This window comes from Metapseudomonas phytobenefica, assembly GCF_043392685.1.
Lineage (GTDB): Bacteria > Pseudomonadota > Gammaproteobacteria > Pseudomonadales > Pseudomonadaceae > Metapseudomonas.
Genome location: NZ_JBHZGM010000023.1, coordinates 55,101 through 97,584, shown reverse-complemented (window position 1 = coordinate 97,584; position 42,484 = coordinate 55,101). Strand labels below are relative to the sequence as shown.

The following is a 42,484-nucleotide window of genomic DNA, read 5'->3' as shown; positions in this document are numbered from 1 at the left end:
CCATGCGCCAGACCGGCGCCGACATGAAGAGCAAGTACAAGGAAACCGCCCGCGGCGGCCTCGCCGTGAACATCATCGAATGCTGATGCTTTTTCTCCCCTCTCCCTTTGGGAGAGGGCTCGGGGGTGAGGGAAACCCGCCCCGGACCGCCTTTCACTTTGGAGTTCTACATGACTGACCTCGCCAAAACCCCGCTGCACGCCCTGCATCTCGAACTCGGCGCGCGCATGGTGCCCTTCGCCGGCTACGACATGCCGGTGCAGTACCCGCTCGGCGTGCTCAAGGAGCACCTGCATACCCGCGAGCAGGCCGGCCTGTTCGACGTATCCCACATGGGCCAGATCCTCCTGCGGGGTGAGAACGCCGCGCGCGCCCTGGAAAGCCTGGTGCCGGTGGACATCCTCGATCTGCCGGTGGGCCTGCAGCGCTATGCACTGTTCACCGACGAGAACGGCGGCATCCTCGACGACCTGATGGTCGCCCGCCTGGCGGACGACACGCTGTTCCTGGTGGTCAACGCCGCCTGCAAGGAGCAGGACCTGGCGCACCTGCGCAAACACCTCGGCGAGCAGTGCGAAATCGAATCGCTGTTCGAGTCCCGCGCCCTGCTCGCCCTGCAGGGGCCCAAGGCCGCTCAGGCGCTGAGCCGCCTGGCGCCGGACGTAAGCGGTCTGACTTTCATGCAGTTCACCCAACTCGAGTTGTTGGGCGTGAGTTGCTACGTCAGCCGCTCCGGCTACACCGGCGAGGATGGCTACGAAATTTCTGTTCCGGTCGAGCATGCAGACGCGTTGGCGCGTGCCCTGCTCAAGCAGCCGGAAGTCCAGCCCATCGGCCTCGGCGCCCGCGACTCGCTGCGCCTGGAAGCCGGCCTGTGCCTCTACGGCCACGACATGAGCACCGCCACCACGCCGATCGAGGCCAGCCTGACCTGGGCCATCTCCAAGGCCCGCCGCGTCGATGGCCTGCGCGCCGGCAACTTCCCCGGCGCCGGCCAAATCTTCGCCCAGCAGCGCGACGGCGTGCCGAGCAAGCGCGTCGGCCTGCTGCCACAGGAGCGCGTGCCGGTGCGTGAAGGCGCGGAGATCGTCGATGCCGACGGCGCGGTGATCGGCCGCGTCTCCAGCGGCGGCTTCGGCCCCAGCCTCGGCGCCCCGGTGGCCATGGGCTACGTCGCCGCCAGCCACGCCGCCCTGGACAGCGAAGTCTGGGCCCTGGTGCGCAGCAAGCGCGTGGCCATGAAGGTCGCCAAGACCCCCTTCGTGCCGCAGCGCTACTACCGCGGCTGAGAGCTGTTGCTCTTGTAGGAGCGAGCTCTGCTCGCGAACAAAACCTTCGCGAGCAAGCTCGCTCCTACGAACCTCGTACCACGCCGATCAGCAGGTACACGGGACGAAGATCGGCCGAGCGATAAGGAAGGCTCCCAGTTGTTTGCGAATTCATTCGCGAAATGGGCTGACTCCGAGTCGGTCTGGGAATCCCTCACCCCCAGCCCCTCTCCCTGAAGAGGAGAGGGGGGCAGTCCGCATACGCGTCATGCTTTGGTGCCCGCCTGTTGGGGCGAATTCATTCGCCAGGCAGACCGCAGGCCTGCCCGGCGTTTCCCTCAGGCGAACTCCGCGCGCAACTGCCGGGCAGCCGCCACCATGTTCACCAGGGCCGCTTCGGTTTCCGGCCATGCGCGGGTCTTCAGGCCACAATCAGGATTGACCCACAGGCGCTCGGCGGGAACGCGTTCGGCGGCCTTGCGCAGCAGCGCGGCCATCTCGGCGCTGTCCGGCACGCGCGGTGAATGGATGTCGTAGACGCCCGGCCCGATCTCATTCGGATAGGCGAAGGCTTCGAAGGCATCCAGCAGCTCCATGTCCGAGCGCGAGGTCTCGATGGTGATGACGTCGGCGTCCATGGCGGCGATGGACTCGATTACATCGTTGAATTCGCTGTAGCACATGTGGGTATGGATCTGGGTCTCGTCGCGCACGCCGCTGGCGGTCAGGCGGAAGGCTTCGGTGGCCCAGTCCAGATAGTGCTGCCACTGGGCCCGGCGCAGCGGCAGGCCCTCGCGGAAGGCCGCTTCGTCGATCTGCACGATGCCGATGCCGGCCTCTTCCAGGTCCAGCACCTCGTCGCGGATGGCCAGCGCCAGCTGGCGGGCCTGCACCTCGCGCGACACATCCTCACGCGGAAACGACCACATCAGCATGGTCACCGGCCCGGTCAGCATGCCCTTCATCCACTTGGCGGTCAGGCCCTGGGCGTAGCGGATCCACTCCAGGGTCATCGCCTGTGGGCGGCTCAGGTCACCGACGATCACCGCTGGTTTCACGCAGCGGGAACCGTAGCTCTGCACCCAGCCGAAGCGGGTGAAGGCATAGCCGTCCAACTGCTCGGCGAAGTATTCCACCATGTCGTTGCGTTCGGCCTCGCCGTGCACCAGCACATCGAGGCCCAGTCGCTCCTGCACCTCCACCGCATGACGGATTTCGCTGTGCATGGCCTCGGTGTACTCCGCCGCCGACAGCTTGCCTTGCCTGAAGGCCTGCCGCGCCAGTCGAATCGCGGAGGTCTGCGGGAAGGAGCCGATGGTGGTGGTGGGGAAGGCCGGCAGCTGCAGACGCGCCCGTTGCCGCTCGATGCGCACGGCAAAGGGCGATGTGCGCTGGCTGTCTTCCGGTTTCAGGGCGGCGACACGGGCCTGCACCTCCCGCTTGTGGATACGCGGCGAGGCGGCGCGGCTGGCCTGTACCGCACGGCTGGCGGCCAGGGCGTCGAGCACGGCCGGGGCTTCGGGCTCGCTCAGGGCGCGGGCCAGCACGGCGACTTCCTCGCATTTCTGCACGGCGAAGGCCAGCCAGCTCTTCAGCTCGGCATCCAGGCCGTCTTCCCGGGCCAGGTCCATCGGGCTGTGCAGCAGCGAGCAGGACGGCGCAACCCAAAGGCGCTCGCCCAGGCGCTCATGGGCATGACGCAGCACGTCGAGGGCTTTTTCCAGGTCGCAACGCCAGACGTTGCGGCCGTTCACCACGCCGAGGGACAGCACCTTGTAGGCCGGCAGGCGGTCGAGGATGGTCGGGAACTGCTCGGGCGCGCGCACCAGGTCGATGTGCAGGCCGTCCAGAGGCAGGCTGGCAGCCAGGCCGAGGTTGTCTTCCAGGCCGCCGAAGTAGGTGGCGATCAGCTTCTTCAGGGGTTCCTTCTGCAGCAGGTTGTAGGCGCGCTCGAAGGCGTTCTTCCAGTCCTGGGGCAGGTCCAGCACGAGGATCGGCTCGTCGATCTGCACCCATTCCACTCCCTGGGCGGCCAGGCGCTGGAAAATCTCGCCATACACCGGCAGCAGCCGCTCCAGCAGGTCCAGCCGGTCGAAGTCACCGCCCTTGGCCTTGCCCAGCCAGAGGTAGGTCAGCGGGCCGATCAGCACCGGCTTGACGTTGTAGCCCAGGACGCGGGCTTCATCCACCTCCTCGAACAGCTGCTCCCAGCTCAGGGCGAACTGCTGGTCAGCGGTGAATTCGGGGACCAGGTAGTGGTAGTTGGTGTCGAACCATTTGGTCATTTCCTGGGCATGGGCGCCGCCGCAGCAGCCCTTGCTGAGGCCACGGGCCATGGCGAACAGGGTCTGCAGGCCCGCCTTGCCGTCATGGGAGCGGAAACGCTCGGGGATGACGCCGAAGGTGAGGGAATGGGTCAGCACCTGGTCGTACCAGGCGAAATCGCCTACCGGCAGCAGGTCGATGCCGGCGTCCTTCTGCAACTGCCAGTGCTCGGCACGCAATTGGCGGCCGACCGCACGCAGGCCGGCTTCGTCCAGCTCGCCCTTCCAGAAGGCTTCCAGTGCCTTCTTCAGTTCACGGTCGCGACCGATCCGCGGGAAGCCGAGGGAGTGGGACAGGGCCATGTTGAAAATCTCCATGCAAATGATGGAGCGATTGTCGACAGCCCTGACCACTTGAGACAAACTCAACAAATTCGTGTTCATCTCAAATTCTGCTCATGGAGAGCCGCCATGCTCGAGCTGCGCCATCTCAAGACCCTGCACGCCCTGCGCGAAGCCGACAGCCTGGTGGAAGCGGCCGAACGCCTGCACCTGACCCAATCGGCCCTCTCCCACCAGTTCAAGGAACTGGAAGAACGCCTCGGCATGCCGCTGTTCGTGCGCAAGACCAAGCCCGTGCGCTTCACCAGCGCCGGCCTGCGCCTGCTGCAACTGGCCGACAGCGTCCTGCCGCAACTGCGCAGCGCCGAACGCGACCTGGCGCGCCTGGCCGGCGGCACCGCGGGCCGGCTGCACATGGCCATCGAGTGCCATAGCTGCTTCCAGTGGCTGATGCCCACCATCGACCAGTTCCGCGATGCCTGGCCGGAAGTGGAGCTGGACCTGGCTTCGGGCTTCTCCTTCGCCCCCCTGCCCGCCCTCGCCCGTGGCGACCTGGACCTGGTGGTGACCGCCGACCCGGTGGACCTGGCGGGGATCACCTACGTGCCGCTGTTCACCTATGAGGCACTGCTGGCGGTGGATAACCAGCACGCCCTGGCGAACAAGTCCTTCATCGTGCCCGAGGACCTGGCCAGCCTGACCCTGATCACCTACCCGGTGGAACGCGACCGCCTGGACATCTTCACCCGCTTCCTCGAACCGGCTGACGTGGAACCGGCCCAGGTGCGCACCTCGGAACTCACGGTGATGATGATGCAGCTGGTGGCCAGCGGCCGCGGGGTCTGCTGCCTGCCCAACTGGGCATTGCACGAATACAGCTCGCGGGGTTATGTCACGGCCAAGCGCCTCGGTGAGAAGGGGCTGTATTGCACGCTCTACGCGGCGATCCGCGCCGATATGCTGGATGCGCCTTTCATGCGCGACTTCCTGCTGACGGCCAAGGACACTTCGTTCGCCACGCTCGAAGGGGTGAGTGCTGCGCGCTGAGGAAACCTACCCAGTAGGTTGGGTAGAGGAACGAAACCCAACGTGACCATGCCCAGCGCCGTGCGGTCCGGCACTGCCCTCACCCCCGGCCCCTCTCCCAAAGGGAGAGGGGGGACTTCTCCCCCGCCACGCCTCACGGACGCATCGAAAGCGATGGTCCCAGGTAGGCGTTGGCCTGCTGGATATCGTCTTCCCCCAGCAACCCCACCGCAGAGGCCAGCCGCAAGCGCGACAGCAGGTAGCGCAGCTTGGCCTCCACCAGGTCGCGGCGGGCGATGAAGGCCTGTTCCTCGGCATTGAGGATATCCAGGTTGGTACTGGTACCGGCCTGGAAGCCCTTGCGCGCCGATTCCTGGGCGCGCTCGCTGGAAACCACCGCCTTTTCCAGTGCCCGTACCCGCTGTTCGCCACTCTGCACGCCATGGAACTCACGGATGGTGCCCGACAACACTTCCTCGCGGCTGGAGTTCAGCTGGTCGTTGGCCAGCTCCCGATTGGCGCTCGCCTGGCGCACCTGGGCGTTGGTGGCGCCGCCGGCGAAGATCGGCATGCGAAATTCCACGCCCACCGAGCCGTACTTGTTCGTCTGGTTCTGGGTGGAAACCGAGTCGCTTTCCGAATCGTTGTAGGCGGCGACGAAATCCAGGGTCGGCCAGTGCCCGGCCTTGGCCCGGTTCACCTCTTCCTCGGCGATGTCCAGGCTGCGACTGCGAGCGATGATGGTCGGGTTGTTGGCGCGCGCATCGCTGATCCAGTCCTGCAGGGTCGGCGGCTCCAGCGGAGGCGTGGGGAACTCGGTGCGCAGGGTGGACATTTCCTCGGGCACCACGCCGAGCAGTTCCTGCAACAGGCGCCGCGCCACCAGCAGGTTGTCCTCGGCCTCGATCAGCTCGGCCTGGGCCAGGTCGCGCCGGGCAGAGGCCTGGTCGACGTCGATCACGGTGCCGTCGCCCAGCTGGAAGCGCCGCTTGGCGGCCAGCACCTGCTGTTCCAGGTTCTTCAGCTTCACCTTGGCCAGCTCGATGGTTTCCAGCGCCAGCAGCACCGAGAAATAACGGCTGGCCAGGCTGACCGCCGATTCCTGGGTCTTGGCGTCGAATACCGCGTCACTGAACAGGGTGCGCTGATTGCCCTGGCGGTACTCGGCCATCCTCTGCTTGTTGAACAGAGGTTGGCGCAATTCCACCACCGCCCCCCTTGAGTCGTACTCCAGGTCGCTCTCCACGGAGCGCCCGAGAATGTTGTCCTGTTCACTGGTGCCATCGACCCGTTTCCAGTAGGCGGTGGCATTGATGTTCGGCAGCAGGCCGGCCTTGCCCAGTTCCTTGTATTCCTGGCCGGCCTGGCGCTCGTGTACCGAAGCCAGATAAGTCGGTCCCTGGTTCTGGTAGACGTTCCAGGCTTCGCTCAGGTCCATGGCCGTCGCGGGCAGGGCGACAGCTCCGAGAAAACCGGCTATGGCCATCCGGGCTCCCATTTCACTGCTCCTTGAATGCGTTACCGACACGGACCAGCAGCGGTTTCATCAGGTAGCTCATCAGGCTGCGCTCGCCGGTCTTGATGGTTACGGTGGCCGGCATGCCTGCCCGGATATTGTTCGGCCCGAGCATCCTCATGCCTTCTTCGGTCACTTCCACCTGGGTCAAGTAATAGGGCTGTTTGCTGGCTTCGTCCACCAGCCGGTCGGCGGCGACCGTCAGCACCCGTCCGGGAATGTTCGGCGTCTGCGCATGGTTGAAGGCCGGGAAGGTGATATCCACCGACAGGCCAGGGACCATCTTGTCGATGGCCTGTACCGGCACCTGGGCGTCCACCTGCAGGGGCTCGCTGTCCGGCACCACGTCCATGAGCCGCTGGCCGGGCTGGATCACGCCGCCGACGGTGGTGATGGTCAGGCCAAGGACGACGCCGTCGATGGGCGAGCGGATCACGGTGTTATCCACCTGATAGTCCACCGAACGCAGACGTTCGGCCAGGGAGGTGGTCTCTCTCTGGATATCGGTGAGCTGGGATTCCACTTCCTTCTGGAAGTCCTGCTCGCGCTGGAGAATGCGCAGCTTGAATTCGGCGATCTGGTTGCGGGTGCGTCCGATGTCCGCGATGTTCTGCGCCAGGGAACCGTTCAGTTCCGAAGCGTTGCGTTCCAGCTCCAGCATGCGGTTGCGCGGGATATAGCCCTCCGCCGCCAGGCTGCGCACGCCTTCGAGCTCCTCGCCCAGGAGCTTCGACTGCCTGGCACGGGTGGCCTGCACCTGGCGCAGGCCCTTGAGCTGTTCCTCGGCGCCATTGAGGTTTTCATGCAGGATGCTGATCTCCCCCAGCAGGGCCTTGCGCCGGGTGTGGAACAGCCGCTGCTGCAGGGCGATGGCCTCTTGCAGCCGTGGGTCGCCGCCGAAGCGCTCCAGCAGTTCCGGGGTGAAGGTGACGGTGTCGGCGCCATCGCGTTCGGCCGTCAGGCGGTCTTCCACGGTCTTGGCGACAATGTACTGGGAACTCAGGGCGCCCTGCTCGGCGATGGCCTGGGTCGGGTCCAGGCGCACCAGTTCCTGACCAGCGCGCACCCGGTCGCCTTCGCGCACCAGGATGGCGTCCACCTCGCCTCCGGTGAGGTGCTGCACCGTCTTGCGGGCATTGGTGACGTTGACCGTAGCGTTGGCCACCACGCCGGCGTCCAGCGGGGCCCAGATGGCCCAGGCCAGGAAGCCGCCGAATCCGGCCAGCACCATCCACACGCCCCAGCGGGCCGGGCGGTTGGCGTCCAGGTCCACCACTGTCGGTTGTTCGACCCTTACCAGGGCCTTGCTTTCGCTTTCCTCTTGCATGATCGATTACTCCTTGGCCCGCATCGATGCCAGGTTCGGCGTACCCACGGAGGGCATGACGCTGGCCTGACGCAGCGCCGCGAAGACCTCTTCACGAGGACCGAACAACTGCACGGCGCCGTCGCGCAGCAACAGGACCTTGTCCACCGTGCTGAGCACGCTGGGACGATGGGAAATCAGCACCAGTGTCTTGCCGCGTTTCTTCAGATCGAGGATCGCTTCGACCAGCGCCGCTTCACCCAGGTCGTCGAGGTTGGCGTTGGGCTCGTCGAGCACGATCATCGAGGGGTCGCCATAGATGGCCCGGGCCAGGGCGATACGCTGCTTCTGGCCACCGGACAGCGGGCTGCCATCCACGCCGAGCGGTGTGTCGTAGCCCTTCTCGAAACGCAGGATCATGTCGTGCACCCCGGCACGCTTGGCGGCGAGGATCACCTCCTCGCTGTTCATCTCGCCGAAGCGGGCGATGTTGTCGGCGATGGTGCCTTCGAACAGTTCCACGTCCTGCGGCAGGTAGCCGATCCAGGGGCCGAGTTCCTCCTTGTTCCACTGGTAGATGTCGGCACCATCCAGGCGCACCTTGCCCGCTTGCGCCGGCCACACGCCCACCAGCAGGCGCGCCAGGGTGGACTTGCCGGAGGCCGAGGGGCCGATGATGCCGAGGGCTTCGCCGGGCGCGAGGCCGAAACTGATCCCGCGCAGGATGCTGACGACGCCGCCGGGGGCGGACGTCGTGGCCTGCTCCACCGACAGCGCGCCCTGGGGCTTGGGCAGGGCCATGGCGTCCTTGCGCGCCGGGAAGTCCTGCAGCAGCTTGGACAGGCGTTCCCAGGAGCCACGGGCCGAGAGCAATTGCTTCCAGACACCGATGGCCTGTTCCACCGGCGCCATGGCGCGGCCACTGAGGATCGAACAGGCGATCATCATCCCCGCGGTGATCTCGCCCTTGATCACCAGCAGCGCACCGGCACCGAGGATCAGGGACTGCAGAGTGACCCGCACGAAGCGGCTGGCACCGTTGATGTAAGCGGCGCGATCGGAGGCCTGGGTCTGTTTTTCGAGGATGCGCTGGTGGCTGCCATACCAGCGCTCGCGAATCGCCGGCAGCATGCCCATGGCTTCGATCACTTCGGTATTGCGCAGGTTGTTGTTGGCGAAGGAGCCAGACGTCATGGCCGCCTGATTGGCCTCCATCAGCGGGCCACGGGTCATCACTTCGGTGAGCAGGGCCAGGGAAAAGAGAATCACCGAACCAGTCAGCGTGATGACGCCCAGCAGCGGGTGCACGAGGAAGATCACCAGCAGGTAGATGGGCGTCCAGGGCGCGTCGAAGAAGGCGAACAGGCCATTGCCGGTAAGGAACTGGCGAACCTGGGACAGGTCCTGCAGTGCCTGCGCCGGATTGCCGCCGGCACGGCGCAGATTGCGCTCGAAGGAAGCATTGAAGACCCGCTTGTTCAGGCTCATGTCCAGCCGGTTGCCGAGGCGGATCAACACGGCCGAGCGCACCACCTCCAGCAGTGCCATGAGCATGTACAGCCCCAGCATCAGTACCGTCAGCATCAGCAGGGTGGTGACGTTGCTGCTCGCCAGCACTCGGTCGTAGACCTGCAGCATGTAGAGCGCGGGCGCGAGCATCATCAGGTTGATGACGCCACTGAAGCCGCCCACCACGAAGAACGTGTGGCGGAGGCGATTCAGGGCTTCGGACAACTCGGTACGGGGCTGCGAGAAATTCTTCATCTCGGCGCTCTACTGGATGGGTGATGGGTTCGGCCATGTCCGGCCGCCTTCTTGTAGTTCGAGCCCGCGGAGCAAAACGCCGCTGCCCCCGCAGAAGCCTACAGACAGGCTTAGCCAAGACTCCGGCGCACCGCCAGAGCCGGACCCCGTCTGCCGGACGGCTGCGGGATTAACCCCGACCAGCGACATGAGGCATTCAGACGAGAGTTCTTCTCATAAAGTCCGAAAGGCCCGTTCCAGAGCAGCTTGACCCACTTTTGGGGAAATTCCGGCCGGGCGTGGAAGCCGTCCCGACAACGAAACTGGCGCCGGATAAATGACGTATAGCGTTGATGGTATGGCCGACACGGAATGGATAACGTGCCTCTATGCGGTGCGACCAATCGCCCGGCGAGGCCGCACAGCAGCCGCCCCGTAGGTTGGTCCGAGCGCAGCGAGGCCCAACGCGCCCGGCATCAACCGCGAAGCGAACCGCACACGCACCGCCGCCCGCGAGATCGCAATACCTTGAAGGTTCAGTTCGCCCTGACTCGCAGCGCGGGGCTGGACTTGAGCATGTCCATCAGGCTGTTCACCAGGTTTTCGGCCTCGTCGGCCAGCGAGTAGCGCTCCGGCACCAGCAGCCAGTTGGTCTGGATGCCCTCCAAATAGGCATGCACGCTGATCGCGGCACGGCGGCAATCCAGGTCGGCGGGCAACTGGCCACGGCTTACTGCATTGCGCAGCGCCTTGGCGATGCGCTGATCGCATTCGAGGCTCTGGTCTTCCATCTGCTGGCGCAGATCGCCCAGTTCCTTGGTGTATTCCACCTTGTGCCGGAGAATTTCGTGGATGCGCCGGCTCTGCGGGTCCAGTTCCACACGCCTGAGCATGCGCACCATCAGCTGGTGCATGCGCCCGAGGGGATCGGGCTCGTCTTCGCTCTCGCTGGCGCGGGCCAGCTCCTCCAGCGGCGTACGGATGCGCTCGAGCATGGCCTGGAACAGGTCGTTCTTGTTCTCGAAATGCCAGTAGATGGCGCCGCGGCTGACCCCCGCGGCAGCGGCGATTTCCGCCAGCGAGGAACGGGAAACGCCCTTCTCGTGAAATACCCGCTCAGTGGCATCGAGTATCTGCACGCGGGTTTCTTCGGCTTCCTCTTTGGTACGTCTGGCCATTCGCCGCTGGGACCTATCTGATTGCTCTCAAAGGAAAAATCTTCACTGCACGGTAATAAAATCTGACATCGACAACAGAAGATTCAATTTACAAACATTCACGCATGTAAGTATATTCGTTCGCCTTCGCAAGAATCCACAACCTGCCCTGCGCCCAGCTTTCCGTTAGAAGGCTGTCCCCCCAAAAATGAGGTCCCTTCAGATGCCCATGAAGCCAGCCTTTGCCGCCTTGGTTTCCGCCATCGCACTGACCACGCTCGCCCTGACCGGCTGCCAGGAAGCCTCGGCTCCGCCGCCCGCCCAGACGCCCAAGGTCGGCGTCGTGACCCTCCAGCCCCAGAGTTTCACCCTGACCACCGAACTGCCGGGCCGTACCGCAGCCTTCCGCATTGCCGAGGTGCGTCCACAAGTGGATGGCATCATCCAGAAGCGCCTGTTCACCGAAGGCAGCGAGGTCAAGGCCGGCCAGCAGCTCTACCAGATCGATCCGTCCGTCTACGCCGCCACCTACAAGAGCGCCCAGGCCAGCCTGGCGTCGGCCAGGTCCCTGGCCGAGCGCTACAAGGATCTGGTCAGCGACCAGGCGGTGAGCCGGCAGGCCTATGACGAGTCCCAGGCCGCCCGCCTGCAGGCCGAGGCCGCGCTGGAGAAAGCCAGCATCGACCTGCGCTACACCAAGGTACTGGCGCCGATCTCCGGCCGCGTCGGCCGTTCGGCGGTTACCGAAGGCGCCCTGGTGAGCAACGGCCAGAGCCAGGCCATGGCCACCATCCAGCAGCTCGACCCGATCTATGTCGACGTCACCCAGTCCACCAAGGATCTTCTGCGCCTGCGCCGGGAACTGGCCGAGGGCCAGCTGGAAAAGGCCGGCGACAGCGGCGCCAGGGTATCCCTGCTGCTGGAAGACGGCAGCGAGTACCCGCACGAGGGCAGCCTGGAGTTCTCCGAAGTCTCGGTGGACGAAGGCACCGGCTCGGTGACCCTGCGCGCGGTCTTCCCGAACCCGGAGCACACCCTGCTGCCGGGCATGTTCGTCCATGCCCGCCTGGGCTCGGCGGTCAAGCAGGAGGCCATCCTCGCGCCGCAGCAAGGCGTGACCCGCGACCTCAAGGGCCAGGCCACCGCCCTGGTGGTGAATGCCGAGAACAAGGTCGAGCTGCGCCACCTGAAGGCAGAACGCACCGTCGGCGACCGCTGGCTGGTCAGCGAAGGCCTCAACCCCGGCGACCGCCTGATCACCGAAGGCCTGCAGTTCGTGCGTCCGGGCGTAGAGGTAAGCGCTGCGCCGGCGACCAACGTGGCGGCCCAGCAACCTGCGGGTGACAACCTGGCCAAGAGCCACTGAGGAGCCCTATAGATGTCGAGATTCTTCATCGATCGCCCGATCTTCGCCTGGGTGATCGCGCTGGTGATCATGCTCGCCGGCGGCCTGTCCATCCTCAAGCTGCCCATCAACCAGTACCCCAGCATCGCCGCGCCGGCGGTGGGCATCCAGGTGACCTACCCCGGCGCCTCGGCACAGACAGTGCAGGACACCGTGGTCCAGGTCATCGAGCAGCAGCTCAACGGTATCGACGGCCTGCGTTACATCTCCTCGGAGAGCAACTCCGACGGCAGCATGACCATCACCGCCACCTTCGAGCAGGGCACCAACCCTGACATCGCCCAAGTGCAGGTGCAGAACAAACTCCAGCTGGCCACCCCGCTGCTACCGCAGGAAGTGCAGCAGCAGGGCATCCGCGTGACCAAGTCGGTGAAAAACTTCCTGCTGGTCATCGGCGTCGTCTCCGAAGACGGCAGCATGGACAAGAACGACCTGGCCAACTACATCGTCTCCAACATCCAGGACCCGATCTCGCGTACTCGCGGCGTGGGCGACTTCCAGGTATTCGGCGCCCAGTACGCCATGCGCATCTGGCTGGACCCGGCGCGGCTGAACAACTACCAGCTGACCCCGGTGGACGTGAAGAGCGCCATCCAGGCGCAGAACGTGCAGATTTCCTCCGGCCAGCTCGGCGGCCTGCCCGCCTCCCCCGGCACCCAGCTCAACGCCACCATCATCGGCAAGACCCGCCTGCAGACCCCGGAACAGTTCGGCGCCATCCTGTTGAAGGTCAACCGCGACGGCTCCCAGGTACGCCTGCGCGACGTGGCGAAGATCGAACTGGGCGGCGAGAACTACAGCATCAGCGCCCAGTACAACGGCAAGCCGGCCTCCGGCATGGCGATCAAGCTGGCCACCGGTGCCAACGCCCTGGATACCGCCAAGGCAATCCGCGCCACCATCGCCGAACTGGAACCCTTCATGCCCGACGGCATGAAAGTGGTCTTCCCCTATGACACCACCCCGGTGGTTTCCGCCTCCATCGAAGGCGTGATCCACACCCTGGGCGAAGCCATCGTCCTGGTGTTCCTGGTGATGTACCTGTTCCTGCAGAACTTCCGCGCCACCATCATCCCGACCCTCGCCGTACCCGTGGTACTGCTGGGCACCTTCGGCGTGCTGGCGATGTTCGGCTTCACCATCAACACCCTGACCATGTTCGCCATGGTGCTAGCCATCGGCCTGCTGGTGGACGACGCCATCGTTGTGGTGGAAAACGTCGAACGGGTGATGGCCGAGGAAGGCCTCTCGCCGCTGGAAGCCACCCGCAAGTCCATGGGCCAGATCCAGGGCGCGCTGGTGGGCATCGCCCTGGTGCTCTCGGCGGTGTTCCTGCCGATGGCCTTCTTCGGCGGCTCCACCGGCGTGATCTACAAACAGTTCTCCATCACCATCGTCTCGGCCATGGCCCTGTCGGTGCTGGTGGCGCTGATCTTCACCCCGGCCCTATGCGCCACCCTGCTCAAACCCGTCGCCAAGGGGCACCACGAGAAGCGCGGCTTCTTCGGCTGGTTCAACCGCACCTTCGACCGCAGCGTGCAGGGCTACGAGCGCGGCGTGCGCGGCGTACTCAAGCGCAAGGCGCCCTACCTCGCCCTGTACCTGGTGATCATCGTCGCGATGGGCTGGCTGTTCACCCGCATCCCCACCGCCTTCCTCCCTGAGGAAGACCAGGGCGTGCTCTTCGCCCAGGTGCAGACCCCGTCCGGCGCCAGCGCCGAGCGCACCCAGGCGGTCGTGGACCAGATGCGCGAATACCTGCTGGACGAAGAAAAGGAAACCGTGCAATCCGTGTTCACCGTGACCGGCTTCAACTTCGCCGGCCGCGGCCAGAGCTCGGCCATGGCCTTCATCATGCTCAAGCCCTGGGAAGAACGTACCGGTGCCGGCCAGGGTGTGTTCGAACTGGCCCAGCGTGCCCAGAAGCACTTCTTCAGCTTCCGCGACGCGATGGTCTTCGCCTTCGCCCCGCCGGCGGTGATGGAGCTGGGTAACGCCACCGGCTTCGACCTGTTCCTGCAGGACCGTGCCGGCGTTGGCCACGAAGCGCTGAACGCCGCCCGCGACCAGTTCCTCGAACTGGCGGCGAAGAACCCGGTGCTCAACCGCGTGCGTGCCAACGGCCTGCGCGACGAGCCCCAGTACCAGTTGCAGATCGACGACGAGAAGGCCCGTGCCCACGGCATCTCCCTCGCCGACATCAACAACACCATCTCCATCGCCTGGGGCGCCAGCTACGTCAACGACTTCATCGACCATGGCCGGGTGAAGAAGGTCTACCTGCAAGGTCAACCCGAAGCGCGGATGAACCCGGACGACCTCGGCAAGTGGTACGTACGCAACGACCAGGGCCAGATGGTGCCGTTCAGCGCCTTCGCCAGCGGCGAATGGACCTACGGCGCACCCAAGCTGTCCCGCTACAACGGCGTGCCGGCGGTGGAAATCCTCGGCGAAGCGGCGCCGGGCTACAGCTCGGGTGAAGCCATGGCCGCGGTGGAAGAAATCGCCCGGCAGTTGCCGGCCGGCGTCGGCTACTCCTGGACCGGCCTCTCCTACGAGGAGCGCCTGTCCGGCTCCCAGGCCCCGGCCCTCTACGCGCTGTCGCTGCTGGTGGTGTTCCTCTGCCTGGCGGCGCTCTACGAGAGCTGGTCGATTCCGTTCTCGGTGATGCTGGTGGTGCCGCTGGGCGTGATCGGCGCACTGATGTTCACCAGCCTGCGCGGCCTGTCCAACGACGTGTTCTTCCAGGTCGGCCTGCTCACCACCATCGGCCTGTCGGCGAAGAACGCGATCCTCATCGTCGAGTTCGCCAAGGAGCTGCACGAGCAGGGCAAGAGCCTGTTCGACGCCGCCGTGGAAGCCTGCCGCATGCGCCTGCGCCCGATCGTCATGACCTCGCTGGCGTTCATCCTCGGCGTGGTGCCCCTGGCCATCTCCAACGGTGCCGGCTCCGGTAGCCAGCACGCCATCGGTACCGGCGTGATCGGCGGCATGCTCACCGCCACCGTCCTGGCCATCTTCTGGGTGCCGCTGTTCTACGTGCTGGTCTGCTCGCTGTTCAAGGACAAGGCGAGCCGTGCCGCGATCAAGAAGGAGGCCCTGCAGTGAGGCGTTCCCTGATGTCCCTGGCCATCGCCGCGACCCTGCTCGGTGGCTGCTCCATGATCCCCGACTACCAGCGCCCGGAAGCGCCGGTGGAAAACGCCTGGCCCGAAGGCGAGGCGTACAGCCAGGGCGCGGCCCAGGTGAACACCGCCGCCGCCGACCTCGACTGGCAGGCCTTCTTCCAGGACCCGGCGCTGCGCCAACTGGTACAGCTCGCCCTGGACAACAACCGTGACCTGCGCACCGCCGCGCTGAACGTCGAGGCCTACCGCGCGCTCTATCGCATCCAGCGCTCCGAGCTGTTCCCCAGCCTCTCGGCCGACGGCGGCGCCACCCGCCAGCGCACCCCCGGCATCATGAGCCAGAGCGGCCAGGCCGACACCATCAGCACCTATAGCGCCACCCTCGGCACCAACGCCTGGGAGCTGGACTTCTTCGGCCGCCTGCGCAGCCTCAACGAGCAGGCCCTGGAGCAGTACTTCGCCACCGAACAGGCACGCCGCAGCACCCAGATCAGCCTGGTGGCCTCGGTGGCCACCGCGTACCTGGACTGGCAGGCCGACCAGGCCCTGTTGCAGCTGACCCGGGACACCCTGAAGACCTACCAGCAAAGCTACGCCCTCACCCAGCGCAGCTTCGACGTCGGCGTCGCCGATGCCCTGGCCCTGAGCCAGGCGCGCACCGCGGTGGAAAGCGCCCAGGTCAGCCTCGCGCAGTACACCCGCCTCGTGGCCCAGGACCGCAACGCCCTGGCCCAGCTGGTAGGCACCGCCCTGCCGGCGGACCTGCCCAAGGGCCTGGCGCTGGACGACGACCTGCTGGCCGAAGTGCCGCCGGGTCTGCCGTCCGACCTGTTGCAACGCCGTCCCGACGTGGTCCAGGCCGAGCATCTGCTCAAATCGGCCAACGCCAATATCGGCGCGGCGCGCGCGGCCTTCTTCCCCAGCGTCAGCCTGACCGCCAACGCCGGCAGCATGAGCAACGAGCTCTCCGGGCTGTTCGACGCAGGTTCGGGCAGCTGGCTGTTCCAGCCGAGCATCAGCCTGCCGATCTTCACCGCCGGCCGCCTGAAGGCGAACCTCGACTACGCCGAGCTGCAAAAGGACATCCAGGTGGCGCAGTACGAGAAAGCCATCCAGGTGGCCTTCCAGGAAGTCGCCGACGGCCTCGCCGCGCGCACCACCTACCAGCAGCAGCTGGACTCCCAGCGCGCCCTGGTTAAGACCACCGAGGAGTACTACCGCCTCGCCGAGCGCCGCTACCGCACCGGCGTGGACAGCTACCTGACCCTGCTGGACGCCCAGCGCCAGCTGTTCAGCGCCCGCCAGCAACTGATCGGCGACCGCCTCAACCAACTGGCCAGCGAGGTGAACCTGTACAAGGCCCTCGGCGGCGGCTGGAAAGAACAGGGGGAAACCTCCCCGAACGCTTGATCCGCGATTCCCCAATCCTCACGGACGAGGAATCCACGCGGCGCCCCGCCCCCTTGGCGGGGCGTTTTTTTTGCGTGCACGAAAGGTCCGGTGATTCGCAGCCCCCCGCCCCGCTGCTTCTAATTCGGGCAGAAACGTCGGAAATATCCATGCCATTCAATGCCTTGCGTTGGACCGTCGGTCCATTTCCCTGCCATCCGTCAGGCCTTCGCCACTGCCTGTAACAATGGCCGATCCTGTAAATCCACTCGATAGGGGAGCGAGAGGGGGAAACAAGAGGTAAGGATCATGAAATCGACATTCAGCACGACGGCCCTCAGTGGCCTGCTTCTGGCCCTCGCAATGACAGCAGGACCTGGCCCGGTCCTCGCGGAAAATGGAAGCGATCGCCTGAGCGACTTTCAGATGCGTAACCAACAAATCTTGCAGATGAGGGAGGATTCCAGCGACAGCTTTACCCGGATGGTCGAGGAACAACCGACCGCCGCCGGGCAACGAACCCAGGATGACGACATGCGGTCCAGTGGACGGCAAACCCAGCAGTACCAGTTGCCGATCTACAAGCAGAGGGTCGAGTTCGGAAAATGACCTGAAGTGACCGCCCGTCGGATGCGCACCCATTGCTGCGCACCCGGCGGGCAGCGTCCTGACGACTTTCCGACAATCGGCCAAAGCTTCCAGGGCGCGTCCCAGAGCCCTTCCACCCGCCCCACCTCCTCCGCACCCGTGCCATGCGTCTGCTGCCCCTTGCAGCACGAGGCGCAGCGATCCTAGTGTTCGCCCATCCCCAAAACCGGCGGAGGGATTTTCCTTTGCCGGTGATTCGCTCAACGGATTGATCCACCGTAGAACCCAGCTCCGGCCGTCTTCCCTGGAGAGTCAACCCGTTGCAGAAGCCCGCCTCCCGCCGCTTCGGCGTTTCCCTGTCCTGGCATTTCCTCGCCCTGATGCTCTTCGGGACCGGCCTGCTATTCGGTGCTGGCAGCGCCAAGGCCGCCTGGAGCGTCGATCCCGTACTGCGCAAGGCGGAAAAGCGCTACGGCGACAGCGGCCCCGCCAAGGAGCGCCTGCACGCCTGGCATGCCTTGCTGCAAAGCGGCCGCCAACTGGGCGAGCTGCAGCAGTTGCAGGCGGTCAACCAGATGATCAACAGCCAGGTTCGCTTCAGCGACGACAGCGAGCTGTGGCAACGCCGCGACTACTGGGCAACGCCCGTGGAAACCCTGGCCAGCGGCGCCGGGGACTGTGAAGACTTCGCCCTGGCCAAGTACTTCACCCTGCTGCAACTGGGCGTCGCCCCGGACAAGCTGCGTATCACCTATGCGCGCGCCCTGGAGCTGAACCAGGCGCACATGGTGGTGACCTATTACGAAACCCCGGATGCCGAGCCCCTGATCCTCGACAACCTGGTGGACGACATCCTCCCCGCCTCCCGCCGCAAGGACCTCGCCCTGCGCTACGCCTTCGACGCCCAGGGGCTCTATGCGATGAAAGGCAGCACCCTCAAACGCGTCGGCAACACGGCCGAACTGCCGATCTGGCAGGGCCTGCTGGCGCGCATGGAACGGGAAGGCTTCGTGCTCTGACCCGCGGCTGGTGCGCATGGCGCACCCCAGCCTCCGCAGGGTGCGCCGCGCGCACCGATCCACCCAGCGGTCCGGTAGCGCGCGGCGCCCAGCTGAAGCGTCGTCGGAACCGAACTACACCGCCAACCGCCGCAACACGTCCTTGGTCACCTTGCCCGCCGCGTTCAGCGGCAGGACGTCCACCACCTGCGCGCGGCGCGGGACCTTGTAGTTGGCCATCTGCTCGCGGCACCAGGCGAGGAAGTCGCCGGTATCCAGTTGCTGACCGGATGCGGGCAGGAGGAAGGCCATGGCCACTTCACCCAGGCGCTCGTCGGGAATGCCGATTACCGCCGCCTGGGCCACGCCCGGATAGCGCAGGATCACCTGTTCGATCTCCGCCGGGTACACGTTGAAACCGCCGGTGATGAACATGTCCTTGATGCGGTCGGTGATGCGCAGGTAGCCGTCCTCGTCCAGCACGCCGATATCGCCGGTATGCAGCCAGTCCTCGGCATCGATGGCTTCAGCGGTGGCTTCGGGGTTGTTGAAGTAGCCCTGCATCAGGTTGTAGCCGCGCACCAGCAGCTCCCCCGGTTCACCCGGCGGTACCGGGTTTCCGGCGGCATCGATGCAGCGCACTTCCACCCCGGGGAAGGCGCGGCCCGAGGTGGTCGCCACCCGCTCGGCGGAATCCCCTGGCCGGCAGATGGTGACGAAGCCGCAGGCCTCGGTAAGGCCGTAGGCGGTGACGATGGTTTCGAAGCCGAGTTCGCTGCCCATGCGCCGCACCATTTCCACCGGCACCGACGCCGCGCCGGTCACCGCCACCCGCAGGCTGGACAGGTCGAAACGCTCACGATCGGGAAAGGCCAGGATCGACTGGTACAGGGTCGGGGGCCCCGGCAGCACGCTCACCCGTTCACGGGCAATGCGTTCGAGCATCACCGGCACATCGAACACCTGCTGCGGCAGGATGCAGCAGCCACGCATCAGCGCCGCCAGCCAGCCGGCCTTGTAGCCGAAGCTGTGGAAGAACGGGTTGACGATCAGGTAGCGATCACCGGGGCGCAGGCCGACCATGGCGCTCCAGTCGCGAACGATGCGCAGGTTCTGGCCATGGGCGGTCATCACGCCCTTGGGCTTGCCGGTGGTGCCGGAGGTGAACAGCAGGTCCGACAGGCTGTGCTGGTCCACCTGGCTTTCGCGCAGCGCCAGTTGTTCCGGGGACACCTCATCCGCCCGCGCGAGAAAATCGTCCCAGCCCAGGCAGTCCGGTGCCGCTCCGCGCAGGCAGATGCGCGTGCGCAGCGCCGGCAGCGCCTCCCCCTCCAGCAGCGCCGGATAGCAGGTGCCGAGGAATTCACCGATCACGAACAGCAGGCTGGCGCCGCTCTCGCGCAGGATGAAGCCCGCCTCGCTGCCTTTCATCCGGGTGTTCAGCGGCACCAGCACCGCGCCGGCGCTCTGCAGGGCGATGGCGGCGACTATCCACTCGTGGATGTTCGGCGCCCAGATCGCCACCCGCTCGCCAGCCTGGATATCCAGCGCCAGCAGGGCGCGGGCGGCCTGGCGCCGCAACTGGTCGAGCCGGTGGTAACTGATGCGGACGCCATCGTCCTCGATGGCCATGGATTCGCCGTAGCGGGTCGCGGTGGCGGCCAGCAGTTGGGGAATGGTCAGGACGCTTTCCAGGTCGGTCATGGGCTTTTCTCGGGGCGCAACGGGGCGACAGCCGGGCGAACCCGGCCGTGGCATTGATGGGTAATCAGGCGTGTGGCGGTGCGAAACGGCGGCCGGCGGAGAAGCCGCCATCCACTGCGATCATCTGCCCGCTGACGAAGGAGGCGTCGTCGGAAGCGAGGAACAGCGCCACGCTGGCCACCTCTTCCGGCTGTCCGGCACGACAGAGCATGTGCTGGGACGCGAAGTAGGCATGGAACTCCTTCTGTTCCTTGACCAGCTGGGTCATGGGCGTGTCGATCAGCCCCGGGCAGAGGCCGTTGACGCGGATATTGGCGTGGCCGTAGTCGATGGCCATGGAGCGGGTCAGCTGGCTGATGCCGCCCTTGGCGGTGTTGTAGGCGGCGTTGCCGTCGCAACCCTGCAGGCCGAAGATCGAACCGAAGTTGATGATCGAGCCGCTGCGCTGGGCGACCATCTGCGCAAGCGCGTAGCGGCTGGTGAGCATGCTGCCGGTCAGGTGGATATCCAGGACCCGGCGCCACTCCTCGGTGCTGGTCTCGGTGATGCTGCCACGGCTGGCGATGCCGGCGGCGTTGACCAGGGCGTCGATGCGGCCGAAACGTGCCACCACGTCTTCCATCACCGCCTGTACCCGCGCCTCGTCGCGCACGTCCAGGGACATGAACAGCGGCGCCGGCTGCAGCCCTTCCAGGCTGGCGACGACATCCGCGCGGGGCTCCCCCAGATCCAGCCCGACCACCTGCGCACCCTCGGCGGCGAAGCGGCGAACACAGGCCAGACCGATACCCGAAGCGGCACCCGTGATGACCGCAACCTTGCTGGACAGACGTGCCATGGCAAACCTCGATGTCTTGTTGTTGGAATGGGGTTTTCGGCGGAGTCTAGCGCCGGAGTAAGCAGGCGTGATCGTCCGATGGGACTACGCCCGCAGGGTGGGCTTCAGCCCCTTCGATGTGGGGGTGAATTCATTCGCAAAAGGAAGCGCAGCTTCCCCCTTCAAGGCCATCGGGCGAACCTTCGGTCCGCATGGCGATTGAAATCGCCCCCACAGAATCCGGACCAGCACAACCAAAGGCCTCGACAATAAAAAACCCGGCCGAAGCCGGGCGTAAAGGCACAGACATACACGCTCAATACCACCCACAAGGGCGGTAGCCCCCGGCTGTCACCCCGGGAACTTCAGTTTCAGCCGCGCGCTGGCCGGGCGACCCTGGCAGGCCAGGGTCCAGCCTTCGGCGAGTTCGGCGGGGCTGAGGATATCGTTGCGTGAGAGCGCCACTTCGCCCTCCTCCACCTTGCACATGCAGGCGCCACAGAAGCCCTCCTCGCAGGAGTAGGGCGCATCCAGGCCGGCATTGCGCATGCTCTGCAGCAGGGTTTCGCCGGGGCGCCAGGGCACCTGCGCCACCGCACCGTCCAGTTCGACCAGCACAGCCTCGACCTCGACCGCGCCGGCAGCGGCGGGCACGGCCACCACCTCATCCGGATCGGGCGGCGAAACGAAGCGCTCCACATGGATGCGTGCGCGTTCCTCGCCCGCCGCCAGCAGCGCGCGTTCCACCGTGTCCATGAAGGGTCCCGGTCCACAGATGTAGAACTCCGCACCGGCATGGCCGCGTACCAGTTGGCGCACTTCGCCTTCGCTGAGGAAGCCCTGCACCGAATCCAGCACGTGCACCACTTCCAACTGGTCCACATGGGCCTTGGCCAGTGCCTTCAGCTCGTCGCGGAAGATCACCGAGGCTTCGTCGCGATTGGCGTACACCAGTTTGATCCGCCGCCGGCTGGTGCGCAGTGCCGACTTGAGGATGGAGAACACCGGAGTGATCCCCGAGCCACCACCGAACAGCACCAGGTCGTGCTCACCGGGGCGCAGATGGAAGTGACCGGCCGGCGGCAGCACCTCCAGCAGATCACCGGCGCGCACCTGATCGTTGAACCAGTTGGACACCCGGCCGCCATCCACCCGCTTGATGGTGACCTTGGGCAGGGCGTCGCAATCCGGCGAGCTGGACATGGAATAGCAGCGGGTCAGCCGCTTGCCGCCGAGCACCACGCGAAACCCGAGGTACTGCCCCGCCTTGTAGCGGAAGCGCTCTTCCAGTCCCGCGGGTATCCGCAGCACCAGGGAACGGCTGTCGTGGGTCTCGGCGATCACCTCGGCCACTTCCAGCTGGAAGGTGCCGGACTGCCGGGGCTCGATCACGAGTGGCTGCACGCTGCCCATGGCCATCTCCGGGTCAAAGCAGGCCGCTGACGGTCTGCGCGTTGTCGATGCGCAGCTCGCTGCCGTTGATGAAGCGCGACTCGTCGGAGGCGAGGAAGAGCACCAGGTTGGCGATGTCGCGCGGCGCGCACATGCGGTTCTTCGGGTTCTGGTCCAGCACCTCCTGGGGAATCGCCTGGCCACCGGTCAGCGCCTGGGTCATCGGCGTGTTGATGCCGTCCGGATGCACGCTGTTGCAGCGGATGCGGTAGCCCTGCTCCTTGCAATGCAAGGCCACCGAACGGGTCAGCGCGGCCACCGCGCCCTTGGAGGCGGAGTAGGCGCAGAAGGCTGGCATGCCGCCGAGCGCCGCCACCGAGGACATGTTGACGATGGAAGCGCCACCGCTGTCCTTCATCGCCGAAATGGCGTACTTGCAGCCGAGGAAATAGCCGTCGCTGTTGATCCGCTGGACCTTCTGCCACAGCTCCAGGCTGGTGTCCTCGACACTGGCCATGGCGAGGATGGCGGCGTTGTTCACCAGCACGTCGAGCCGGCCGAACTTCTCCAGCGTGAGCTTGATGACGTCCTGCCAATCGGCCTCGCTGGCGATGTCCTGGCGGACGAAAATCGCATTGGCGCCGATATCGGCGGCCACTTGGCGGCCGGCTTCTTCATTGAGGTCGGTGAGCACCACCTTCGCCCCTTCGCTGGCCAGCAGCAGGGCGTCTTCGCGCCCTACCCCGCTGGCGGCGCCGGTGACGATACAGACCTTGCCTTCGACTCGTTTCATTGTTGTTCTCCTTGGGAAGCCATGGCGGCACGAACCAGGTCCGCCACATGGGCGCCGACCCGACGTCCGGAATGGACGCAGTCGGCCAGGGACAGGCCAGACACATAGAAATTGGACGCCACGCCCACCGCATTGCGGCCGGCGCTGAACAGGCCGGGGACGGGCTGACCGTCTTCCCCCAACACCTGGCCGCTGCGCTCGCACACGGTCAGGCCGCCGAGGGTGATCACCGGACAGGGGAAGAGCTTGCTGTCGAACGAGAGGTCCAGGGCGTACCAGGGACCTTCGTCCAGGGGCGCGAGGAACGCTTTCGATTTGCCCCGTTCGTCGTCGCGATCCCCGCGTGCTGCGGCGTTGTAGGCGTCGACCGTGCGTTCGAGGTTCGCCTGCGGCAAGCCGGTGCGCTCGGCCAGTTCGGCGAGGCTGCGGCCACGGCGGGCGTTGAACAGCATGTTGAGCACGGCCGGCAGGCGCTGGAAGGACCAGACCTTGCCCGGCCCTACCTGGGCGAAGGCTTCCTTCATCAGCGCGCGATTGAGGATGAGGATGGCACGGCCGCCCTGCTCTTCCACCATGGCGTGGCCGAGCTTGGCGCCATACACCTCTTCGTTGCAGTAGCGCTGCCCCTGCGCATTGACGATCAGCCCGCGAGCCCAGGCCAGCGGCGGATTGATGAAGCGCCACGCGCTGGCCCGCTCCATGCGCGCGGCGCGGCCGCCGACGCTCTGGCCGAGGCGGATGCCGCTGCCGTCGCAGCCACTGGTACCCAGCGGCAAGCCGTCGAGATAGCGCGGCGCATGCACGGTGAGCATGGCGCGGTTGAAGACGAATCCACCGGAGCTCAGCAGCACCCCATGGTGGGCGCGGATCAGCCGGCGTTGCCCGTGGTCCAGCTCCAGCACGCGCAGCTTGCGCCGCCAGCGCTCGGCGAGGGCCGGTGCATAAGGGTGAATGGCATCGGTCCAGCGGCTCAGCCGTGCGTGACGCCTGGCGGCACGGCTGCCGGCCGGCAGCTCCCAGGCTTCAACGCCAATTACGCTGCCGGCCGCGTCCAGCACCAGGCGGCGAACCTCGCACTGGCGGCGCAGGCGCACGCCCTTGCGCAAGGCGGTGGCAGCCAGGGGACGGAACAGGGCGATTCCGGACATGCCGGCCCCCAGCGCGCGGTGGCCACGCGGCGCCGGACGCGCCTGGGCAGCATAGCTCGGCACCGCTTCGTTGCCCGAGTAATAGAGGTAGTACTGGTCGCTGGGGTAGGAGGTTTTCAGCGGTGGCACGCTGCCCTGGAAGGCTGCGCCCTGCTGTTCCAGCCAGGCCAGGTTGGCGCGGCTGTCCTGGCAGAAGCCACGCAGCGTCTCGGCGGAAACCGCCTCACCCACTTCCAGGCGCAGGTAGTCGTACATGGCGTCGACCGAGTCTTCCACGCCCGCCTCGGCCTGCTGCGGCGTGCCGCCGCCGGCGTAGACCACGCCGCCGCTGCGCGCCGTGGCGCCGCCGCCCTGGAAGCGATCCAGGGCCAGTACCGAAACGCCCCGGCTTGCCGCCTCGATCGCAGCACACACGCCGGCGCCACCGAAGCCGACCACCAGCAGGTCGGCGCTGTCGTCCCAGGCCAGCTGCGCGGCATCACGCACACGCAGCGGCGCTTCCGGGTTCTGCTCCATGGCCGTCATCGTGCCTCCTCAGCTGGCTGCGGCCAGGGACGGCGCGGTGGTGGTGTACGCGCCGTTGAGGTAGACCAGCGGACTGATCTCGGCGCTGTTGTGAATCTCCAGGATGCGGCCGATGAAGATGGTGTGGGTGCCGTAGCTGAACTTGCCGTCCTGCTGGCAAAGGATCGAGGACTGGGCATCGCCCAGGTAGGGAATCCCGCCCTCGCTGCTGCGCCAGTCGCCACGCTGGAAGCGTGCCTCGCCCTTCACCGGGCCACTGCACAGGTGGGACAACTCCTCCTGTTCCAGGCCGAGGATGTTCACGCAGAAATCCGCCCCCGCATCCAGCACGGCATGCAGCGACGCGGTCTTGTTCACGCAGATCAGCAGCGACGGCGGCTCGGTGGAAAGCGAATCCACCGCGGTGGCGGACATGGCGAAGCGCTCCCGGCCGTTGCTGGTGGTGATGATGGTCACGGATTTGGCCAGACGACGCATCGCCTGGAGCATCGCGGCTTTCAGATCGGCCTGGCTCATCGCACTGCCCTCTTGTTGTTCTCACAGTGAGGCCGATTCTTCGCCAGGGCCTTGCGGGCAACATCGTCCGAGGGGACTAGTCAGAACGCCGGTACATGGAGCTTTCACTTGTGGGGGCGAATTCATTCGCTATGCAGGCCGCAGGCCTGCCCTACGGCCCTACAGGTGGCAGCTGCGCTGCCATTCGCGAATGAATTCGCCCCCACAAGAATCAGGCTGTGCCCATTCCTGTCCCCGCGCTGGCCATATGGTCCATTTGAAGGATGCCGCGCCGCTTGCCCGTTGTTTGAATGCCCGGCGATAGGTGGAAAAGCCTTCAACAGGAGAACAACAACATGCTCGACCACGACCTGATCCGCCAACGCCTGAAACAACGCGCCAGAGAGCTGGTGCCCGTGCTGCGCGAACGTGCGCCGCTGGCCGCGAAGAACGGCCAGCTGCCGGAAGAAACCATCCGTGATTTCCAGGAAGCGGGCTTCTTCCGCATCCTCCAGCCCGCGCGCTGGGAGGGCTACGAGCTGGAGCCCCGCGACTTCTTCGAGGTGCAGATGGCCCTCGCCGAAGGCTGCATGTCCTCGGCCTGGGTGCTGGGCGTGGTGGCCATCCACAACTGGCAGCTGGCGCTGTTCGACGACCGCGCGGCGCAGGATGTCTGGGGTCAGGATTCGAGCGTGCTGATCTCCTCCTCCTACATGCCGGTGGGCAAGGTCACCCGCGTGGACGGCGGCTTCCGCTTGAGCGGCCGCTGGGGCTTTTCCTCGGGCAGCAAGCACTGCCAGTGGGCCTTCCTCGGCGCCATGGTGCCGCCGGAGAAGGAAGGCGACGGGCCGGACTACCGCACCTTCCTGGTGCCGCGCAGCGACTACAGCATCCTCGACAACTGGGACGTGATGGGCCTGGAAGCCACCGGCTCCCACGACGTGCTGGTAGAGGACGTATTCGTGCCCGAGTACCGCACCCACCGCTCCATCGACGGCTTCCTGCAGAACAGCCCGGGCAACGCGGTGAACACCGCGCCGCTATTCCGCCTGCCCTTCGGGCAGATCTTCGTGCGCGCCGTGTCGTCGTCCACCATCGGGGCGCTGCAGGGCGCCATCGACCTGTTCATCGAAGCCAACAAGGGTCGCGTCGGGGTCAACGATGGCCGCAGGATCATCCAGGACCCGGGCGCCCAGACCGCGCTGGCCAATGCCATGGTCACGGTGGATGAATGCCGCACGGTGTTGCTGCGCAACTTCGACCTGATGATGCGGCGCGCTGTCGCCGGCGAGCCGCTGAGCATGTCCGAGCGGGTGAAGATGCGCTACGACTCGGCGATCGTCCCGGACAAGTGCGCCCAGGCGGTGGAAGCGCTGATGTACAACAGCGGCGCCTCCACCATCTTCCGCCAGCACGGCATCAACCGCGCCTTCCGCGATATCCACACCGGCCGCGCCCACGTGGCCAACTGCCCGGGCAAATACGCACTCAATCTGGGTGGCGTGGGAATGGGCCTGGACAGCACCGACTTCTTCCTCTGATCCCCGTTCCCCGTAGGATGGCGTGGAGCGGAGCGATACCCATCACCGCGATTCGATGGGTATCGCAAGCTCGCGGAACGCCGCCCGACCTATCCTACGGTTCCACATCAGCCGAAATTCCCTGCCACGACGCCCGCCCCGCGCGGGCGTCTTGCTGTGCGGGGCATCAAAATGACTAGTCTTTTTGGGGGATTCAGCGCGGTTTTCGATCCCACACCATGCGCCCAGGGCCCGGGGCTCCGGGTTGACCGATCGAAGAACAAGAAGGGCCAAGCGCATGAAATTCTCCCTGATCTACGAGGCACAGACGATCGACGCCAGCCGCGAGGGCGACCGTCGCATCTTCGACGAAACCGTCGAGCAGGCCGTACTCGCCGACCAGCTCGGTTTCGACACTTTCTGGTGCGTGGAACACACCGCGCTGACCAACTACTCCCACATGTCGGCGCCGGAAACCATGCTCGCCTTCGTCGCCGGCAAGACCGAGCGCATCGGCATCGGCCACGGCGTGGTCTGTCTGCCGCCGGCCATGAACCACCCGGTGAAGGTGGCCGAGCGCATCGCCACCCTCGACCTCCTGTCCAAGGGCCGCGTGCACTTTGGCGTGGGCAAGGGCGGCACCCAGCAGGAAGCCGGCACCTTCGGCTACGACCTGACCACCCTGCAGCCGCAGATCGACGAAGCCATGTACCTGATCCCGAAGATGTTCGTGCAGGACGAGATCGAACATGACGGCGAATACGTGAAGATCCCCAAACGCCCCATCCACCCCAAGCCCTACCAGGAGCCGCACCCGCCGATGTACCTGGCCTGCACCAACACCGAGTCGCTGAAGAACGCCGGCGGCCGTGGCATGGGCGCCCTGGTGCTGGGCTTCGGCGGCCCCGAGGAAATCGCCAAGAAGGTCGCCGTGTACCACGAGGCCTGGGACAACCGTGACGAAAAGGACCAGGTGGGTTTCCGCCCCAACCGCCACATCGCCGCCCTGTGCCCGGCCATCGTCCTGGACGACAACGAGAAGGCCCGCCACATCGGCATCCGTGGCCAGCGCTACTTCATGGAGTCCCTGGCGTACTGGTACGCCGGCGGCGAGCGCCCGGACCCGGAGAAGTGGAAGGAAGACACCTTCGTCGACGGCAACGGCCAGGCGGTGATCAAGTCGCGCTTCGCCTCCGAGGAAGTGACCGTGGACTTCTCCGACCCGAGCATGGCGATGATGAACCCCAACCATGCCTACGGCACCGTGAAGGACTGCATCGGCTACGTGCAGCGCCTGATCGATGCCGGCGCCGACGAAATCCTCTTCATCTGCCAGATGGGCACCGTGCCCCAGTGGGCGCAGCTCGAGACGCTGAAGAACATCGGCGAACACGTGATTCCCTACTTCCGCAACAAACAGAAGGACTGACCTGGGCAGCGGAACGGGAATGGAAAACGGGCCTTCGAGGCCCGTTTTTCTTTGATGGAATGGACTGCCTTTCCTGTGAGCGAATTCATTCGCGATTGGCCGCAACGCGGCCTCGTTTATCACCGGGGCAACTCTTCGGCCCTATTTCGCGAATAAATTCGCTCCTACAAACCACCCCCAAAAGCCGCTGCCGGCCTCACCCCGACTTCTTCACAATCGCCTCGGCAATGCTCGCCGGGGCTTCGGCGTAGCGGGCGAATTCCATGGAGAAGCTGGCGCGGCCCTGGGACATGGAGCGCACGTCGGTGGCGTAGCCGAACATCTCGCCCAGGGGCACTTCGGCGCGGATGATCTTGCCGGACAAGCCGTCCTCCATACCGTGGATCAGGCCCCGGCGGCGGTTGAGGTCGCCCATGATGTCGCCCATGTATTCCTCGGGGGTCACCACTTCCAGCTTCATCACCGGTTCCAGCAGCACCGCGCCGCCCTTCTGCGAGAGCTGCTTGGTGGCCATGGAGGCGGCGATCTTGAAGGCCATCTCGCTGGAATCCACATCGTGGGAGGAACCGTCGAACACCGCGGCCTTCAGGCCGATCAACGGGTAACCGGCGAGCACGCCGTTCTTCATCTGTTCCTCGATGCCTTTCTGGATCGCCGGGATGAATTCACGGGGCACGACGCCGCCCACCACTTCGTTGACGAACTCCAGCCCCTCCTTGCCTTCGTCCGCCGGTGAAAAGCGAATCCAGCAATGGCCGTACTGCCCGCGGCCGCCGGACTGGCGAACGAACTTTCCTTCGATCTCGCAGGTCTTGCGGATCGCCTCGCGGTAGGCCACCTGGGGCTTGCCTGTGTTGGCCTCGACGCCGAACTCGCGCTTCATGCGGTCGACGATGATGTCCAGGTGCAACTCGCCCATGCCGGAGATGATGGTTTGCCCGGTCTCCTCATCGGTCTTCACCCGGAACGACGGGTCTTCCTGCGCCAGCCGGCCAAGGGCGATGCCCATCTTTTCCTGGTCGGCCTTGGTCTTGGGTTCCACCGCGATGGAAATCACCGGCTCGGGGAAATCCATGCGTTCGAGGACGATGGGTTTTTCCAGATCGCACAGGGTGTCGCCGGTGGTGACGTCCTTCATGCCGATCAGCGCGGCGATGTCGCCGGCGCGCACTTCCTTGATCTCGGCGCGGTGGTTGGCGTGCATCTGCACCATGCGGCCGACGCGCTCCTTCTTGCCCTTCACCGAATTGAGCACGGCATCGCCGGAGTTCAGCACGCCGGAGTAGACGCGAACGAAGGTCAGGGTGCCGACGAAGGGGTCGGTGGCGATCTTGAAGGCCAGTGACGAGAAGGGCTCGGCGTCGTCGGCGTGACGTTCGTCCTCCTTCTCCGGGTGGTCCGGATGGGTGCCGCGAATGGACGGGATCTCGGTGGGCGCCGGCAGCAGTTCGACCACGGCGTCCAGCACCAGCGGCACACCCTTGTTCTTGAACGACGAGCCGCACACCGCCGGCACCACTTCGCAGGACAGGGTGCGGATGCGCAGGCCGGCCTTGATCTCCTCTTCGCTCAGGTCGCCCTCTTCGAGGTATCTGGTCATCAGTTCCTCGTTGGCCTCGGCCGCCACTTCCAGCATCACGTTGCGCCAGCGGCGGGCGTCCTCCAGCAGGGCGGCAGGAATCTCCTCTTCGCGGAAGCTGGCGCCCTGGTCGGCGTCGTTCCAGTAGATGGCTTTCATGCGGATGAGGTCGATCTGGCCGTTGAAGTTCTCTTCCTGGCCGATGGGCAGCTGGATCGGCACCGGCGTATGGCCAAGGCGCTTCTTGATCTGCTCCACCACCCGCAGGAAGTCGGCGCCGGCGCGGTCCATCTTGTTCACGTAGGCGATGCGCGGCACGTGGTACTTGTCGGCCTGGCGCCAGACCGTTTCGGATTGCGGCTCCACCCCGTCGGCGCCGCTGAACACCACCACCGCGCCATCCAGCACGCGCAGGGAACGCTCCACCTCGATGGTGAAATCGACGTGGCCGGGGGTGTCGATGATGTTGATGCGGTACTTGTCGAGGTGCTTGCGCGAACCGCTCCAGAACGCCGTGGTGGCCGCCGAGGTGATGGTGATGCCGCGTTCCTGCTCCTGGACCATCCAGTCCATGGTCGCGGCGCCATCGTGCACCTCGCCCATCTTGTGATTGACCCCGGTGTAGTAGAGGACCCGTTCGGTGGTGGTGGTCTTGCCGGCGTCCACGTGGGCCACTATGCCGATGTTGCGGTAATGGCTGATGGGAGTTGTACGGGCCATGGCGATCACCTCCGTGCGGATTATGGGTTATGGGGTTTGGCAAGGCCGCACGCCTTCCCTCGGTACCAGTGGGCACCGGGCTCGGGTCAACAGGTTGTGGGCGTCGGCAAACCGGGTGGCCTTGCTGCGGGGCATGGCGCGGCCCCCGGCCGGCACCTCCCCTCCTCTAACGCTAGCACCACCTTGCCCGCGCCACCGTCCGCTCATCCGCTAGTCCGGCGGCTTCGTTTGCCCGCCCCTCCTCCGGGCAGCCTCGGGATGCCGACCTATACTGATAGGCCGGCAGGGCGCAAGGCCTCGCCACGATTCCCGCTGCCTCGATGGCAGCCTGACCAGCCGCCAGAAAGGAGGATACACATGGCAATCCGCATTGGTGATGAAGCGCCCGATTTCACCGCCGAAACCACCGAAGGCACGATCAACTTCCACCAGTGGATCGGCGATCAGTGGGCCATCCTGTTCTCCCACCCGAAGGACTTCACTCCGGTCTGCACCACTGAGCTGGGTTACATGGCCAAGCTCAAGCCCGAGTTCGACAAGCGCAATACCAAGGTGATCGGCCTGTCCGTCGACCCGGTCAGCGACCACCGCAAATGGGTTGGTGACATCGAGGAAACCCAGGGCCACGCGGTCAACTACCCGATGATCGGCGACGACAACCTGGTGGTGGCCAAGCTCTACGACATGATCCACCCCAATGCCAGCCCCGGCCCGCGCACCGCCGTGGACAACGCCACGGTGCGTTCGGTGTTCATCATCGGCCCGGACAAGAAGGTCAAGGCCATGCTCGTCTACCCCATGAGCGCCGGCCGCAACTTCGACGAGGTGCTGCGCCTGCTGGACTCGCTGCAGCTCAACGCCAAGCACACGGTGGCGACACCGGTGAACTGGCGCCCGGGTGACGACGTGATCATCCCCACCTCGGTGTCCGACGAAGAAGCGAAGAAGAAATACCCCGACGGCTACAAGACCCTGAAACCCTACCTGCGGGTCGTTGCCCAGCCGAAATGACCGCTCGCGCGCCCTCCACGGAGGGCGCGCCACGGCCTGCCATACTCTCCTGCATGGTCAGGGCAACATTCCGCTTCTACGAAGAGCTCAACGACTTCCTGCCGGCCGCACGGCGCCGACAGGCCTTCACCTGCGCCTGCGCACGGGCGGCCACCGTCAAGCACATGATCGAAGCCCTCGGCGTGCCCCATACCGAGGTGGAACTGGTGTTGCTCAACGGCGAGTCCGTGGGCTTCGAGCGGCTGATACTCGACGGTGACCGGGTGGCGGTCTATCCCAAGTTCGAGACGCTGGACATCAGCCCGTTGCTCAGGGTCCGCAGCAGGCCCCTGCGGGTGCTGCGCTTCGTCGCCGACGCCCACCTGGGCGGCCTCGCCAGCCTGTTGCGCATGTGCGGCTTCGACACGCTCTACGACAACGGTTTCGAAGACGGCCAGATCGCCGATATCTCGGCCCGCGAAGGGCGCATCGTGCTGACCCGCGACCGCGAGCTGCTCAAACGCCGCATCATCACCCACGGCTGCTACGTGCACGCCCTGAAACCTTCGCTGCAACTGCGCGAGCTGTTCGAGCGTCTGGACCTGGCCCGTAGCGCGGCCCCCTTCAGCCGCTGCCTGCACTGCAACCATACACTGCAGGAAATCGCCCCTGAACTGGCCCGCCCGCGCCTGCCGCCGCGCATCGGCGCGCTCTACTCGCGCTTTCTCAGCTGCTCGGCCTGCAATCGCCTGTACTGGGAAGGTTCCCACTGGCGCAGCATGTGTACCTTGCTCGCCCCCTTGCTGGCTGTGGATAAGTCCAGCGAAGACTGATCGGCGCATACCCACAAAAACGGTGGATGAAGTTGTGGATAACCTGTCGGGAGATGGCCAGGGGCCAGATGTTGCGCGGGGTGACACTCCTCGGGTCAATTTCTGAGCGATTACAAGAGGTTAGATGTACACCGAGGAAAGAACGACCGCCTGTAGGGGCGAATGAATTCGCCCCTACAAGGTGAGTGCCCAACCCGCACCTACAACGGCATCCGCGCCCGGCGTGACTGCTGCCCCAGTGGCGTCGCGGCCGGCTGGCGGATCAGCGCCGCGCGCCATTCATGGGCGGTGGCCGGATCGGCGTCCTGCAGCAGGTGCACCTTGCCCGCCACCAGGGTCGCCACTGGCACTCCATCACGGAAGAGCAGGCGATTGCCCAGCACGGCCGGTACCTTGCTGCCGTTCAGCATAGTCCCTAGCAGGTTCAGTGGATCACAGGCGGCAAGGCTGACCAGGCTGCCATCCAGCGGGCGCTTGCGGACTTCCCGCAACAGGCCGACGGCTTCCGGCAGGGCGAACTGCTCGCCGGATACCCCGGCCACGAAACGCCCACCGCGAATTTCGCCGCGTGCTTCCAGGCGGTGATAAACCCGCAACAGGTCGCGCCAGGGAGGCAGCCAGCCGGCTTCCCGTTCCAGCAGGCGCCAGCCCACCACGCCGTAGCGGCGCAGCAGGGTGCGCGCCACATGCTCCAGGCTCTCGGTCGGAACCTTGCCGTTTCCCTCCTCCGCCTTGCCCCGCAACAGCGCCCAGCGGCCGGCGTCCTGCATATTGGCCAGGGTCAGGCGGGCGCGACGGTCGTGACGGCTGCGGCGCGCGGCCGGCAGCAGCAGGGAGCGCAGGCCGGCAAAGCTGTCGGCGTTGGCCAGGCCCAGCGCCACCAACTCGCCGAGGCAATCCTCCAGCTCGCTGCGCAACAGGTGGGCTTCGTCCATCAATTCGTCGAAGAACAGCGCCCCCTGACTGGCCAGCACCTGGTGCACCCGCTCGGCGCGCGGGGAGGGTTCCGGGGTCGGTGCATCCTGCAGGCAGGCTCGCCAGAGGCCCAGGCTCTTGCGCGGCAAGAGCAGGATGGGCGTGCTGCGCACCGGCCCCGCAGCCACCTTGCCGCGCCCACCCAAACGGCACCAGACCAACCGGCCGGCGCGGCACAGGTCATCCAGCCAGTTGATGCCGTAGTCGGCCACGCGGCTGGGCAATATCTCGCTTTCCCAGGCACCGGCTGCGGCTTCGTAACCCTCCAGCTGCCCCAGCACCGTGGCCAGGGCTTCGGCACCGCGCACCTGGGCAGAAGGCGCGACGCGCTGCCAGTCGAACAGGAAACGCATGAAATCGGCGCGCTCCACCGGTTCGATCTCCCGGCGCAAGCGCTTGACCGTGTAGCGGTGGATGCGCGCCAGCAGATGGCGCTCGCACCATTCCTCTTCCTTCGCTCCGGGGGTGAAGCGGCCACGCAGCATCTGGCCTTCCCGCTCCAGGCTGGCCAGGGCGAAGCTCAGGTCCGCAGGGCTCTGGTGCAGATCGCCAGCCAGTTTCGCCAGCGTCAGCGGCGCGAAACCGCCAAGCCGGGCGCGCACCACTTCCAGCAGCGCCGTCTCCACGGGCCATTCGGCGGTAAAGCCCTCGGGCGCCGTAATGGCCGGCCTGAAAACAGCATCCGCAAACAGGGCGCGGAACTGTTGCAGCCGCTCGGCCGCCAGCCACAGGGCCGGCTGCCCATCCAGGTGCAGGCAGGCGACGCGGCGGGCCTCGGCCAGTTGCGCCAGCCAGCCGCTCCAGCCTTGATTGGCCGCCACTTCGGCCTGGGTGATGCAGGCCAGGGCCAGCACCGCTTCGTGCATTTCATCGGCGTCCCGCACCTGGGGCCAGGCTTCCCCGGCCACCGCCGCGATGGCCTCGGCGTCCAGCGCGCCCAGGTCGTCGGCGGATTCCGGGTCGCTCCAGCGGCGTTGCTGCACGGCCTGGGTACGCCGCTCTTCCAGCGGCGCATCGTCGAGGAAGGCATAAGGGCGCGCGCCGAGGATTTCCGCGGCCAGGGCCGACGGCGCCGGCAGGTCGCGGGCGACCAGTTCCACCTCGCCGCGCTCCATGCGCCGCAACAGCGCCAGCCAGCCTTCGCTATCCATGGCGTCGTGCAGGCAATCGTCGAGGGTCTGGGCCACCAGCGGGTGATCGGGAATCTCGCGCTCGCCCACCAGGTTCTCCTGGCAGGCCACCTGGTCGGGGAAGACGCTGGCCAGCAGGTCCTCGCTGCGCATGCGCTGGATCTGCAGCGCCACCTTGCGGCCACCGGAGTACCGCGGCAGGGCCAGCGCGGCAGCGGCATTCCAGCGCCAGCGCACGCCGAACAGCGGCGCGTCGAGGATGGCCTGGATCAGCAGGTGTTCGGCGCTGCTGGAATGCAGATAGCGCCAGACTTCCTCCAGCGGGAAGCTGTGGCTGGTGGACAGCGAGAGGATCAGCGCATCCTCGGTGGCCGCCGCCTGCAGCTCGAAGTTGAAGCTGCGGCAGAAGCGCTTGCGCAGCGCCAGGCCCCAGGCACGGTTGAGCCGGCTGCCGAAGGGCGAATGGATGATCAGTTGCATGCCGCCGGATTCGTCGAAGAAGCGCTCCATCACCAGCCGCCGTTGGGTCGGCAACGCCCCCAGCGCAGCCCTGGCCCGCGCCAGGTATTCGACGATCTGCCGCGCCGCCGCTTCGCTGAGGCCAACCTGCTCGCGCAGTCCCTCAACAGCCCGCTCGATGCCTTCCGCTCGCTCGGACAGCTCCCCTCTCCCCCTGGGAGAGGGGCCGGGGGTGAGGGCTGCATCAGCACGCTCGGACTCCACCATCCATCCTTCAACCCGCTCCCGCAACCTCGCCACTGCCGCCGACAGTTCATCGGTGCGCCCCGGCGCCTCCCCCAGCCAGAAGGGAATGTTCGGCGGCTGGCCCTGGGCGTCCTCCACCCGCACCCGTCCCGGCTCCACGCGGAGGATGCGATAGCACTGGTTGCCCAGCTGGAACACATCGCCGGCCAGGCTCTCCACGGCAAAATCCTCGTGCACGCTGCCCACCGGCACGCCCTGGGGTTCCAGCAGCACCGCGTAGTCGGCGGTGTCGGGAATCGCGCCACCGGAGGTGATGGCGGTCAGGCGCGCGGAACGCCGGCCACGCAGGCGGCGATTCAGCGCATCGCGGTGCAGGTAGGCGCCACGCACGCCCTGGCGGCCGTTGTAGCCCTCGGACAGCATCCTCACCAAGGCATCGAAGCGCTCCCGCGCCAGGTCCGCATAGGGCATGGCGCGGATCATCAGGCGGTACAGCTCGTCCTCGCCCCACTCCTGGCAGGCCACCTCGGCCACCATCTGCTGGGCCAGCACATCCAGCGGCGCATGGGGGATGACCAACGCATCCAGTTCGTCGCGGCGCACGCAATCGAGCAAGGCCGCGCACTCGATCAGGTCGTCCCGCGATTGCGGGAACAGCCGCCCCTTGGGCGTGCCGCCGACGCTGTGGCCGGAGCGGCCGACCCGCTGCAGGAAGGTGGCGATGCTGCGTGGCGAACCGAGCTGGCAGACCAGCTCCACGTCACCGATGTCGATGCCCAGCTCCAGCGAGGCGGTGGCCACCAGCACCTTGAGCTCGCCACGCTTGAGGCGCTGCTCGGCGTCCAGGCGCAGTTCCCGCGCCAGGCTGCCGTGGTGGGCGGCCACGGCGGCAGTGCCCAGGCGCTCGGAAAGATGGCGGGTGACGCGCTCAGCCAGGCGCCGGGTGTTGACGAAAACCAGGGTGGTGCGATGTTCGGCGACCAGTTCGGCCAGGCGGTCGTAGACCTTCTCCCAGGCCTCATTGCTCAGCACCACTTCCAGCGGCACCGGCGGCACTTCGAGGGCCAGGTCGCGCTCGCGGCTGTAGCCCACGTCCACCAGGGTGCAGGCACCCCGGCCCTGGCCCATGAGGAACGCCGCCACACGCTCGATGGGTTTCTGCGTGGCGGACAGGCCGATGCGCTGCAGGCTGCGTCCGCACAGGGCTTCCAGGCGCTCGGCGCTGAGCATCAGGTGGCTGCCGCGCTTGCTGCCGGCGATGGCGTGGATCTCATCGATGATCAGGTTGCGGCAGCCGGCCAGCATGGCTCGGCCCGATTCGGAGCCGAGCAGGATGTAGAGGGATTCCGGCGTGGTCACCAGGATGTGCGGCGGGCGCTTGCGCATGGCGTCGCGCTCGGCCTGGGGCGTATCACCGGTGCGCACGGCGGTGCGGATAGCCACATCCGCAAGCCCCAGCCGCGAAAGCTCCGCGCGGATGCCCGCCAGGGGTTCTTCCAGGTTGATGCGGATGTCATTGGACAACGCCTTCAGCGGTGAGACGTAGACCACCGTGCAGCGATCCGGCAGGCCGCCTTGCTCCAGCCCTTCATGGACCAGTTCGTCGATGGCGGAGAGGAAGGCGGTAAGGGTCTTGCCCGAACCGGTGGGCGCCGCCACCAGGGTGCTCGCGCCACCGCGTATGGCCGGCCAGGCGCGGGCCTGGGCTGCCGTCGGCGCGGGGAAGCGAGTGCGGAACCAGGCGGCGACGGCGGGATGGAAACCCTCCAGCGCAGCCGGTGCGGATGAGCGGGTCGAGGTCATGGCTTCCACTATGGTTGCCCCGCCACCGCCGCTCAAGGGGGACGGACCGATGGTCGCCACGCCAGTGCGGTAGGCCACTCATCGGCTTGGATGAGCGGCCGGCAATAAGCCATTGTCGGGCCACTAAACTGAAAGTGTCCCGTGATTGCGGGACTCGAAGGGAGCCACTCCAGCTACACACGACTCGGCTGCCGCGGCTCCCTCCACAAAGGCTCCCCGCCGCTTTTCGCGAGCTGCCCGCTCGTCGAAGGAGAACAGGCAATGGACGAATCCAGGCTCAACGCGTTCATGGGCAAGCTGGTCTCCGACATGGGCGGCGCGGCGATGCTCGCCAATATCATCGTCGGCGACGAACTCGGCCTGTATCGCGCCATGGCCGACAGCCAGCCGGTGACCCCGGAGGAGCTGGCCAGCCGCACCGGTTGCAACGCACGCCTGCTGCGCGAATGGCTCAGCGCCCATGCCGCCTCCGGCTACATGGAGCACGACCACGGGCGCTTCCGGCTGCCGGAAGAACAGGCACTCGCCCTGGCGGTGGAAGACTCGCCGGTGTACGTGGCCGGCGGGGCCTCGGTCATCGCCGCGCTGTTCCACGACAAGGACAAGCTGGTGAAAGCCATGCGCGGCGACGGCGCCCTGGCCTGGGGTGACCACCACCCGTGCATGTTCAGCGGCACCGAGCGCTTCTTCCGCCCCGGCTACCGCGCCCACCTGGTGAGCGAGTGGCTGCCGGCCCTGGACGGCGTGGTGGACAAGCTCAAGGCTGGCGCCAAGGTCGCCGACGTCGGCTGCGGTCACGGCGCTTCCACCGTGATCCTGGCCCAGGCCTTTCCCGCCTCTAGCTTCATCGGCTTCGACTACCACGGCCCGTCCATCGAAACCGCCAACAAGCGGGCCCGGGAAGGCGGCGTGGCGGACCGCGCCACCTTCGCCCAGGCCAGCGCCAAGGACTACCCCGGCGACGGCTTCGATCTGATCTGTTACTTCGACTGCCTGCACGACATGGGCGACCCGGTGGGCGCCGCCAGGCACGCCTACCAGACCCTGAAGCCCGACGGCACCGTGCTCCTGGTCGAACCCTTCGCCAACGATGCGCTGGACGACAACATGACGCCGGTGGGACGCCTGTTCTACTCGGCCTCCACCTTCATCTGCACCCCCAACTCCCTGTCCCAGGAAGTCGGCCTCGGCCTTGGCGCCCAGGCCGGCGAAGCGCGCCTGCGCAAGGTGTTCGAAGAGGCCGGCTTCACGAGCTTCCGCCGCGCCACGGAAACGCCGTTCAACCTGATCCTCGAAGCGCGCAAGTGAAGCGACCGCTGGGGCGGCGTGCCGCCCGCGCCTGCAACATCTCCGAAAAAGTCCTTGTCAGACAGGGAGTAATCTCGCTATTACGCTGATCCAGAGCGCCGAAACTTTCCGCAATCCGTCCGTAACCCCGCAGTGCCCATATAAGAAACACCGCCTCAATCTGCGCCATGGAAATCGGCGCCCAGCATTCCGCCGCGTCGGGTCGACCGGCCCTCCGGCATCGTTGCAAGGAAATTCCGAATGCCCAGAAGACAAGTCATCAATGCCCAGGTCAGCCCCAAGGGCGCCCTCGACACCCTCTCCCAATTCGAAGTGCAGCAGCTCAGCGAAGCCGGTTCCGGCCGCATGTACCAGCTGTTCCGCCAGTGCGCCCTGGCCATCCTCAACACCGGCGCCCACAGCGACAACGCCAAGACCATTCTCGACGCCTACAAGGACTTCGAAGTCCGTATCCACCAGCAGGAACGTGGCGTACGCCTGGAGCTGATCAACGCCCCGGCCGACGCCTTCGTCGACGGCGAGATGATCGCCAGCACCCGCGAGATGCTGTTCAGCGCCCTGCGCGACATCGTCCACACGGAGAACGAACTCAAAAGCCGCCGCTTCGACCTGGAAAGCTCCGAAGGCATCACCGACTACGTTTTCCAGCTGCTGCGCAACGCCCGCACCCTGCGCGCCGGCGTCGAGCCGAAGATAGTCGTGTGCTGGGGCGGCCACTCCATCAGCACCGACGAATACAAGTACACCAAGAAGGTCGGCCACGAACTGGGCCTGCGCAGCCTGGACATCTGCACCGGTTGCGGACCGGGCGTGATGAAAGGCCCGATGAAGGGCGCCACCATAGGCCACGCCAAGCAGCGCATCCACGGCGGCCGCTACCTGGGCCTGACCGAGCCGGGCATCATCGCCGCCGAAGCCCCCAACCCCATCGTCAACGAACTGGTGATCCTCCCGGACATCGAGAAGCGCCTGGAGGCCTTCGTTCGCGTGGGCCACGGCATCATCATCTTCCCCGGCGGCGCCGGTACGGCGGAGGAGTTCCTCTACCTGCTGGGCATCCTGATGCACCCGGACAACAAGGACCTGCCCTTCCCCCTGGTGCTCACCGGGCCGAAGAGCGCGGCGGCCTATCTGGAGCAGTTGCACGCCTTCGTCGGCGCCACCCTCGGCGAGGCCGCGCAAAGCCGCTACAAGATCATCATCGACGACCCGGCCGCCGTGGCCATCGAGATGGCCCAGGGCCTGAAGGCGGTGAAGCAGTTCCGCCGCGACCGCGCCGATGCCTTCCACTTCAACTGGCTGCTGAAGATCGACGAACGCTTCCAGCGCCCGTTCGAACCCTCCCACGAGAACATGGCCAGCCTAGAACTGCGCCGTAACCTGCCGCCCCATGAACTGGCCGCGAACCTGCGCCGGGCGTTCTCCGGCATCGTCGCCGGCAACGTCAAGGACAAGGGCATCCGCCTGATCGAGCAGCACGGTCCCTACGAGATCCACGGCGACGCCGCAGTGATGCAGCCGCTGGACGAGCTGCTCAAGGCCTTCGTCCGCCAGCACCGGATGAAGCTGCCGGGCGGCGCGGCCTATGAGCCCTGCTATCGGGTGGTGCAGAGCGAGGCAGCCAAGCTGGTCGGCTAATACCGCTGGATTGGGGGACTGCAATGTGCGAATTCATTCGCGAATGAATTCGCACAACCTCGCTCCCACAACCTCGCTCCTACAGGAAAGGACCGGGTTACGCGGTCGCGGGATGCCGCGCTCGGGGCTAGGCTCTCCGGGACGCTCCACAGGGGGAATAAAGCGCCATGCGATCCAGCCTCGCCTCCGGCGTGACGCGCCGGGAAATCTGGGCCTGGGCGATGTTCGACTTCGCCAACTCCGGCTACACCACGGTGATCATCACCGCCGTTTTCAACGCCTACTTCGTCGCCGTGGTAGCCGAAGGGAAATCCTGGGGCACCCTGGCCTGGACCAGTACCCTCGCCCTCTCCTATGCCCTGGTGATCCTCACCGCACCGCTGATCGGCGCCTATGCTGACGCCACCGCACGCAAGAAACGCCTGCTGGCGTTCAGCGCCCTCGGCTGCGTGATCTTCACCGCAGCGCTGGCCCTGGCCGGGCCGGGCGCTTTGGCCCTGGCGGTGCTCTTCGTGGTGCTGTCGAACTTCTGCTTCGGCACCGGAGAAAACCTGATCGCCGCCTTCCTGCCCGAACTCGCCCGCGATGACGCACTGGGCCGGGTCTCCGGCTGGGGCTGGGGGCTGGGCTACATCGGCGGGCTGGTCAGTCTCGGTGCCTGCCTGGGCTATGTCAGCTGGGCCCAGGGGCAGGGGCAGACCGCCGCGCAGTTCGTGCCGGTCTGCGTGATCATCACCGCCCTGCTCTTCGCCCTCGCCAGCACCCCGACCTTCCTCTACCTGAAGGAGCGCAGCCAGCCGCAACCGGCGGTGGCGGGCGGTGCCTGGGCACGCTTCGCCCGGACCCTGCGCGAGGCCGGACGCTACCGCGACCTGATGCGCTTCCTCGCCTGCACCGTCTGCTACCAGGCAGGCATCGCCGCGGTGATCAGCCTGGCGGCCATCTACGCCGATCAGGTGATGGGCTTCAGCACCCAGGACACCCTGTTGCTGATCTTCATCGTCAACATCACTGCCTCCATCGGCGCGGTGCTGTTCGGCTGGCTGCAGGACCGCATCGGCCACCGCCCGACCCTGGCGCTGACCTTGCTGGGCTGGCTGGCCATGGTGGGGATGATCTGGCTGGCCAGCGGCCCGGCCCTGTTCTGGGCCGCCGCCAACATCGCCGGGCTGTGCATGGGCGCCAGCCAGTCGGCGGGGCGCGCCATCGTCGGCCTGCTCGCCCCGCCCACGCGGCTGGCGGAGTTCTTCGGGCTCTGGGGCCAGGCGGTGAAGCTCTCCGCCATCCTCGGCCCCATGACCTACGGCCTGGCCAACTGGCTGTCCGGTGGCGATCACCGCCTCGCCATGCTGATCACCGGCAGCTACTTCGTGGTCGGCCTGCTGCTTCTGGCCAGCGTGCGCCTGGAGCGCGGGCGGCGGGCGGCGCTGGCCGGCTGAGGATCAAACGCCGAACCAGTTCAGCGCGGCCGGGCTGGTGTTCAGGTAGAGGTGCTTGAACTCACTGAACTCATCCAGCCCGGCCCGCGACAGCTCACGGCCAATGCCGCTGGACTTGTAGCCGCCCCAGGGCGCCTGGGGGAAGGCGGCGTTGTAGTCGTTGATCCACACGGTGCCGGCCCGCAGCCGGCGTGCCACGCGATGGGCCTTGGCGAGATCGCGGGTCCAGACACCGGCGGCCAGGCCGAAGGGCGTGCCGTTGGCCAGTTGCAGCGCCTCATCCTCGCCGTCGAAACGCTCGACGGTGATCACCGGGCCGAAGATTTCTTCGCGGGCGATGCGCATCTCCCCACGCACGTTGCCCAGCAAGGTGGGCTCCAGCCAGAAGCCCCGCTCGAACCCCTCGCCCTGGGGAATCCGTCCACCGGCCAGGAGCCGGGCGCCTTCGGCCAGCGCACCGTTCACCATGCCCAGGACCTGATCGCGCTGGCTGGCGGAGATCACCGGCCCCATCTGCGTGCCGGCGGCCAGCCCGGCGCCCAGGCGGATGCGCCGCACCCGTTCAGCCAGCGCCGCGACGAAGTCGTCATGGAGGCCCGCTTCCACCAGCAGCCGCGAGCCCGCCGAGCAGACCTGGCCGGCGTTGAAGTAAACGGCATTGAGCGCCTGATCCAGGGCCACTTCGAAATCGGCATCGGCGAAAACGATATTGGGGTTCTTGCCGCCCAACTCCAGCGCCACCCGTTTGAAGTTGCCGCTGGCCGCACGCATCACCTTGCCACCCGCCGTGGCGCCGCCGGTCAGGGATACCAGGTCGACATCCGGACTGGCGGCCAGAAGCTCGCCGATCTCACCCGGCCCGGTGAGCAGGTTGAAGACCCCGGCCGGCAATCCCACGCGCTCGATCAGTTCGCACAGGCGCAGGGCCGTCAGCGGCGTCAGGCTACTCGGCTTGACCACCAGGGTGTTGCCGGCCGCCAGCGCCGGGGCGACCTTCCACGCCAGTTGCAGCAAGGGATAGTTCCACGGCGCGATCAGCGCGCAGACGCCCACCGGCTCGCGCTGGTTGAGGCTGATGACATGGGCCGGCGCCTGGGTGTTCGTCGCGCCGCCCTCGCCTTCCAGCAGGGCGGCGTAGAAGCGGAAGGTCGCCACCACATTGGCCACGTCGCCCTGGCTCTCGCCCAGGGTCTTGCCGGCGTTGAGGGTTTCCAGCCGCGCCAGGTGCTCGCCATCGGCCTCGATGGCCTCGGCGATGCGCCGCAGGATCGCGGCCCGCTCGCAGACACCCAGCCAGGACCAGTCACCCCGATCGAAGGCCTTGCGGGCAGCGCCGATGGCGGCCTCGGCATCCGCCGCGCCGGCCACCGCCACCTGCGCCAGCACGTCCTCGTTGGCCGGGTTGATCACT

Annotated in this window: 29 protein-coding genes (1 of these 29 running past the window's edge); 15 read left to right on the top strand and 14 right to left on the bottom strand. The window is 66.4% G+C overall.

Annotation, left to right across the window (positions count from 1 at the left end):
• A partial coding sequence (locus tag ACFW0B_RS18290) for a hypothetical protein (RefSeq protein ID WP_449148735.1) occupies positions 1–86 on the top strand: 86 nt, incomplete at its 5' end.
• An 84-nt stretch (positions 87–170) separates the two neighbouring features.
• Positions 171–1,289 carry a glycine cleavage system aminomethyltransferase GcvT gene (gcvT, locus tag ACFW0B_RS18285; RefSeq protein WP_449150421.1) on the top strand — a complete coding sequence of 373 codons (1,119 nt, stop codon included), beginning with the start codon at positions 171–173 and terminating at the stop codon, positions 1,287–1,289.
• Positions 1,290–1,606: 317 nt separating this feature from the next.
• On the opposite strand, the gene metE is transcribed toward gcvT, so the two are convergent.
• Positions 1,607–3,895 carry a 5-methyltetrahydropteroyltriglutamate--homocysteine S-methyltransferase gene (metE, locus tag ACFW0B_RS18280; RefSeq protein ID WP_449150420.1) on the bottom strand — a complete coding sequence of 763 codons (2,289 nt, stop codon included), beginning with the start codon at positions 3,893–3,895 and terminating at the stop codon, positions 1,607–1,609.
• 108 nt (positions 3,896–4,003) lie between these two features.
• Here metE and metR point away from each other — a divergent pair, with 108 nt between their 5' ends.
• Positions 4,004–4,921: a transcriptional regulator MetR gene (gene metR / locus ACFW0B_RS18275; protein ID WP_449150419.1), complete on the top strand. Its 918-nt coding sequence runs from the start codon at positions 4,004–4,006 to the stop codon at positions 4,919–4,921.
• Between the two features lie 133 nt (positions 4,922–5,054).
• On the opposite strand, the gene ACFW0B_RS18270 is transcribed toward metR, so the two are convergent.
• The 4 genes from ACFW0B_RS18270 to ACFW0B_RS18255 all read right to left on the bottom strand — a co-directional run bounded on the left by ACFW0B_RS18270 (position 5,055) and on the right by ACFW0B_RS18255 (position 10,643).
• Positions 5,055–6,398 carry a TolC family outer membrane protein gene (locus tag ACFW0B_RS18270; RefSeq protein ID WP_449150418.1) on the bottom strand — a complete coding sequence of 448 codons (1,344 nt, stop codon included), beginning with the start codon at positions 6,396–6,398 and terminating at the stop codon, positions 5,055–5,057.
• Between the two features lies 1 nt (position 6,399).
• Positions 6,400–7,743, bottom strand: coding sequence for an HlyD family type I secretion periplasmic adaptor subunit (locus ACFW0B_RS18265; protein ID WP_449150417.1), 1,344 nt, complete (start codon positions 7,741–7,743; stop codon positions 6,400–6,402).
• A gap of 6 nt (positions 7,744–7,749) precedes the next feature.
• On the bottom strand, positions 7,750–9,486 hold the full coding sequence (locus ACFW0B_RS18260; protein WP_449150416.1) for a type I secretion system permease/ATPase: 1,737 nt from the start codon (positions 9,484–9,486) through the stop codon (positions 7,750–7,752).
• Between the two features lie 515 nt (positions 9,487–10,001).
• Positions 10,002–10,643: a TetR family transcriptional regulator gene (locus ACFW0B_RS18255; RefSeq protein ID WP_449150415.1), complete on the bottom strand. Its 642-nt coding sequence runs from the start codon at positions 10,641–10,643 to the stop codon at positions 10,002–10,004.
• Between the two features lie 202 nt (positions 10,644–10,845).
• On the opposite strand from ACFW0B_RS18255, the gene ACFW0B_RS18250 reads away from it, so the two are divergent.
• The 5 genes from ACFW0B_RS18250 (at position 10,846) to ACFW0B_RS18230 (ending at position 18,151) form a co-directional block, all read left to right on the top strand.
• Positions 10,846–11,988, top strand: a complete 1,143-nt coding sequence (locus ACFW0B_RS18250) for an efflux RND transporter periplasmic adaptor subunit (protein WP_449150414.1) — start codon at positions 10,846–10,848, stop codon at positions 11,986–11,988.
• 12 nt (positions 11,989–12,000) lie between these two features.
• A complete protein-coding gene (locus ACFW0B_RS18245) occupies positions 12,001–15,135 on the top strand; it encodes an efflux RND transporter permease subunit (RefSeq protein ID WP_449150413.1) in 3,135 nt (1,044 codons plus the stop codon).
• Positions 15,132–16,565, top strand: coding sequence for an AdeC/AdeK/OprM family multidrug efflux complex outer membrane factor (locus ACFW0B_RS18240; protein ID WP_449150412.1), 1,434 nt, complete (start codon positions 15,132–15,134; stop codon positions 16,563–16,565). The genes ACFW0B_RS18245 and ACFW0B_RS18240 overlap by 4 nt, the downstream gene beginning before the upstream one ends.
• 288 nt (positions 16,566–16,853) lie before the next feature.
• Entirely contained in the window at positions 16,854–17,153 is a 300-nt protein-coding gene (locus ACFW0B_RS18235; RefSeq protein WP_449150411.1) for a hypothetical protein, read from the top strand.
• A gap of 299 nt (positions 17,154–17,452) precedes the next feature.
• Positions 17,453–18,151, top strand: coding sequence for a transglutaminase-like cysteine peptidase (locus ACFW0B_RS18230; protein WP_449150410.1), 699 nt, complete (start codon positions 17,453–17,455; stop codon positions 18,149–18,151).
• Positions 18,152–18,265: 114 nt separating this feature from the next.
• Here the strand turns inward: ACFW0B_RS18230 and ACFW0B_RS18225 are convergent, their stop codons facing one another.
• From ACFW0B_RS18225 to ACFW0B_RS18200, 6 genes are all read right to left on the bottom strand, one after another.
• A complete protein-coding gene (locus ACFW0B_RS18225) occupies positions 18,266–19,834 on the bottom strand; it encodes a FadD3 family acyl-CoA ligase (protein ID WP_449150409.1) in 1,569 nt (522 codons plus the stop codon).
• A 64-nt stretch (positions 19,835–19,898) separates the two neighbouring features.
• On the bottom strand, positions 19,899–20,672 hold the full coding sequence (locus ACFW0B_RS18220) for an SDR family NAD(P)-dependent oxidoreductase (RefSeq protein ID WP_449150408.1): 774 nt from the start codon (positions 20,670–20,672) through the stop codon (positions 19,899–19,901).
• Between the two features lie 330 nt (positions 20,673–21,002).
• Complete coding sequence (locus ACFW0B_RS18215; RefSeq protein ID WP_449150407.1) at positions 21,003–22,064, bottom strand: 2Fe-2S iron-sulfur cluster-binding protein; 1,062 nt, start codon at positions 22,062–22,064, stop codon at positions 21,003–21,005.
• A 13-nt stretch (positions 22,065–22,077) separates the two neighbouring features.
• Positions 22,078–22,836: a glucose 1-dehydrogenase gene (locus tag ACFW0B_RS18210; RefSeq protein WP_449150406.1), complete on the bottom strand. Its 759-nt coding sequence runs from the start codon at positions 22,834–22,836 to the stop codon at positions 22,078–22,080.
• Positions 22,833–24,509 carry an FAD-binding protein gene (locus ACFW0B_RS18205; protein WP_449150405.1) on the bottom strand — a complete coding sequence of 559 codons (1,677 nt, stop codon included), beginning with the start codon at positions 24,507–24,509 and terminating at the stop codon, positions 22,833–22,835. Before ACFW0B_RS18205 ends, ACFW0B_RS18210 begins: the two co-directional genes overlap by 4 nt.
• A 9-nt stretch (positions 24,510–24,518) precedes the next feature.
• Complete coding sequence (locus ACFW0B_RS18200) at positions 24,519–25,025, bottom strand: flavin reductase family protein (RefSeq protein ID WP_449150404.1); 507 nt, start codon at positions 25,023–25,025, stop codon at positions 24,519–24,521.
• A 335-nt stretch (positions 25,026–25,360) separates the two neighbouring features.
• Between ACFW0B_RS18200 and ACFW0B_RS18195 the strand changes: the two genes are divergently transcribed.
• Both ACFW0B_RS18195 and ACFW0B_RS18190 read left to right on the top strand, forming a co-directional pair.
• Entirely contained in the window at positions 25,361–26,545 is a 1,185-nt protein-coding gene (locus tag ACFW0B_RS18195; protein WP_449150403.1) for a flavin-dependent monooxygenase, read from the top strand.
• Between the two features lie 277 nt (positions 26,546–26,822).
• Entirely contained in the window at positions 26,823–27,953 is a 1,131-nt protein-coding gene (locus ACFW0B_RS18190; protein ID WP_449150402.1) for an LLM class flavin-dependent oxidoreductase, read from the top strand.
• Positions 27,954–28,149: 196 nt separating this feature from the next.
• On the opposite strand, the gene fusA is transcribed toward ACFW0B_RS18190, so the two are convergent.
• On the bottom strand, positions 28,150–30,252 hold the full coding sequence (gene fusA, locus ACFW0B_RS18185; RefSeq protein ID WP_449150401.1) for an elongation factor G: 2,103 nt from the start codon (positions 30,250–30,252) through the stop codon (positions 28,150–28,152).
• A gap of 357 nt (positions 30,253–30,609) precedes the next feature.
• Here fusA and ACFW0B_RS18180 point away from each other — a divergent pair, with 357 nt between their 5' ends.
• The gene (locus tag ACFW0B_RS18180) at positions 30,610–31,263 is read left to right on the top strand and encodes a peroxiredoxin (protein WP_449150400.1); all 654 of its coding nucleotides are present in this window, start codon (positions 30,610–30,612) and stop codon (positions 31,261–31,263) included.
• 53 nt (positions 31,264–31,316) lie between these two features.
• Complete coding sequence (locus ACFW0B_RS18175; RefSeq protein WP_449150399.1) at positions 31,317–32,075, top strand: Mut7-C RNAse domain-containing protein; 759 nt, start codon at positions 31,317–31,319, stop codon at positions 32,073–32,075.
• 200 nt (positions 32,076–32,275) lie between these two features.
• Here ACFW0B_RS18175 and ACFW0B_RS18170 read toward each other — a convergent pair whose 3' ends face one another.
• A complete protein-coding gene (locus tag ACFW0B_RS18170; protein WP_449150424.1) occupies positions 32,276–36,688 on the bottom strand; it encodes a DEAD/DEAH box helicase in 4,413 nt (1,470 codons plus the stop codon).
• A 261-nt stretch (positions 36,689–36,949) separates the two neighbouring features.
• Between ACFW0B_RS18170 and ACFW0B_RS18165 the strand changes: the two genes are divergently transcribed.
• From ACFW0B_RS18165 to ACFW0B_RS18155, 3 genes are all read left to right on the top strand, one after another.
• Positions 36,950–37,996, top strand: coding sequence for a class I SAM-dependent methyltransferase (locus tag ACFW0B_RS18165; protein ID WP_449150398.1), 1,047 nt, complete (start codon positions 36,950–36,952; stop codon positions 37,994–37,996).
• Positions 37,997–38,236: 240 nt separating this feature from the next.
• Complete coding sequence (ppnN, locus tag ACFW0B_RS18160; RefSeq protein WP_449150397.1) at positions 38,237–39,634, top strand: nucleotide 5'-monophosphate nucleosidase PpnN; 1,398 nt, start codon at positions 38,237–38,239, stop codon at positions 39,632–39,634.
• Between the two features lie 167 nt (positions 39,635–39,801).
• Entirely contained in the window at positions 39,802–41,073 is a 1,272-nt protein-coding gene (locus ACFW0B_RS18155) for an MFS transporter (protein ID WP_449150396.1), read from the top strand.
• Positions 41,074–41,076: 3 nt separating this feature from the next.
• Here ACFW0B_RS18155 and ACFW0B_RS18150 read toward each other — a convergent pair whose 3' ends face one another.
• Positions 41,077–42,484, bottom strand: partial view of an aldehyde dehydrogenase family protein gene (locus ACFW0B_RS18150; protein ID WP_449150395.1) — the 3' portion only. Its footprint extends 65 nt past the window's final position; only the last 1,408 of its 1,473 coding nucleotides appear in the window; the start codon falls outside the window, past its right edge; its stop codon occupies positions 41,077–41,079.

What these genes read in the sequence shown, in the direction of transcription:
- ACFW0B_RS18210 (WP_449150406.1), bottom strand. Translation starts at nt 22,836, where the DNA reads ATGAAACGAGTCGAAGGCAAGGTCTGTATCGTCACCGGCGCCGCCAGC.
- ppnN (WP_449150397.1), top strand. Translation starts at nt 38,237, where the DNA reads ATGCCCAGAAGACAAGTCATCAATGCCCAGGTCAGCCCCAAGGGCGCC.
- gcvT (WP_449150421.1), top strand. Translation starts at nt 171, where the DNA reads ATGACTGACCTCGCCAAAACCCCGCTGCACGCCCTGCATCTCGAACTC.
- ACFW0B_RS18200 (WP_449150404.1), bottom strand. Translation starts at nt 25,025, where the DNA reads ATGAGCCAGGCCGATCTGAAAGCCGCGATGCTCCAGGCGATGCGTCGT.
- ACFW0B_RS18180 (WP_449150400.1), top strand. Translation starts at nt 30,610, where the DNA reads ATGGCAATCCGCATTGGTGATGAAGCGCCCGATTTCACCGCCGAAACC.
- metR (WP_449150419.1), top strand. Translation starts at nt 4,004, where the DNA reads ATGCTCGAGCTGCGCCATCTCAAGACCCTGCACGCCCTGCGCGAAGCC.
- ACFW0B_RS18190 (WP_449150402.1), top strand. Translation starts at nt 26,823, where the DNA reads ATGAAATTCTCCCTGATCTACGAGGCACAGACGATCGACGCCAGCCGC.
- ACFW0B_RS18235 (WP_449150411.1), top strand. Translation starts at nt 16,854, where the DNA reads ATGAAATCGACATTCAGCACGACGGCCCTCAGTGGCCTGCTTCTGGCC.
- ACFW0B_RS18250 (WP_449150414.1), top strand. Translation starts at nt 10,846, where the DNA reads ATGCCCATGAAGCCAGCCTTTGCCGCCTTGGTTTCCGCCATCGCACTG.
- ACFW0B_RS18260 (WP_449150416.1), bottom strand. Translation starts at nt 9,486, where the DNA reads ATGAAGAATTTCTCGCAGCCCCGTACCGAGTTGTCCGAAGCCCTGAAT.
- ACFW0B_RS18165 (WP_449150398.1), top strand. Translation starts at nt 36,950, where the DNA reads ATGGACGAATCCAGGCTCAACGCGTTCATGGGCAAGCTGGTCTCCGAC.
- ACFW0B_RS18205 (WP_449150405.1), bottom strand. Translation starts at nt 24,509, where the DNA reads ATGACGGCCATGGAGCAGAACCCGGAAGCGCCGCTGCGTGTGCGTGAT.
- ACFW0B_RS18155 (WP_449150396.1), top strand. Translation starts at nt 39,802, where the DNA reads ATGCGATCCAGCCTCGCCTCCGGCGTGACGCGCCGGGAAATCTGGGCC.
- ACFW0B_RS18225 (WP_449150409.1), bottom strand. Translation starts at nt 19,834, where the DNA reads ATGACCGACCTGGAAAGCGTCCTGACCATTCCCCAACTGCTGGCCGCC.
- ACFW0B_RS18245 (WP_449150413.1), top strand. Translation starts at nt 12,001, where the DNA reads ATGTCGAGATTCTTCATCGATCGCCCGATCTTCGCCTGGGTGATCGCG.
- ACFW0B_RS18215 (WP_449150407.1), bottom strand. Translation starts at nt 22,064, where the DNA reads ATGGGCAGCGTGCAGCCACTCGTGATCGAGCCCCGGCAGTCCGGCACC.
- fusA (WP_449150401.1), bottom strand. Translation starts at nt 30,252, where the DNA reads ATGGCCCGTACAACTCCCATCAGCCATTACCGCAACATCGGCATAGTG.
- ACFW0B_RS18220 (WP_449150408.1), bottom strand. Translation starts at nt 20,672, where the DNA reads ATGGCACGTCTGTCCAGCAAGGTTGCGGTCATCACGGGTGCCGCTTCG.
- ACFW0B_RS18175 (WP_449150399.1), top strand. Translation starts at nt 31,317, where the DNA reads ATGGTCAGGGCAACATTCCGCTTCTACGAAGAGCTCAACGACTTCCTG.
- ACFW0B_RS18265 (WP_449150417.1), bottom strand. Translation starts at nt 7,743, where the DNA reads ATGCAAGAGGAAAGCGAAAGCAAGGCCCTGGTAAGGGTCGAACAACCG.
- ACFW0B_RS18255 (WP_449150415.1), bottom strand. Translation starts at nt 10,643, where the DNA reads ATGGCCAGACGTACCAAAGAGGAAGCCGAAGAAACCCGCGTGCAGATA.
- ACFW0B_RS18270 (WP_449150418.1), bottom strand. Translation starts at nt 6,398, where the DNA reads ATGGGAGCCCGGATGGCCATAGCCGGTTTTCTCGGAGCTGTCGCCCTG.
- ACFW0B_RS18170 (WP_449150424.1), bottom strand. Translation starts at nt 36,688, where the DNA reads ATGACCTCGACCCGCTCATCCGCACCGGCTGCGCTGGAGGGTTTCCAT.
- metE (WP_449150420.1), bottom strand. Translation starts at nt 3,895, where the DNA reads ATGGCCCTGTCCCACTCCCTCGGCTTCCCGCGGATCGGTCGCGACCGT.
- ACFW0B_RS18195 (WP_449150403.1), top strand. Translation starts at nt 25,361, where the DNA reads ATGCTCGACCACGACCTGATCCGCCAACGCCTGAAACAACGCGCCAGA.